37 protein-coding genes (2 of these 37 running past the window's edge) are annotated in these 57,671 nt (G+C 35.1%); 23 read left to right on the top strand and 14 right to left on the bottom strand.

Annotated elements, in window-relative coordinates; genetic code table 11:
• The 13 genes from N4A35_14805 to N4A35_14745 form a co-directional block, all read left to right on the top strand.
• Positions 1-1,126: the end of an MG2 domain-containing protein gene (locus N4A35_14805; protein MCT4582685.1), read on the top strand. 5,015 nt of this gene lie to the left of the window's left edge; 1,126 of the gene's 6,141 nt are visible here — the last part of the coding sequence; the start codon falls outside the window, past its left edge; it ends in the stop codon at positions 1,124-1,126.
• A 62-nt stretch (positions 1,127-1,188) separates the two neighbouring features.
• The gene (locus tag N4A35_14800; GenBank protein MCT4582684.1) at positions 1,189-2,196 is read left to right on the top strand and encodes an NADP-dependent oxidoreductase; all 1,008 of its coding nucleotides are present in this window, start codon (positions 1,189-1,191) and stop codon (positions 2,194-2,196) included.
• Positions 2,193-3,668 (top strand): tryptophan 7-halogenase, encoded by a 1,476-nt coding sequence (locus N4A35_14795; protein ID MCT4582683.1) that lies wholly within the window; start codon positions 2,193-2,195, stop codon positions 3,666-3,668. The genes N4A35_14800 and N4A35_14795 overlap by 4 nt, the downstream gene beginning before the upstream one ends.
• 10 nt (positions 3,669-3,678) lie before the next feature.
• Positions 3,679-4,545: a patatin-like phospholipase family protein gene (locus tag N4A35_14790; GenBank protein MCT4582682.1), complete on the top strand. Its 867-nt coding sequence runs from the start codon at positions 3,679-3,681 to the stop codon at positions 4,543-4,545.
• Between the two features lie 67 nt (positions 4,546-4,612).
• Positions 4,613-5,509 carry a deoxyribose-phosphate aldolase gene (deoC, locus tag N4A35_14785; protein ID MCT4582681.1) on the top strand — a complete coding sequence of 299 codons (897 nt, stop codon included), beginning with the start codon at positions 4,613-4,615 and terminating at the stop codon, positions 5,507-5,509.
• 2 nt (positions 5,510-5,511) lie between these two features.
• Positions 5,512-6,975 (top strand): aldehyde dehydrogenase family protein, encoded by a 1,464-nt coding sequence (locus tag N4A35_14780; protein ID MCT4582680.1) that lies wholly within the window; start codon positions 5,512-5,514, stop codon positions 6,973-6,975.
• A 102-nt stretch (positions 6,976-7,077) separates the two neighbouring features.
• Positions 7,078-7,959: an aldehyde dehydrogenase family protein gene (locus tag N4A35_14775; protein ID MCT4582679.1), complete on the top strand. Its 882-nt coding sequence runs from the start codon at positions 7,078-7,080 to the stop codon at positions 7,957-7,959.
• A gap of 93 nt (positions 7,960-8,052) precedes the next feature.
• Positions 8,053-8,394, top strand: a complete 342-nt coding sequence (locus tag N4A35_14770; protein MCT4582678.1) for a hypothetical protein — start codon at positions 8,053-8,055, stop codon at positions 8,392-8,394.
• Between the two features lie 89 nt (positions 8,395-8,483).
• A complete protein-coding gene (locus N4A35_14765) occupies positions 8,484-9,113 on the top strand; it encodes a gluconate 2-dehydrogenase subunit 3 family protein (protein ID MCT4582677.1) in 630 nt (209 codons plus the stop codon).
• Positions 9,103-10,794, top strand: a complete 1,692-nt coding sequence (locus tag N4A35_14760; protein ID MCT4582676.1) for a GMC family oxidoreductase — start codon at positions 9,103-9,105, stop codon at positions 10,792-10,794. The genes N4A35_14765 and N4A35_14760 overlap by 11 nt, the downstream gene beginning before the upstream one ends.
• The gene (locus tag N4A35_14755; GenBank protein MCT4582675.1) at positions 10,772-11,530 is read left to right on the top strand and encodes a 3'(2'),5'-bisphosphate nucleotidase CysQ; all 759 of its coding nucleotides are present in this window, start codon (positions 10,772-10,774) and stop codon (positions 11,528-11,530) included. The genes N4A35_14760 and N4A35_14755 overlap by 23 nt, the downstream gene beginning before the upstream one ends.
• 57 nt (positions 11,531-11,587) lie before the next feature.
• Positions 11,588-12,652, top strand: coding sequence for a GDP-mannose 4,6-dehydratase (gene gmd, locus N4A35_14750; GenBank protein MCT4582674.1), 1,065 nt, complete (start codon positions 11,588-11,590; stop codon positions 12,650-12,652).
• Positions 12,652-13,128: a DUF1456 family protein gene (locus tag N4A35_14745; protein MCT4582673.1), complete on the top strand. Its 477-nt coding sequence runs from the start codon at positions 12,652-12,654 to the stop codon at positions 13,126-13,128. The genes gmd and N4A35_14745 overlap by 1 nt, the downstream gene beginning before the upstream one ends.
• A 5-nt stretch (positions 13,129-13,133) precedes the next feature.
• Here N4A35_14745 and N4A35_14740 read toward each other — a convergent pair whose 3' ends face one another.
• The 5 genes from N4A35_14740 to N4A35_14720 all read right to left on the bottom strand — a co-directional run bounded on the left by N4A35_14740 (position 13,134) and on the right by N4A35_14720 (position 20,188).
• A complete protein-coding gene (locus N4A35_14740; protein ID MCT4582672.1) occupies positions 13,134-13,826 on the bottom strand; it encodes a hypothetical protein in 693 nt (230 codons plus the stop codon).
• 130 nt (positions 13,827-13,956) lie between these two features.
• Positions 13,957-16,638, bottom strand: coding sequence for a hypothetical protein (locus N4A35_14735; GenBank protein ID MCT4582671.1), 2,682 nt, complete (start codon positions 16,636-16,638; stop codon positions 13,957-13,959).
• A gap of 839 nt (positions 16,639-17,477) precedes the next feature.
• The gene (locus tag N4A35_14730; GenBank protein ID MCT4582670.1) at positions 17,478-18,257 is read right to left on the bottom strand and encodes a helical backbone metal receptor; all 780 of its coding nucleotides are present in this window, start codon (positions 18,255-18,257) and stop codon (positions 17,478-17,480) included.
• Position 18,258: 1 nt separating this feature from the next.
• Complete coding sequence (locus N4A35_14725) at positions 18,259-18,840, bottom strand: hypothetical protein (protein ID MCT4582669.1); 582 nt, start codon at positions 18,838-18,840, stop codon at positions 18,259-18,261.
• Positions 18,827-20,188 (bottom strand): pyridoxal-phosphate dependent enzyme, encoded by a 1,362-nt coding sequence (locus N4A35_14720; protein MCT4582668.1) that lies wholly within the window; start codon positions 20,186-20,188, stop codon positions 18,827-18,829. The genes N4A35_14725 and N4A35_14720 overlap by 14 nt, the downstream gene beginning before the upstream one ends.
• Before the next feature lie 183 nt (positions 20,189-20,371).
• Between N4A35_14720 and N4A35_14715 the strand changes: the two genes are divergently transcribed.
• The 6 genes from N4A35_14715 to N4A35_14690 all read left to right on the top strand — a co-directional run bounded on the left by N4A35_14715 (position 20,372) and on the right by N4A35_14690 (position 36,119).
• Positions 20,372-23,083, top strand: coding sequence for a SpoIIE family protein phosphatase (locus tag N4A35_14715; protein ID MCT4582667.1), 2,712 nt, complete (start codon positions 20,372-20,374; stop codon positions 23,081-23,083).
• 58 nt (positions 23,084-23,141) lie between these two features.
• Entirely contained in the window at positions 23,142-25,586 is a 2,445-nt protein-coding gene (locus N4A35_14710; GenBank protein MCT4582666.1) for a histidine kinase, read from the top strand.
• Positions 25,587-25,613: 27 nt separating this feature from the next.
• On the top strand, positions 25,614-26,378 hold the full coding sequence (locus N4A35_14705) for a LytTR family DNA-binding domain-containing protein (GenBank protein MCT4582665.1): 765 nt from the start codon (positions 25,614-25,616) through the stop codon (positions 26,376-26,378).
• A gap of 142 nt (positions 26,379-26,520) precedes the next feature.
• A complete protein-coding gene (locus N4A35_14700; GenBank protein MCT4582664.1) occupies positions 26,521-30,609 on the top strand; it encodes a M43 family zinc metalloprotease in 4,089 nt (1,362 codons plus the stop codon).
• A 14-nt stretch (positions 30,610-30,623) separates the two neighbouring features.
• A complete protein-coding gene (locus tag N4A35_14695) occupies positions 30,624-33,266 on the top strand; it encodes a PKD domain-containing protein (GenBank protein ID MCT4582663.1) in 2,643 nt (880 codons plus the stop codon).
• Between the two features lie 54 nt (positions 33,267-33,320).
• Positions 33,321-36,119 carry a PKD domain-containing protein gene (locus N4A35_14690; protein ID MCT4582662.1) on the top strand — a complete coding sequence of 933 codons (2,799 nt, stop codon included), beginning with the start codon at positions 33,321-33,323 and terminating at the stop codon, positions 36,117-36,119.
• A 24-nt stretch (positions 36,120-36,143) separates the two neighbouring features.
• Here N4A35_14690 and N4A35_14685 read toward each other — a convergent pair whose 3' ends face one another.
• Entirely contained in the window at positions 36,144-37,127 is a 984-nt protein-coding gene (locus N4A35_14685) for a COX15/CtaA family protein (protein ID MCT4582661.1), read from the bottom strand.
• Positions 37,128-37,188: 61 nt separating this feature from the next.
• Here N4A35_14685 and N4A35_14680 point away from each other — a divergent pair, with 61 nt between their 5' ends.
• Positions 37,189-38,814 carry a tail fiber domain-containing protein gene (locus N4A35_14680; GenBank protein MCT4582660.1) on the top strand — a complete coding sequence of 542 codons (1,626 nt, stop codon included), beginning with the start codon at positions 37,189-37,191 and terminating at the stop codon, positions 38,812-38,814.
• On the opposite strand, the gene N4A35_14675 is transcribed toward N4A35_14680, so the two are convergent.
• Entirely contained in the window at positions 38,803-39,699 is an 897-nt protein-coding gene (locus N4A35_14675) for an LD-carboxypeptidase (protein MCT4582659.1), read from the bottom strand. The two genes, N4A35_14680 and N4A35_14675, sit on opposite strands and share 12 nt — an antisense overlap.
• A gap of 184 nt (positions 39,700-39,883) precedes the next feature.
• Between N4A35_14675 and metG the strand changes: the two genes are divergently transcribed.
• Positions 39,884-41,944 (top strand): methionine--tRNA ligase, encoded by a 2,061-nt coding sequence (metG, locus tag N4A35_14670; GenBank protein ID MCT4582658.1) that lies wholly within the window; start codon positions 39,884-39,886, stop codon positions 41,942-41,944.
• A 12-nt stretch (positions 41,945-41,956) separates the two neighbouring features.
• Here metG and N4A35_14665 read toward each other — a convergent pair whose 3' ends face one another.
• Positions 41,957-42,574, bottom strand: a complete 618-nt coding sequence (locus tag N4A35_14665; protein ID MCT4582657.1) for a hypothetical protein — start codon at positions 42,572-42,574, stop codon at positions 41,957-41,959.
• A 112-nt stretch (positions 42,575-42,686) separates the two neighbouring features.
• On the opposite strand from N4A35_14665, the gene N4A35_14660 reads away from it, so the two are divergent.
• Both N4A35_14660 and N4A35_14655 read left to right on the top strand, forming a co-directional pair.
• Complete coding sequence (locus N4A35_14660; GenBank protein MCT4582656.1) at positions 42,687-45,137, top strand: T9SS type A sorting domain-containing protein; 2,451 nt, start codon at positions 42,687-42,689, stop codon at positions 45,135-45,137.
• Positions 45,138-45,200: 63 nt separating this feature from the next.
• Complete coding sequence (locus N4A35_14655) at positions 45,201-47,165, top strand: vanadium-dependent haloperoxidase (GenBank protein ID MCT4582655.1); 1,965 nt, start codon at positions 45,201-45,203, stop codon at positions 47,163-47,165.
• A 1-nt stretch (position 47,166) separates the two neighbouring features.
• Here the strand turns inward: N4A35_14655 and N4A35_14650 are convergent, their stop codons facing one another.
• The 6 genes in view from N4A35_14650 to N4A35_14625 are tightly spaced (at most 44 nt apart) and all read right to left on the bottom strand, a layout consistent with a single transcriptional unit that may run on beyond the window.
• Positions 47,167-48,192, bottom strand: coding sequence for a hypothetical protein (locus N4A35_14650; protein ID MCT4582654.1), 1,026 nt, complete (start codon positions 48,190-48,192; stop codon positions 47,167-47,169).
• The gene (locus tag N4A35_14645; protein ID MCT4582653.1) at positions 48,192-48,677 is read right to left on the bottom strand and encodes an RNA polymerase sigma factor; all 486 of its coding nucleotides are present in this window, start codon (positions 48,675-48,677) and stop codon (positions 48,192-48,194) included. The genes N4A35_14650 and N4A35_14645 overlap by 1 nt, the downstream gene beginning before the upstream one ends.
• Before the next feature lie 44 nt (positions 48,678-48,721).
• Positions 48,722-50,905, bottom strand: coding sequence for a tetratricopeptide repeat protein (locus tag N4A35_14640; protein ID MCT4582652.1), 2,184 nt, complete (start codon positions 50,903-50,905; stop codon positions 48,722-48,724).
• Between the two features lie 2 nt (positions 50,906-50,907).
• The gene (locus N4A35_14635; GenBank protein ID MCT4582651.1) at positions 50,908-54,186 is read right to left on the bottom strand and encodes a SpoIIE family protein phosphatase; all 3,279 of its coding nucleotides are present in this window, start codon (positions 54,184-54,186) and stop codon (positions 50,908-50,910) included.
• Positions 54,187-54,195: 9 nt separating this feature from the next.
• Positions 54,196-54,969 (bottom strand): alpha/beta hydrolase, encoded by a 774-nt coding sequence (locus tag N4A35_14630; protein MCT4582650.1) that lies wholly within the window; start codon positions 54,967-54,969, stop codon positions 54,196-54,198.
• Positions 54,970-54,974: 5 nt separating this feature from the next.
• Positions 54,975-57,671: the 3' portion of an OmpA family protein gene (locus N4A35_14625; protein ID MCT4582649.1), read on the bottom strand. The gene runs 864 nt beyond the window's last position; 2,697 of the gene's 3,561 nt are visible here — the last part of the coding sequence; its start codon lies off the right edge, out of view; its stop codon occupies positions 54,975-54,977.

Genomic DNA, 57,671 nt, shown 5'->3' with positions numbered 1-57,671 from the left:
TTACTTAACGAAACAAACAATATCTAATTCAACCATACAATACCTATATGCAAGAAGTTTCTATTTAGATTTACCAATCAAGAAACAGCACCAAGAGGCCTATGCTTATTTTATGAGTCAAGCAAAAACGTACTGGTTAGAATTTAATCTCTATACACAAGGAATGATTGCGTTAGCAGTAAAGCGTTCTGGAGATGAAACGATTGCTAAAAAAGTAATGGCTTCAATAAAAGAAAGAGCAATCTACAACGAAGAGATGGGGATGTATTGGAAAGACTTATCAGGAGGTTATTATTGGTATCAAGCTCCAATCGAAACACAAGCATTGTTGATCGAAGCTTTTGATGAAGTAACAAACGACCAAAATAGCGTTAATGAAATGAAAGTTTGGTTGTTGAAACAGAAGCAAACTACAGATTGGAAAACAACTAAAGCTACTGCTGACGCGTGTTATGCACTTTTATTAAAAGGAACGGATATGCTTTCGGAAACAGATGTTCCAACAATTAAGTTAGGTGGTAAAAAAGTAACCGTTTCCAAAACAGAAGCTGGTACAGGTTATTTTAAAACATCATGGAGTGGGGCAGATATAAATCCAGAAATGGGGAATGTTAGTGTTACCAAAAAACAGAACAGTGTGGCATGGGGAGCTTTGTATTGGCAATACTTTGAAGATTTAGATAAGATTACGCCGCATGAAACACCTTTGAAGTTAACAAAGAAACTCTATATTGAACGAAATTCAAATGCCGGTAAGGTGCTAGAGCCAATTACTAAAGAATCACCGATAAAAATAGGAGATAAAATAAAAGTAAGAGTGGTGCTGGAGACCGATAGAAACTTAGAATATGTTCATTTAAAAGATATGCGTGCAGCTTCATTTGAGCCAACTAATGTGATTTCACGTTATAAATGGCAAGATGGATTAGGGTATTATGAATCTACGAAAGATGCATCTACAAATTTCTTTATGGATTATGTAAGCAAGGGTACTTATGTTTTTGAATACAGCTTAATCGCTAGTCAAGAAGGGAATTTCTCTAATGGAATTACTACAATTCAATGTATGTATGCTCCAGAATTTACTTCACATAGTGAGGGGATAAGAGTAGAGATAAAACCATAAAAATAAGCAAGGTATTGGTGTTTTAAGACAGTCAATGTGATTTATTGTTAATTTTGATGCTTATGAAAGCATTGTTTCTAAAGAGCTATGGGCTTAAGTTGAAAAAACACCTTGAGATAAATGAACGTTTGCTTCCCAAGGTTGGAAGTCAGGAAATGTTGATTGATGTTTATGCAGCGGGGCTGAATCCAGTTGATTATAAAATCGTTTATGGAATGGCGACTATTTTTAGTCGCCCTAAAAGACCTTTTGCTTTAGGATTTGATTTGTCTGGAGTGGTTGTCGAAATAGGAAAAGATGTAAAAGGTTTTAAGATAGGAGATGAAATATACGCCAAGGTTCCTTGGCATCAAATAGGTACCGTTTCTGAACAGTTAGTCGTTGAAGAGGGGGCAGTGGCATTAAAGCCTAAAAATCAAAGTTTTATTGAAGCGGCAGGGATGCCATTGGTTGCTTGTACTGTTTTCGATGCTTTTCAGGTAGCAGGAATCAAAAAAGGAACAAGGCTTTTGATTACCGGAGGGTCTGGAGGAATAGGTACATTTGCCATACAATATGCTAAATATCTTGGTGCTTATGTGTATGCTACAACAAGTGGGAAAAATGTGAAGTTAGTTCAAAGTCTAGGAGCGGATGAGGTGATTGATTATACCCAAGAGAAGTTTTATAAAAAGATAAAAGACTTGGATGTCGTATTTGATGCCATAGGAGGGAAGTATCCTAGACAAAGTATCCAGACTGTAAAAAGAGGTGGTAAAATTATTACTGTAGCTGGACACCACGATAATGCCACACTAAAAAAAGTGAAAGTACCTAGAATTTTTCGATGGGCATTTTTAATTAAAGGAAGTCTATTAATGTTTAGAATGAAACAAAATGAGATTTCATATAAACACGTCTGGAGTTATCCCAATAAAGAAAAGTTAGAGTTTATTACAACGCTAATAGAAGCAGGAGAAATAAAGGCTGTTGTCGATAAAATTTTTAATTTTGAAGATGCTATAGGAGCATTAACATATTTAGAAACCAAAAGGGCTAGAGGTAAAGTAATCGTCAAGATCAAAAGATGAATGAGGAAACAAAACAATTTGATTTAATCATAATAGGAGGTGGGATTTCTGCAACATTATTGTGCTTGTCGATTTTTAAAAGAACAAAAGACTTTAACATCTTAATCATAGAAAAAAGTGATCGGTTTTCTCAAAAAGTAGGAGAGTCGGTTGTTGATCTAACAGCTGTTTTTCTGAAGTCTTTAGAAATAGATCATCTATTAACAGAACAAGTCCATAAAACTGGAGTTCGTTTTTTGTTTAATGAAACCAATAGTGGTGATTTAGGAGATGTTGCTGAGTTTGCTAGCCCCACGTTGCCAGGAGCAATTAAAGGATATCACCTTAATAGAAGTGTTGTGGATCAAAAACTATTAGAAGAGGTCCAACAAAAAGGGGTAACGGTTTATCGACCAGCAGAAATTGTAGCCACTTCTTTTAAAGAATTTGAGAATAAATTAAGTGTCCAGGTGGAAGACCAAATCAAACATGTTCAATCAAAATGGGTGGTGGATGCAACAGGTAGAGGGCGGTTTGTAGCCAAAAAATTAAATTGGAATAATAAACCAATAGGGTTAAATACAGGAGCTATTATGGCGCATTTTCAAAATATTGCTCCAAGTGCAGAATGGGATACCTGTAAAAATCATTACTGGGATGGAAAAGCCGTAGGGTTGAGAGATTTCAGTACTACTCATTTAATGAGGAAACACAGTTGGTGGTGGGTAATCAGATTAAATGAAACAACGACAAGTATTGGCGTTGTTTTCGATAAAAATAAGGTGAAGTTTGAAGATTATAAAACCTTTTTTCAAGAGCAGATTACCACAGACGCACAACTGGTTCGAATGACTCAACATGCAAAACAAGGAGAAATTCGGTATATCAAAAACTTAGCTTATGTCAGTGAGAGAATCTATTCCAAGGGTATTGCTTTAATTGGTGAAAGTGGAGCTTTTTTAGATCCTTTTATTAGTCCAGGGTTAGAAATGATTGGGCAACAAACGATTTGGCTTTCAAAACTATTAGTGAAAGAAAAAGAAACAGGAAAGTTTGAGCAACGCAAATGGGAGCGCTATAGCCAATTGTTTTATCAATCTTATGCATCAAGATTAAAGATCTATAAGACAGCTTACCATTTTATGCACTCTTATGATTTGTTTAAAGTATGGTTGATGCAAGGTAACTTTGCCTACTTTGGTAAAATTGTGTTCCCCTCAGTTGTGTTTAACCACAGAATCAAATATCCACTTCGATTTAATATGATCGAAAATGTAGCCGTTCATTATTTCGGAAAACGTCTAAAAGCCATTAACCAAAAAAGGATAAAAAGTAATCGGGTTGCTGTTTATCAAAAAAACGAATTAACCTATTCGAGTGTACGTGTACCTAAAGGTATTCTATTCCCTTTTATCCCCTTTCATTTGCTTTTTAAAGCCTTGTGGGCGTATTGGTTATTGGAGGTAAAAGAATTAAAGTTTAGAAAGAAATAAAAGTATTCAAATGAAAAAAGATGTAGCATTAGTATTATCAGGGGGAGGAGCAAGAGGAATAGCACATATAGGGGTGATAGAAGCGTTGGAGGAACAAGGATTCAATATTACTTCAATATCAGGAACATCAATGGGGTCGTTGGTTGGAGCTGTGTACGCAATTGGTAAGCTTCAAGAGTTTAAGCAATGGTTGCTACATATTGATAAGTTAGAAATATTTAAGCTTGTTGATTTTACGTTTGGCTCGCAAGGATTCATCAAAGGAGATCGAATTTTTTCGGAATTAAAAAAGTTTATTCCAGATGTCAATATCGAAGAATTAACAATTGATTATACGGCTGTTGCCACAGATATTATGAATAAAAGAGAAGTCGTGTTTACTCAAGGTTCTATCTTTGATGCAGTTAGAGCTTCAGTATCGATACCGTCTGTTTTTACGCCTGTTAAAACACCTTCAACAATGTTGATTGATGGAGGTACAATCAATAACTTACCCTTAGATCGAGTAAAAAGAAAAGAAGATGATCTATTAATAGCAGTAGACGTTGTAGCTAATGTTCCTTTTTATGAAACGGAAAAAGATGAGGAGAAATACCAACAAAAAATTAAAAAGTTTAGAAATTATTTTGATGAAATAAAGGCACGAAAGATTTCAGCTCAATTAAGCTATTTTGAAATTATTGATAAATCCATAAACCTCATGATAGAGGAGGTTGTAAAGTTAAAGTTGAAAACAACACCTCCAGATTTATTAATCCAAGTTTCGCAAGATGTCTGTACATTGTTTGACTTTTATAAAGCAGAGAAAATTATTGCTTACGGAAGAGAAGTAGCTGAAGATGCAATAGCTGTTTTTATGGAAGAAAGAGAACAATAGTTAGGCATTTCCTCAATTCAAAAAAAGTACTATCTTTGAAAGAAGACATTTTAATCTTAAATAATACATGAATAAAGATTATAGATTATCACCAAGAGTAGATCAAGTTGGTGTTAATGATAGAATAGAAAGAATTACCAAAAGGAGCCTGAAAAAAGACACGAAGATGAAAGGACTTCTTATGGCTTTAAATATGATTGATCTTACCACTTTAGAAGGGGCTGATACCGAGAATAAAGTGAAACAGATGTGTTACAAAGCACAGCATTTACACGTAGATTTTCCTGACTTGCCAACTACTGCTGCGGTATGTGTATACCCAAATTTTGTAAAAACAGCAGTTAATGAATTAAAAGGTTCAGGGGTTAAAGTCGCTTCGGTAGCAACTGCTTTTCCTAGTGGACAATCGAGCTCGGAAATCAAATTGCTAGATACTAAAATTGCGGTAGATAATGGTGCTGACGAAGTAGATATGGTCATTAGTCGTGGACGTTTTCACTCAGGAGATTACAATTTTGTTTTTGATGAAATTGCAATGATTAAAGAAGCTTGTGGTGACGCACGTCTAAAAGTGATCTTAGAAACAGGAGAATTAGGGACATTAGATAAAATTCGTAGAGCAAGTGATATAGCAATTGATGCAGGAGCTGATTTTATTAAGACTTCTACAGGGAAAATTAAACCAGCCGCAACATTACCTTTTACCTCTGTAATGTTAGAAGCAATTAGAGACCACTATTATGCTACAGGTAAAATGGTAGGGATGAAACCAGCAGGAGGAATTTCTAATGCAAAGTTAGCTTTACAATACCTGGTTTTAGTAAAAGAAACCTTAGGAGATAAATGGTTAACTAACGAGTGGTTCCGATTTGGAGCAAGTAGTTTAGCAAATGATGTGATTATGCAAATTTCTAAACAACGATCAGGTGTTTATGAATCAAAAGATTATATCTCAATAGATTAATAATGAAAGAAAATAAATTAGATTTAAATTCAGGTTGGGAGTTTGCTCCAGCTCCAGAAAGTACAGCTCATATTCAGATGAAAAAAAAATATGACCTGTTTATTGGAGGAAAATGGGTAAAGCCGAAATCAGGAAAATATTTTAAAACAGTCAACCCTTCTAATGAAGAATTATTGGCTGAGGTCGCTGAGGCCAACGAAAAAGATGTTGATTTGGCGGTGAAAGCGGCTAGAAAGGCCTATAATGAAGTTTGGTCGAAGCTGTCTGGAAAAGAAAGAGGAAAGTATATTTATCGTATAGCCCGTTTGATTCAAGAAAGAGCTAGAGAATTTGCTGTTATTGAATCATTAGATGGAGGAAAACCAATTAGAGAGTCTAGAGATGTAGACGTACCATTAGCTGCAGCGCATTTCTTTTACTATGCAGGTTGGGCCGATAAATTAGAATATGCATTCCCCAATAGAAAACCAAAAGCATTGGGGGTTGCTGCTCAAATTACTCCTTGGAATTTTCCAATGTTAATGGTCGCTTGGAAAATAGCGCCAGCTTTAGCAGCTGGAAATACCGTAGTCTTAAAGCCTGCAGAAACAACGCCACTCACAGCGTTAAAATTAGCAGAGTTAATCCAAGATGCTGGTTTACCTGACGGTGTGGTTAATATCGTAACTGGGTATGGTAAAACAGGTGCGATGATGGTAGAACATCCAGATATCGACAAAGTCGCATTTACAGGTTCTACTGGAGTGGGAAAAATTATCATGAAAGCTATTGCTGGAACGAGTAAAAAGTCAACAATGGAACTCGGTGGTAAAGCGGCTAATATTATTTTTGAAGATGCTCCTCTTGATCAAGCTGTAGAAGGGGTGATCAATGGAATATTCTTTAATCAAGGACATGTTTGTTGTGCTGGTTCACGTTTGTTTATCCAAGAGTCTGTTTACGATGTTGTGATGCGTAAATTGAAAGATAGAATGGCAAATTTAGTTGTAGGAGATCCACTCGATAAAAATACAGATGTTGGAGCGATTAACTCAAAAAAGCAATTAGATGTTATCAATAATTATATCAAAATAGGAAAGGATGAAGGGGCAGAGTTTTATCAACCTGCTTGTTCAACCCCTAAAAAAGGATATTGGTGTAAACCAACACTATTTACTAATGTCGCACAGTCAAGTCGTTTAGCGCAAGAAGAGATTTTTGGACCTGTTTTAGCAATTCAAACTTTTAGAACGGTAGATGAGGTTATCGCAAAAGCGAATAATACGCCTTATGGATTGTCTGCTGGGGTGTGGTCTGATAAAGGATCTAAAGTTTTTAACTTAACTTCTAAACTAAAAGCTGGTGTAGTATGGGCAAATACCTATAATAAATTTGATCCTACCTCTCCATTTGGAGGATATAAAGAAAGTGGTCACGGTCGTGAAGGAGGAGTGCAAGGATTAGAGCCTTATGTAAAGTTTAACTAAAATAATCAATTGGATCGCAAAATATAGCTAGGACAAGTCTTTAAACAAGAGAATCAGAATGGCTTGAATTTATAGTATAGCGATCTTTTAGTCAAGAAAAATATGTCAAGAATAGAAGTTTTGAAAACATATAAAATATATATAGGAGGTAAATTTCCTAGAACAGAGTCAGGACGTTATTACCAACCACAAGTAAACGGAAAGGCGATTGGGAATATTTGTCAATCATCTCGAAAAGACTTTAGAAATTCCGTAGTGGCAGCCAGAGGAGCGCAAGGAGCATGGGGAGCGCGTACAGCCTACAACAAAAGTCAAATCCTTTATCGAATTGCTGAGGTCCTTGAAGGAAGAAAGGCACAGTTTGTTGAGGAGTTAATGATACAAGGAAGTACTAAAGCACAGGCAACAAAAGAAGTTGAAGTAGCTATTGATCGTTTGATTTATTATGCAGGATGGTGCGATAAGTATACGCAAGTATACAGTGCTGTAAACCCTGTAGCTTCCAGTCATTTTAACTTTTCTGTTCCAGAACCAACTGGAGTTGTTGCTGTTTTTGCACCAGAAGAAAATGGATTGATTGGATTGGTTTCTCAAATCGCTCCAATTATAGCAGGAGGAAATACTTGTGTTGTTTTAGCTTCAGAAAGTAAACCGTTATGTGCAGTTACATTTTCAGAGGTGTTAGCAACATCTGACGTGCCTGGAGGAGTTGTAAATATTTTAACAGGAAATAGAAAAGAATTGTTGCCACATTTTTCAACACATAAAGATGTTAATGCTTTGTTGTATTGCGGAAATGACCAAAAGGAATTAAAGGCAATTCAGGAAGAGGCGATCGTTAACCTTAAACGTGTTGTCGATAAAGCAGTGAAAGATTGGAATAAAGATGAAAATGAATCTCCTTACGCTATCTTAGATTTTCAGGAAACAAAAACAACTTGGCATCCAATTGAGCATATTTCAGGGGCAGGAAGTGGTTATTAATCGCCTAGTTTATTGATTTTTTTGAAAAAACATTTGATTTTCAGAAATAAAGATTATTTTTGTCCCTTACTTAACCAATTAACAATTTTTAAAATGAAAAAGAATTTAAGAAAAATCGGATTTATCTTAGCTTTAGGAACTGTATCATTCTCAATGACTAACTGTGGTGGTGGAATGACTGCTGAGGAAGCTGAAAAGTTAGCTGCTGAAATGGAAGCAAAAGCTAATGCTGCTTTAGATGAGGCTGCTGCTGATATGGAAGCTGAAGTTGAAGCTGCTGCTGAAGAAGCTGAAGCTCACGCTGAAGAGCACAAATGTGAAGAAGGTAAATGTGCTGAAGGTGCTGCTGCTGAGGCTGCTGAGCACGTTGAGGAAGCTGCTGAAGAAGCTGCTGCTCACGTTGAAGAGCATGTTGAAGAGCACGCTGGACACTAAGATTTATTCCAAAATAAATTTTATATAAAAAGCCACTCCTTAGGAGTGGCTTTTTGTTTTTCATTAACTTTATAGACTAGATTAAGATAATGATAAGGAAAAATGAAATAGAAAGCGTCAGCAGAGCACGAATGTCTCAATGGCAATTTTCTAGAGGAGAGTTCCTAAGAACGTTAGCACTGCTTGGCATTTCAACACAATTGCTAGCTTGTTCTATTGCCGACGATCAAAAGGAGGGAGAAGAGCAGCAGTTTAGTCCATTAATGTCGAACCAGCAAGCTGAAATTATTCAGGTCGTTCAAAATATTTTATTCCCTAATGATGGAAATGGTCCAAGTGTTGACTCCATCAATGCTTTTCCCTACTTATTATGGTATCTCCAAGATGAATTAATAGAGCCTTATGAGCGAAAATTCTTTTCGTTAGGAGCAGATTGGGCCAACCAAGAAGCATTAAAGTTATTTAATCAGCCCTTTCTTGACTTGTCTCCTGATATTCAATACCGAACAGTTGAATTGTTGGCCAAAAAGAAAAAGACAAAATTGTGGGTTAGTAAACTCATAACAATGATTTTTGAAGCACTGCTTACCGATCCTTGTTATGGAGGAAATGTTGATCAAGTGGGGTGGGATTGGCTCAATCATAATCCAGGTACTCCGCGTTCAAAAGAAAAATATCGTTATCCAACAGTTTTAAAAACCATTAGGGATGAAGTATGATGTTTGTATAGTGGGAAGCGGAGCAGGTGCAGGACCTGTAGCTTATGAGTTGTCTAAAGCCGGCTATCAAGTTGTTGTTTTAGAAAAAGGACCTTGGTTTAAAACTGCAGATTTAGCCAAAGATGAAATGGTGGCAACGCGAAGAGATGTCTATACCCCAAGGTTGATGGATGAGTGTACAGTATTGGAACGAGGTAGTTCTGAAAAAGGATGGAAGGCAAAGTCAACACGTATAACAGGAGTTAACTTCTGGAATGGAAGCATGGTAGGTGGTTCTTCCAATTTAATGAGTGCCTATTTTCATCGAATGAAACCCAAAGATTTTAAGTTGAAATCTAATTATGGAACAATCGCAGGAGGTAATGTTGTCGATTGGCCAATTACTTATAAAGATCTAGAGCCTTATTATACCAAGGTGGAAGAGGTTATAGGAGTTTCTGGTAAAGTAATTCCTCACCAATTTTTAGAGCCTCGTTCAACTCCTGATTTTCCCTTTCCTCCACTAGAAGAAAATATTGTAGCATCATGGATTGATCAAGCAGCAGCAAGATTAGGAGTGGAGACTTTTCCAACACCTAGAGGTGTGCTTTCAAGACCAAAAGAAGGAAGAAACGGGTGTTTTTATTCCAACTATTGCGGAAGTTATGGTTGTAACTCTGATGCTAAAGGAAGCTCAAGAGTAGCATTGTTGAATCAAGCCCTTGAAACCGGGAACTGTACTATAATCCCCAATGCCAAAGTATTTCGGTTAGAAGAGGAAAATAGAGAAGTGAAAAAAGTTCACTATTATGATTTAAAAGGTGGAAAAGTATTTGTTGAAGCTCAAATAACAGTGGTAGCAGCACAAGCAATAGAGAGCGCGCGTTTATTGTTGATGAGTAAGAGCCAAAATTTCCCCAATGGATTAGGGAATAATAACGGACAAGTAGGAAAGAACTTAGTTTTTTCAGCAGGAGGAACAGGTTCAGGTTTAATAGATTATGATAGCCTTTCCGAAAAAGATTCAAAAGCATTTAAACAAACGGGGCTTTGGGTAAATCGAGCAACACAACATTGGTATGAAATAGAAGATGAAAGCTTTGAAAATAAAGTAAAAGGAGGAACAGTTGACTTTGTTTTTGAACACGCCAATGGCATTACAAAAGCTTTCAATCAAAAATACGATGATAACAGAAATTTGGTTTTTGGTAGTGCTTTAAAAGAAAAATTACTGACCCATTTTACAAAAAGAAGAAAACTCAATTTTGAAATCTTTGTAGATTGGACACCTAACGATGATTGCTTTGTTACACTAGATGAAAAAGAAAAGGATAAGTGGGGAGATCCTGTTGCTAAAGTACGTTTGGGATACAATAAATATGATTTAAAAGTAGGGGAGTATATCGCTGAAAAGACTAAAGAAATCTTAAGTCAAATGGGAGCTTATGAAGTGAAAAGTAGCGTTTCAGGAACGCCTCCTTCCAATTTGCAAGCTGGTGGATGTCGATTTGGGGAAGACCCAAAGACTTCGGTGTTGGATAAAAACTGTAAAGCACATGAAGTCGATAACTTGTATGTAACAGATGGAAGTTTTATGCCTACTGGTGGGAGTACAACATTTACATTCACGATTTATGCCAATTCATTTAGAGTGGCAGATAAAATAAAAGAGCGTTTAGATGGTAAAACAAGCATGGGTTGATATTGCAATAGAGGCAGCGGTAAAAGCGGGAGAGGAAGTACTGAAAATTTTTCATTCAGACTATGAAGTTTATACCAAAAAAGATGAATCTCCAGTAACTACAGCAGATTTGGTTTCTAACCAAACTATTCAAACCTATTTACAAAAAACAGGAGTGCCTATTTTGAGTGAGGAAGAAGATTTTGGAAGTTATGAAAGTAGGAAAGATTTATCGCTATTGTGGGTGGTTGATCCATTAGATGGAACCAAAGAATTTATCAATAAAGAAGAAGATTTTGCAATTAATATTGCGCTGGTTACCCAACAATTACCAGTCTTTGGACTAATATATATTCCTGTCAAAAAAGAAGTTTATTATGCTATAAAAGGTAAGGGAGCTTTTTTGTTAACTGGAGCTCAAACAGTCAGCTTGCCACTTCAAACAGAACGGTCAAACTATATCTTTGTGAAAAGTCGATCACATCCAGATGCTAAATTAGATGCGTACCTCAAACAATTAAGAAGCAAGCATCCTAATCTAGAAGTTAAAATTGTTGGGAGTTCCGTCAAGTTTTGCGAAATAGCCAAAGGTCATGCCGATGAGTATACGCGTTTTAACCCCACTATGGAGTGGGATACTGCGGCTGGTCAAGTATTAATGAATGAAATAGGGAAGCAATTCATTGATCTATCAACAGGGAAAGAAATGGTTTATAACCGAAAGAACCTGAAGAATAACGGTTTTACTGTGAAATAGATTTGTAATTAGCTATTTATAGCTTACTTTTGCTACCGCTCTAAAAAATTAATTTCTATGAAAAAAGCTTTAATAACAGGGGTAACTGGTCAAGACGGTGCTTATTTAGCAGAGTTTTTATTAAATAAAGGATATGAAGTTCATGGTGTAAAACGAAGAGCATCTTTGTTTAATACTGCTCGTATTGATCACCTGTATAAAGACTTACATGAGGAAAATGTGAACTTTGTATTGCATTATGGAGACTTAACAGATTCAACGAATTTAATTCGAATCATTCAAGAAGTTCAACCAGATGAAATATACAATTTAGCAGCACAGTCACATGTTCAAGTTTCGTTTGAGGTCCCAGAATATACTGCTGACTCTGATGCGTTAGGAACATTAAGAATTTTAGAGGCTATTCGAATATTGGGCTTAACACAGAAAACCAAATTTTACCAAGCTTCAACATCCGAATTGTATGGGAAAGTACAAGAAGTTCCACAATCAGAAAAAACACCATTTTATCCACGTAGCCCTTATGCCGTAGCCAAATTATATGCTTTTTGGATTGTAAAGAATTATCGTGAAGCTTATGGAATTTATGGGTGCAATGGGATTTTATTTAACCATGAAAGCCCATTGAGAGGGGAAACTTTTGTGACGAGAAAAATTACTAGGGCTGTGGCTCAAATATCTTTAGGAATGCAGTCAAAATTGTATTTAGGGAATTTAGATGCACAAAGAGATTGGGGGCATGCTAAAGATTATATAGAGGGAATGTGGCTAATGTTACAACAAGAAAATCCCGATGATTATGTCTTAGCGACAGGAGTAACCAATACCGTACGTCATTTTGTTGATTTAGCATTTGAAAGAGTAGGGATTTCCTTAAGATGGGAAGGTGAAGGAGTTAATGAAAAAGGTATTGATACAAAAACAGGAAATATCTTAGTGGAGGTAGACCCTAAATATTTTAGACCAACAGAAGTAGATTTATTAATTGGAGATCCTACTAAGGCACAACAAGAATTAGGATGGAAGCACAATTACGAGTTAGTAGATTTAGTACACGAAATGGTCGATGAAGATGTAAAGGTGTTTAGAAGAGAGAAAATTCTTAAAGAACAAGGAGTATAATGAACAATAATGCCGTTTTACGTAAGGTAAGATATACTTTCGATTTTAATGATGATAAAATCGTGTCTATTTTTAAATTAGCAGATGTAGAGGTTGAGCGAGCTCAAGTTACTAAATGGTTAAAAAAAGATGAGCACGAAGAGTTTGAAAATTTAAATGATAAGCAATTAGCTACTTTTTTAAATGGTTTTATCAACCTGAGAAGAGGGAAAAGAGAGGGGGAACAACCAAAGCCTGAAAAGAACTTGAATAATAATCTTATTTTAAGAAAATTGAAAATAGCTCTTAATTTAAAAGATACAGATATTTTATCCCTCTTGGATTTAGCCGACTTTAGGCTAGGGAAATCAGAATTAAGTGCATTTTTTAGAAAACCTGGTCATCAACATTATCGCTTATGTAAAGACCAAGTTTTAAGAAACTTCCTGATGGGTATGCAATTGAAGTATAAACGTGGAGGAAGCAACAATAACTAATTGATTTACTTTGCTAAAGTAATTTCACTAACCGTAATATTAACTGCTTGCGCATTTTTATCAGAGCTAGCTATTTCTTGGTCTCCGATTAAGGCTTCATAAGCTTTTGGTAACACAAGATTAGGGTCGTTGTAGTCATAAATATAAGCGAGAGTACAAAATGTTTTTCTATCATCCAGTATTCCGCCTTCCCAATTGACACTTCCCGCATAATCCCATTCAAAACCATAAAAAGTAAATGCTTTGCCATTAATTTTTTCGAGTTCTTTTAATGTAGTTCCAATGTGGAGTCCTTTTTGAGTCGACCATGGCGAGTTTTGTTTACTAACTTTAATTGTAAGTAAGCCTTGAAAATTTAAGGTGTCATCTGACCAACTAAAAATAACTTCATTAGGAGTGTTTTCGTAAAGCGCAGTTGAAACATATTCTCCCATTCCTTCTGGATAATATTGCGTGTTTCTAGTTACATTCTCTTGACCAAATTTCTCAATTAGTTCCGCTTCGGAATTATAAGAAAGTAACGCGTCTAAAAGATATTCGGATGTCTTATTAGTAGTGTTATGCCCATCTGTTTTTGATTGCATAACTGAATCTTCATGCTTATCCTGCTGTTGGGGCGTTTCTATTTTTGGTGCAGTCTCTGAACAGCTATAGTTAAAGATTACAAGAAAAGGAATAAGGGTTTTAAGTTTTGTCATTATTTTTTTTAGTGAAGATAATTATTCTTTTTATTGTAAAGTAATTTCTAAACTATAAAATAGAAAGGGGGGGACGATTGGAGTGTTAAGATTGCTTGTTGCTTATTTTACGTATGGCAAAGTGATGTGTTTAAAAAAACGCTCTAACTTGAACACCTCCAGTATGAATGGTTTTAGAAGTGACGCTGTTTCGTCCAGTATAGTTTAAGGTTAATTGTAAGTTGTTGGCCAATGTACGTTGAATAGAACAATTCCAGGTATAGTTTATTCCAGGTTGTAATGCTTCTAGCATTTCAAAGGCAATCGTACTATTTTCTTCACCAAAATAGATGTTGTTGACGTAGTTAAATGCTGCGGTAAGAATACCTTTTCGAAGTTGGTTGTATTTGAGTTCTACACCATAATCGTTAATAAAAGCTTTTTCTCCTGCTGTAGCTAATTGGTTACGTTTATCTTTATACTTAGCAATTAAAGAAAGTCTAAATTTAGTTGAAGGTTGATAAGATATTTTACCTTCAGTTTGTTGAATGGCAATGAGGTAATTACGGTTGTTGGCATATTCAACAATAGATGTTTTGGTCTCCAATTCACCTTTTACCTGTAGTAAAAAAGATTTTGTAATATTCCACCTCGTATTAATCGCGTTGTTCGTCCTACTTCTAGCATCAAAACCATTGGCTAATAAGGTTTTGTTTTGACTAATAAGGTAAGTATGCTCTATCCCAAAAACAGGGTTACTTCGATTAAAGTAAATAGAATTTCTAAAGGAATTATTTAGGGTTTGCAAACTAGAGTCAGCAATATCCTCTGCAAAAGGATTAGCTATTTCTTGTATGTTGTTGAGGGTCGTTTTTCTATTGGTTCTTAGTGCTGTTTGCGTGCTCAATCGATTGATGAATTTGTTTAGTGCTGTTTTCTTTTTAAGAAAATACCTAGGGTTGATTGTGACCACTTCATTAAAACTGTTGTTAAAGGTTTTGATATATTCTTGAGATGGAGTAAATACTCTGATATAATTAGCTTGGTCTGAAAAAACAGCTGTTTCAAACTCGTTGATATCCTTTATTCCGTCATTGTTGTAGTCAATCCACGTATATACACCTTGACCTGCGATAACCTCGATATAGCTAAACTCCTTTTTGAGTTCAAGTCCACTACCGATTTCATAAAATGTAGTAAAAGTAAGTCCACCATTTAATAATTTGATTTTGTGATTGATTCGATTAAGTAGCGTGTTTTCTGGAGTGTTATTGGTCAGGTTGGAATCTTTTATGCTAAGCATTCTATACGTAGTTGTCCATCTTAGTAAATGGTTAGGGGAAAATTTATAATTAACTTTTATCCCTGGGTTTCTTGCAAAAGTTGTCGATTTCAATTGGTTCTCGGAACCATTTTTGTCATAACGTTCACCATAAAAGACTTCTATTCTTGCATTGTTGCTATCTAGTGTGGCAATGGATGTTTTCCAGTCGTAAAATTGATAGCTAGTATTGGAAAGGCTATCTGCAATGATTTTTTTGTTTAATTCATGAATGTCATTAAAGCTAATTTTTATGCCTTTAAGATGCTTCGAAATGGTACTGTTATGACGTAAAAAAGAAGTGTTTTCAATGCTTTTTGATTGCAAATAACTTCCATTAAATAGGATGTTTATGTCGCTGTTTAAATCAATAAGAAAGTCATTTTTGTAGCCCTCATAATTATTATCTATCTGAAACGTATTTGTCCTAAAAGCAAAAAAATCTTTCCCTTTCTGTAAACGAACCTCACCTTTAGCTAAGGTTTGCATGGCAGTAGTGGAAACCGCACTGTTTTGTATATTCCAATCTCTTGTAAACTCAATATCTCTATAGCGCTCTATGGACTTAAAGTGTTCGGTTATTAATTCGGCTTTAACACTTGAGATAAGGCTCCAGTTTTTGATAAGACTGTCTTGTTTGTTTTGAAGGTTAAAATTAAACCCTAATCCAGAATTGTCAGATTGGTCAAGGTTAGAAAAGGTGTTGATGTCTTGATTGCTCAAAGCAGCTTCAAAATTTAGCTTTGTATTTTGATTGATATTTTGTTTCGTCCCAATTGCAAATAGTTGCTTTTTTTGAGGTGTAATTAAGGTTCGAACTGGAGCATATTCTCCATTGTGAACTAGAGTGTTGTTGACAGTATCAGGAGCTACCCACTGATATATTTTTCCAAAAGCGTTAAATCCATTTAGGGTGTAATCTCCTCCTCCTGTTATTTTAGAAAATGAGAGTTGGTAAAAAGCACTGTCAGGATGGTCAGATTGGACATAAATGGTGTAACCTAAGCTGTCTATTCTTTTGTAAAGAACCTGATTGGTGTTAAATTCAATAGAATCAAAACTGGGGAAGTAAGCTTGGGTTAAGTCATCTCCAATAGAACTTAAATAAGAACGTTCTTCTGTCGTTAAATCTTGTTGTAATGGTTGGTTTTTAGCATCCTGCTCTGAATATACGTTGAGATACCAATCGGCACGTGTTCCTTTAAAATAATTGCTCGATTCAACAATCGAACGAGCATAGTTTTTGTCTGAGTATTGAAACTCTACAATAATTCTTTTGTCTTTGGTAATAATTTGGTTGGTGGTAAAAGTAACTTCAGCTGTATTATAATCAATAGTGTAGTCGTATGCTGTTCCTCTTGTTAGCAATTGTCCATCAATATAAACTTTTTCAGTACCACTCAAAATTAAAATGAATTGCTCATTGTCAGCTCCAGTTAATCGATAAGGCCCTTGGTTTCCCTCTACTCCTTGGATAACGTTTCTAGAAAACTTTCCTTTAGAAATAGCCATAGAAGCTGTGTTTTTAAATTCAAATCGTTTTTTTTGGTGTAATAAAGTTGTCTTTTTATAAAAAGAAGCTCCTTGTGCCCTTTTGTTGTAGTTAATAAAATAACCTTTAGGTTTTTTTAGCCAAAAATCACCGGCTTGAAGTTTCCAATTATCTTTTGAAAAGAGTTGAATATATACCTGATCAAAGTCGTTGAGTTGCTGGGTGTTTCCTTCTGGTTGAATAGGTAGGTTATCATCGGTTATAGAAGCTAATATTTCAATGTCTTTATTGATCTGTCCAGATAGTTGAAGGTTTAAATTAGAGTTGAGTGAAAGGTCTTGTGCTGAACCGAATAAAACACCACGTGATAAACTTCCTGATTTGTTTAAGGTCTTGTTTCCAAATAAATCAGTAGTTGAGGGGGTAATACTATATTTTACAGGAGTGTAGGTCTCTTCTTGAGCGTTTTGGAGAAGATTAGTGTCTTTGTGGTAGTAAATTTGGTCTAGTTTGATCGCAAGAGTTCTATAAGAAATTTGAAGGGTGTCTATTCGATCTGGGAACCATTTGAGTTGAGCTTTACCATAGTCGATTTCATAGTCGGAAGTGTTAAAATTAGGGTGGTTGGATTGTATCGAAAAATTAAAAGGTGAAATACTTAAAGTGTCTAAGGTAAAAATACTGTCATTTGTAATGAGTTTTTTATTAGTTAGACTGCCTTGAGCGAATAAAGTAGGTAGTCCTAAAAAATAAAGGATTCCAAATGCAGTTAATATGTTAATGCTAGCTCTCAGAGGTCTAATATAAGTGTGGTATTAAAATAACGGAAAATAATCGAGAATCTTATTTCCCAATGTTTTTAATCGATAAAAATAGAGTCACTAAAGGTGTGTAAGAGTCTAGAACCATACCAACTCATTAATTCGCCATCTACAAGCCTACAAACTGTGTCGGGAAGTTGGGTCTGAAGTTCATGAAAGTCTTTTGTTTTAAAAGGGTAGGGCTCACTCGAAAAGAATATTAAATCAGGATTCAATGCTTTTATTTCATCAATTGTGATTGCTTGGTAGCGTTCTTTCAGGAAGCAGTTTTGGTATCCCAATAATTTAAGAATGTCATCGATGTATGTGGAGGTTCCAGTTGCCATATAGGGGTTTTTCCAAATCAAATATAAAACAGATTTTGGAGGCAAAGGAGGAGCTAAATACGTTTTTCTTTTTTCTTCTATTTGCTGGATGAGTTGTTGTCCTTTTTCAGTTTTATCACAAATAGAAGCCAGAGTTTGGATAGCAATTAAAGCCTCTCTATAACTGTTAATGTCACTAATCCAAACATTATATAGTTTCGATAGCTGTTCGATTTCTTCTTTGGTGTTTTCCTCTTTATTAGCAATGATTAAATCTGGAGCTAACTGTTTTATTTTTTTAAAATCAACAGATTTGGTTCCTCCAATTCTTGTTTTTGATCTGAACCAAGAATTAGGTTTAATACAAAATTTTGTAATGCCAACAACTTGTTCATCTAAATCCAGATCATAAAGCAATTCAGTAAGTGACGGGACTAAGCTGATGATTCGTTTGGGAGGAGTTGTAAGTTTTACATTCCTACCTAACATGTCTTTTATTATTGCTGTTTTCATACTAAAAGATGTAGCCAGTGCCATAAAACATCCCCCAGGTATTGACACCAACAGAATAACTTCCACCTAAATACATGATGAAATTTTTATCCTTAATTATTCTTATTCTATTGGTAATTAAAGGGGCAAAAGCTAGTTTATAATTGCTTCTAAAGATTACACTTCCCAAAGTCCCTAGATCCATTTCAACTTGTGCATTGTAAGGGATTTTGAAATCAAATAACTTAAATTCAACTCCTGAAGCTAAAGTAGGTGAAGCTTTTTCGCTAACGAGTTTTCCGTCAATAACAAATTGCTTGCTTTCTGTGGGAAGATTAAAAACAACAGGGATTTTAATGGTTTTAAAAGGTCTGAACTCCGAGAAAAAAAGCATGGAGTTTGTGGGGATCACAACATTGAAGTCGTTTTTAATAGCTGCAGCTTGGTCATTGGAAATAAATAAAGTAGACTGCCCAAAACTGAGTTCAAAATTATCGGCAATAGAATCCTGCTCTTGTCCCCAAAGTGAAGTGGCGGTAATCAAGAAAAAGAAGAAAGGGGAAAACCCTTTCTTCCATGTTTTATCGAGGTTAAGCAATGGCATTAATTAAATCCTGTTTGGTAATAATGTGATGCTTGTCTGTATCGTATTTTACGATTATTGCAGCTGCATCTTGTTTGAATAGGAGCGATAAGTCTTCTAGGCAAGCTTTTTCTTCAACAACAGGAAAAGGCGTTTCCATGATGTTTTTAACAGGCAATTCTTTCAATTCAGGATTGTCTAATAGTTGAGCAAATAAGTGATTATCTGTTAACGATCCTACAAACTCTTTTTCATTCACAACAGGAATTTGTGAAATACCATATTGTTTCATTAAAATAATAGCTTGTGAGACAGGAGTGTCTGGAGTTACAGTTACTAAGTGCTGTCCTTGGTGATCTTTGATTAAATCAACAGCGCAAGATTTTTCCTCTTCTAAAAAGCCTCTCTCTCTCATCCAGTCGTCGTTAAACATTTTTCCAACATACCTACTACCGTGATCGTGGAATAAAACAACAACTACATCGTCTTCTTTTAATTCGTCTTTTAATTGTAAAATCCCTTTGATTGCCGAACCTGCAGAGTTTCCGACGAATATACCTTCTTCTTTAGCTAATTTTCTTTGGTAAATAGCAGCGTCTTTATCCGTTACTTTCTCAAACTTATCAATTACACTAAAATCAACATTTTTTGGTAGAATATCTTCTCCAATACCCTCTGTGATGTATGGGTAAATCTCATTCTCATCAAAAATTCCTGTTTCATGATATTTTTTGAATACAGACCCGTAAGTATCAATTCCCCAAATCTTAATGTTTGGATTCTTTTCTTTGAGGTATTTTCCAACTCCAGAAACGGTACCGCCAGTTCCAACACCAACTACAAAATGAGTGATTTTTCCTTCAGTTTGTTCCCATATTTCTGGACCAGTGCTTAAGTAGTGCGCCTTGGCATTAGAAGGATTGTCATATTGGTTAACATACCAGCCATTAGGAGTTTCTTCTGCTAGTCTTTTCGAAACAGAATAATAAGAGCGAGGGTCTTCAGGAGCAACATTTGTTGGGCAAACGTGAACTTCAGCTCCAACAGCTCTTAGGATATCCATTTTTTCTTTACTTTGCTTATCACTTAAGACACATATTAGTTTGTACCCTTTCATAATACAAGCAAGAGCAAGCCCCATACCTGTGTTTCCAGAGGTTCCCTCAATTACTGTTCCTCCTGGTTTTAATCTTCCATCAGCTTCAGCATCTTCTATCATTTGTAAAGCCATTCTATCCTTAACAGAGTTGCCAGGGTTGGTGGTTTCAATTTTAGCAAGTATTGTCCCTTTTACACCTTGGGTAATTTTGTTGATTTTTACTAATGGAGTGTTTCCAATAGTCTCTAATATGTTGTTGTAATATTTCATTTTGTCTTGAATTGTAAGCGAAGCAAATATAAAGTTATTCTTACACTTATGGGAGAAATAGTTGACTTATTATTAAGGAAATGCTTTCAATAAGTCATTGGATGCATATAATAAATAAAACCAGTTTTTTATAACAAAACACATGGGTTTTTCCTGTTAAAAGATTATCTTTCCTAATTGATTATGATAAAAGTTTTAGGTGTGTTTTTAGCCGTGTTATACGGTGTTGTTGTTTTTTCTCAAAGTAAGGAAATTGATTCTTTGAGGAAGCTTTATCAAGTGAATCTTAATCAGGATACAGCAAAACTAAATTTGATTTGTAAAATTCATAATGAGTTTTTTAAGAAAACAAATTATGACTCTATGGAATTGTATCAAGCTAAAGCAATAAGATTAGCCAGCTTAATAGGTGATAATGAATCCTTAGCGAAAGCAAAGATGTTGGAAGCGAAGTTGTTGTATAAAAAAAGAAAGTTTCGTGAATCATTGAACCGTTTTAATGAATTAGAAGCTTTGCTAGAAACAGTAAATAACAGGCGTTTGAAGTATTATTTAGAGGCTTATCGAGGAACTAACTATCATTGGTTAAAAAAAGGAAATCGTTTAGAGGATTTTGATAGTACCTTGTTAGCATATTATAGCGCATTAGCATATCTGGATGCGGTGTCTGTTAAAGAACAAGCGACTGGTTATCATCGAATTGCACAAGTTTATACAAGTGTGAAGGCGTTCGATTCAGCAAACGTTTATGTAGATTATATACAACAGTTGGCTGAAGAGAATAAGGATATTGAAACGGAGTTGTTGTATTATAAAGTTAAGTCTGATATTTATAAAAAGAAACAAGAGAAAGATTCTGTGTTTCTTTACTTAAAAAAAGGAAAAGCAATACTGCATCAGCAAAGAAAACAATTAAAAAACTATAAAAAATTATTGAATAATCAATATGCCAGAATAGGAACTTCTTATTATACGCTTAAAGAGTATGATTCCTGTATTGTTTATTTAGATTCTTGTGTCAAATTATCTTTAGAAATTAAAGAAATAGATGTTTTTAATCGGGTTTTTCATGTCTTGTCTTATGTGTTGACGAATAAAGGGGAAAATGAAAAAGCACTAGATCTTGCTAATTCGGCTATAAAATTAGGGCATGAGTATGGTGACTCTTCTTTAATTGCTAAATCTAAATATTCAATGACTTTTGTGTATGATGCCATGAAAGATTATAAATCTGCAATTAACATTGACTTAGATTTGTTGCAGAACTATTTGGCTTTTTTTCCATCTCATTATGAACAGACTTTTAATTCAGATTTATCCTATTTCTATCACGAGGATGAAGATTATGTAAATGCTATAAAATATGGATTAGTAGCCTTAAGGTTAAATCCTGATAAATCAAATGTTTATTTCAACCTAGGGGATGCTTATTTAGCAGCTTATAAGGATTCTTCAATAAAAAAGATAACGATATTACCAAGAGTAATAGAAGGAGAGGGTAATGTTGTTATTGATTCAGAGGATAAAGCTAAAAAAGAAGTACTGGATTTGGTGAGAAAGTTTTATGAAAAATCAATTCCAATATTGGAACAAACGCAAAACTTTAAAGACTTGGTGCATCCATATAATGGGTTAGGAGATTATTACTTTACAATAGGTGATAGAAGCAGTGCATTGGTCAATTATACAAAAGCATGGGAGTATTCGTCTAATGTAGAGAGAACAATGCTTAAGGATAAATTGAGGGTAGCTAAACGTCTTTATATTTTAAATAAAGAAAAAAAGAATAATGGAGCAGCTTTACATTGGTTGGAGATTACCGATTCTCTTGAAAAAGAGCAGTTAGCCCAAAATAATTTAAAAGAATTAGGTAAAAAACAGGCAGAATACGAGTTTAGCCAAAAATTATATGCAGATAGTTTAAAGCAAAAAGAGAAAGATTTACAGATTAAATACGAGAAAGAACAACAGGAGTTAAAATTGGAAGCGGAACAAACGAAACGGTATTATTTATACGGAGGGTTGCTCTTGTTAGTTTTGTTTTTGTTGGTTTTATACAGGAGATTTCAACTAACATTAAAACAAAAGAAAGTAATAGAGTTACAAAAAGAAGCTATTGATGAGAAAAGGACGCAATTGCGTAAAACACATGAAGGAATTCAGGATAGTATTAATTACAGTAAGAGAATTCAAAAAGCAGTTTTTCCATCAAGTTATTTGTTAAAGGAATTATTTCCAGATTCGTTTATCTTTTTTGAACCCAAAGATGTGGTAAGTGGAGATTTTTATTGGTATGTAGAGGTTGATGGTAAACGTGTTTTTGTTACTGCTGATTGTACTGGGCATGGAGTTCCAGGTGCTTTTATGACGATCATTGGAATTAATATTCTTAAAGAGGTTATACAGGAGGGGATAACCGATACAGCAGCTATTTTAAAGGCGATTAATGTTCGTTTAATAGAGCGACTAAGTCAACGTAATCAATCGTCAGTAAAAGACGGGATGGATTTAGCGATTTGTGTTATTGATGAAAAGACTATAGAGTTTGCTGGAGCTCATCTTCCTTTATACCATGTTAGAAATGGGGAGTTGGTGGAGTATAAGGGAAGTAATTTGTTCTTAGGGGCAAAGTTGGATCAACCTGAACCTAAGGTTCACTATATTCCTTATGAAAAAGGAGATGTCATATACATGTCTACAGATGGTTTGCCGGATCAAAAAGGAGGAGAAAAGGGGAAGAAGTTTTATGCCAAACGATTACGAGCATTTTTGTTAGAGCATTCAGAGTGTTTAATGACCGAACAGCATGTTAAATTAAAAGAGTTAAGAGAAACTTGGATAGGTGATCAGTTTGAGCAATTAGATGATATGACTGTTGTGGGGATAAAATTATAAGTTATAAGTGGTGAAGTTCTTCTTGAAAATACTGTTGCTTCTTTTTTGTTTCAAAGAGGTGTCTGGTCAAACAAAAGTACTCGACTCTCTTCGTGATGTCGTGTATAGCGTTCCTGCTGAAAATCAATTGAGAGAAGCGTATGTAGATCACTTATTTGAATACCAAAAAGCATATTTAGTAGCGGTAAATTATGACTCAATACAAGCTATTGCCAATAGAGCATTTAGAATAGCTAATCAACTGAAAACAACAAAGTCACTGGGGAAAGCTCACATGATGTTGGGGAGGTTTTATAGTAAAAAGAAACAAGATGAACAGGCATTAAAACACTATTTAAAATCAAGGGCATTGCTACAAGAGTTAAGTGATCAAAAACTAAAGTTTATTTGTGATTCAGAAATAGGTGCCGTTTATTTTAGCAAAGGTTACTTAAATAAAGAGCTGGATAGTGCATTGCTTTTTTTTGAAAAAGCGGTTAATCAATCCAAAGCTATTGATGAGGTTTATCAGGTGAAAAGTTTGCATCAATTGTCTTTAGCTCATTTGGTTTTAGGGAATTTTGAGGCTTCAAGAAAATATATTAAACAGTTGTCAGAAGTTCCTCGAGAGCAGCAAGGGGAATTGTATTACAATGTGAGTCTAATGAATTTTTTTGAATTTCAAAACAATAAAGATTCTGCACTTTTTTATGGGAAGAAAAGTTATGAGGAATATAACAAAAACGAAGAAATTCCATACGATGTGGCGGTTTGGGCTGCGATAAAATACGCGAATTGTTTTTATTCTTTTTATGAGGATGATTCGGCTAAGGTTTATTTTGAACAAGCTATTGTAATGGCATTAGAGAAAGGAGATGTTATTTCTTATTCAAAAGCATTTGGCCCACTAAATTTTTTATATTCAGTAAAGGGCGATTCAGAAGCGTCAATGAGATTATGCCAACAGGCAATTAATTGGGGGCAAAAAGTTGGCGATTCAGCATTGATAGCTCAGGCAATGTATAATTCAACTTTTGTATACGGTAAATTAGAAAACTACCAAGAGGCAATTAATATTTATATAGAGTTATTGAGGGCTTATGATCAATTTCTACCGATACCTACAGAAGTAGCCTACACCAATTTATCATACAATTACTATGAAATATTAGACTATTTAAATGCAATAAAATATGCAACGCTGTCAAAGGAGATCGATACAAGTAATCCTACAACTTTTTATAACTTGGCAGATGCGATTTTAGGAGCGTATTTAGATACAACAATTCAAAAAAAACATGTGCTAGAGCATTTAAATGTATTGCCTGTATCAGGGTGGGATGAAAAGCAAATTAGTGATACTATTTTGAATTTAGTTCGTAGCAATTATACCATCGCTGTTGATTTAATTGAAAACCAAGAGAATAAAAGGATCTTAATTCATCCATATTATGGCCTAGGAGATTATTATGAAGTTGTTGGTAATCAACAAAAAGCGGCTTTTTATTATGAGCAATCTTGGAGAGTGGCAGACGGAACAGAGATGATGGAGCTGTCTAATAAAATTAAAATAGCAAGAAAATTGTATTGGTTTTATCGAAATGAGACACAACAACTAACTAAGGCATTGGAATGGATTGAGGTGTTAGACTCTTTAAAAGATGAAGAAAAAAAATCAGAAAATTTAGAGTTGCTAGGTAGACAACAAGCAGAGTTTGAATATAGTCAAAAAATATATACAGATAGCCTGGAGCTCGTTAGACAAAATGAAATAGAAGTATTAAAAGAGCAACAAAAAGAAGAACAACAATTTATTGTGGTCGCTTTTAGTGTTTTGTTGGCTATTGTATTGTTGATCGTAATGTATCTATTTTTTAGGAGAAAGGCTTTAAAGTCAGAAAATAAGTTGATTTCCTTAGAGCAGAAACTCCTTAGAACACAAATGAATCCACATTTTATTTTCAATTCTTTAACGACCATAGGAGGTTTTATTGTTGCGAACAGGGTAAACGATAGTTATAACTATATTTCTCAGTTTTCTAAATTGATTCGATTAATATTAGAATCATCAAGAAAAGAAGAAATCACTTTAGAATCAGAATTGATAATTATCGAAAACTTTTTATCCCTTCATCAAATGAACAAGAAAGAGGAGTTAAGTTATGAAGTGAATTATAAAAAAGAAATCTTAGATGAAGAGATTATGATTCCACCAATGTTGTTGCAGCCTTTTATTGAGAATGCTGTGAAATATGGTGAAATGTCAGCATCTAATGCATGTAAAGTAGTCATAAATTTTGAGCTGAAAGGAAAAGAGTTGTATTGTAGTGTTAGAGATTTTGGAGAGGGATTCAGTCCATCAAACGAAAAAAAAGGCTCGTCTTACTCTATACAAATAACAAAAGAAAGAATCGCTACCATTAAAAGTCAAATAGGTAAAGCAGTACGGTTAAATATTGTAGATTTATCTAATTCTAAAGGAGAAGAAAAGGGGGTCTTGGTAGAAATATTTGTACAGGTATAAAAAATAAAATACCTTTGATTAGTTGTTATGTTAAAAGTATTAATTATAGACGATATAAAAGAAGTAAGTGAAGTTTTACTTTTTTTACTTCAAAACAATTTTTCTGAATTGTTCGAAGAGATAGCTGTGGCTAATACTTACGCTGAAGCGCTAGAAAATCTAGAAAAGACCGACTATGATATTGTGTTTTTAGATATCGAATTAGATAATGGTAAGTCTGGGTTTGATTTACTGGATGAAGTAAAAGAAGAGCTTAAAGCTGCTGTAATCATAACAACTGCACACAGTCATTATGCTTTAAACGCTATTAAAATTAGTGCAATTGATTTTTTATTAAAACCAATTGATTTAGAAGACTTAACAGCAGCGATTGATAAGGTAAAGGATAGGGAAGTTAACAGTAAAGATGTGTTAGTACAATTTGAAATTCTGAAAGAACATTTGACTTCTGTGCTGAAGACCAACCGAAAAATAATCTTAAAAACTCAGGATTCTATTAAGTTAATAAAGACTTCAGATATTATAAAATGTGAAGCTGAAATTAACTACACTACATTCTATTTAGTAGATGGTAGAAAAATAATTGTGGCAAAATCACTAAAAGAATATAGTGAAATGCTAGAAGAATTAGGCTTTTTTCGTACACACAAATCACATTTAATTAATCTCGAGCATTTAGTGAGTTATGAAAAGAAAGAGGGAGGTTTTATCCTCATGGCTGATCAATCTAAAGTGCCATTATCAATTCGAAAAAAAGAGCCATTCTTTAAGGTTTTAGCCTCATTAGGGTAGTTTAATCTGTTTTTTACTTGCGTTAAATAGATGATTAGATCTTTTAACGAGATAATAGCTGTCTTAAAATAGATAAGGAGCTAATTTTGGGCAACTTATGATGAAGTGCTTCGTCAATTTATTGTGTTAAGTGATAAAGGTTATGCTTAAATATAGTTTCATTGTTTTTTATTTGTTGTTTATCGTTTCAGATATAGTTGCTCAAGGTTTTTGTGGGCATCATACACACCCTATTACTAAAGATGAAATGAAAGAGGTTATTCGTTTGTCGAGGTTGGGAGAGACTAAAGCGATTGGATGTAGGGAAAATAATGTATATACAGTTCCCGTAGTTATCCATGTTATGCATACCGGACAGTCTGTAGGCAGTGGTATTAATATTTCAGATGCGCAAGCCACTTCATTAATAGACGCATTAAATAGAGATTTTAGAGCGACACATTCTATATCGCAAAGAGGTGTTTATGTAGATACACGAATAGATTTTTGTTTAGCTAAACAAGATCCAAGTGGTAATCCAACAACAGGTATTACACGACACAATTGCAGTTCTGTCGGAAATTATGCTACTAGAGGAATTAGAGTGTTTACACCTGGAACAGGAGGAGTTACACCACGTTCTATAGCTTCAAGACCTGGGGCAACTTGGGATGTAAATAGGTACTTAAATATCTGGGTGATTAGTGAGATTGATAATCAAGGACAAAATAATGTGAATACTTTTTCTGGTGGTTATCTAGGTTTTGCACCATTAAGTCCAACAGCAGGAACAACACCTACTCAAATGTGGAATACCAATTTAGCAGATCCAGATGGAGGAACTATGCCAGGGGTCGCAGGGTGCTTTATCGTAGCCTCTGCTTGTTTAGGAGTAAATACCTCGGCACAAGCCAATTCTGCCGGATATTTCTTTTGGAATCAGCGATTAGCCTATCAGGGAAGAGTAGGAACGCACGAAATTGGTCATTATTTTGGATTGCCACACACTTTCTCAGATTTTAACCCCAATGTTTGTTCAAATGGAGATGGTATTGGAGATACTGGGAATGCTAGAGTAGTGGCTAACGCTTGTTCTGGAGGTTGTAACAATCAGAATGTTGAGAATTACATGGACTATAATAATCAAAATTGTATTGGAGAGTTCACAGCAGGTCAAAGAACTGTAATGCGTTCTCGAATGTCAGGAGGGTTTAGTACGATGACACAATGTGCCAAATGTGAACCCAGGTACGATTTAAGTATTGATAATGTAACAGTCAATAAAAATGATTGTGACCTAACATTTACGGGGAATATTGATGTGACTAATATTGGTACACAAACTTTAAATAATTTTAAGATCAGGTATAGAGTCAATAATGGAGCTTGGACAACCTATACTTGGACTGGAATATTGTCTTCAGGAAACGCTACCACCATATCAATTCCGAATATTTCTGGGGTAAATGGAGCCAATAGCTTTGAAGTGGAAGTAAGGGTAAACACCTTAAATACCTCTAATTCTGATCAAGAAGTTTCAAATAACAATGGGGTGAGAAATTTCACTATGAATCAGCCTCCAGCAGTATCAATAGTCGCTTCAAAAACAGCAATATGCATAGGAGAATCGGCCGTTTTAACAGCTTCAGGTTCTAGTACTTACAGTTGGGATAATGGTCTGGGGACTAGCGCTGTTCAAACAGTGTCTCCAAGTACGGCGACAACGTATAGTGTAACAGGTACCACCTCAGGTTGTCAAACTACAGCTAATGTCCAGATTCAATATATACCTCACTCACCTCCTAGTGTAACCGCAAATGCCACTTCTCAAGCTCTCTGTATGGGAGATAATGTTACACTTACTGGAAGTGGTGCGCTAAATTATACGTGGGATCATGGGGTAACTGATGGAACGGCATTTTCACCAACTTCAACGGTTACTTATACTGTTCGAGGCACAGATGTCAATGGGTGTAGTAATGATGCTCAAGTTCAGGTGGTAGTGAACCCATTACCAACAGTTGTTGCTCAGTCTACTAAAGATACAGCGTGTACTGGAAATACAGTTGTCTTTTCTGGAGGGGGAGCTCAATCTTATTCATGGACCAATGGTGTAACAGATGGGGTTAGCTATTTGCCAACAGTCTCAGGAACATATACAGTAACAGGAACCGATGCTAATGGTTGTGTAAATCAAGATCAGGTCTATTTGGAAGTTCTCCCATCTCCCAATGTTTCACTATCATTAACAGAAGTAAATTTATGTAAAGATGAAACAGTTAGTGTTTCCGCTTCTGGGGGAGTAAGTTATTTTTGGAATAATTATGAAACAACAAATGCTATTACTGTGACCTACCCCACTTCTTTAGATTCGGTAAGCGTATATGGAATAGATAATATTGATTATTGCTCTACCTATGTTGCTATTCCATTAAACCAAAGTAATATGGAAACGTCTTTAATACCATCTTATCGTATGTGTCAAGGAGATAGCCTTCAGATAGAAGTGCAACAAGTAGGTGGAGTAGGAGTCAGTTATGCTTGGAACTTAGGTTTGGGAGATACAAATGTTCATACCATAACGCCCAATTTAACAACAAATTATACTGTCGTTGCAACCGATGCCTATGGTTGTGATGATACCCTGTCTACAGAAGTCGAAGTGATTGCTTATCCTAACATGTCATTGACGCATGATACAGTTGTGTTGTGTAGGGGAGAAACAGAGTTAGTTGTAGCCTCAGGAGCAGATTCTTACCTCTGGAATATTGGGGGGACAAATGCGTCAATAACATTAGATTACCCTTTAGGCGTTGATTCTATTGTTTTGACTGGTGTCAATGATGGATTGTGTGAACAACAAAAAATACTATATGTCGGAGAAAGCTTTATGGAGAATACAATTACCAGTTCCTTGGTAATGTGTGAGGGAGATATGGTTACAATAGCTGTTGAATCGACCGACCTTAATTCCTCCTTTTCATGGGATAATGGATTGCCTGCAATTGAAGCACATCAGGTTTCTCCACTTTCAACAACAGTGTATAATGTTGTTGTAACAGATAATTATGAATGTCGCGATACATTAACCACTGAGATTACTGTTATTCAAACTCCTAACCTTATATTAGACCAAAGTGAAGTAGTCTTGTGCTCAGGTGATGAAGTTGTTGTATCGGCTTCTGGCGCAAATGTGTATAGTTGGAATACAGGAGATACAGTAAGTCAAGTCACGGTGTCTTATCCATCAGGATTGGATAGTTTAAAGTTACGAGGGGTTAATGGAGGAGCTTGTGTAGGAGAGGTTAGTATTCCAATTAAGCAAAGTCAGATAGATGGTGTTATTTCTGGAGCTCAACATATTTGTGAAGGCGATAATGCGACAATAATCGTGAGTGGAACAACACCTAATATAACTTATGAATGGAACCAAGGACTCCCTAATTCAAATTATCATATTGTATCGCCATCTACTACAACAGAATATCAAGTGGTTTTGGTAGACGATTTAATGTGTAGAGATAGCTTAAGTTCAATTATTTATGTTGATACTGTTCCTAGTTTATCTGTATCTCCAACTTCTGTATCTATTTGTCAAGGGGTTGCTACGACGTTTACTCCAAGTGGAGCGAACAGTTACGTATGGAGTACAGGAGATACAATAGCTGAATTAACCTCAGTATTTGAATATTCAACAACATTAACGTTAACTGGTATAAACGGTGGGTGTAGTCAGCAATTATCAATACCAGTTCAAGTCAACCCCAATGCAGTTGTGATAGCTGATGCAAATACCTATAGCATTAATACAGGGGAAGGGATACAGTTTTTTAATACTGGGTCTATTGCTTCCACTTATTTATGGGACTTTGGAGACGGGGGGACGTCAATAATGGGAAATCCATATCATATTTATAATACAGCAGGAGCATATTATGTTGTGCTTTCTGGTGTAGAAGGGGATTGCTCAAGTTCAGATTCTGTTTTAGTTTATGTTGGTTATGTTGGTGTAGAAGAAAATAGCCAAAATACGATCAAAATATATCCTAATCCATCATCAGGAATTTTTAATATAAAGAGTACTGAAGTAGATTGGACGCACACTCTAGTGCATGATGCTATAGGTCGATTGGTTTATTCAGCAGAGCAAGAGAATATCCTAGATTTAAGTTATTTGTCGGATGGGGTTTATACCGTTTCATTGGTTGGTAACAAGAGTATCCGTCATCTAAAAGTTCAAGTAAAAAAATAAAGCTGTAGGATTAGATGAGTAAAACTTTTTACATACTATTACTTCAAATTGTTGTAATGCTGGTATTGTTAATAAACAATAAAGTGTTGGGGCAATGTAACCAAATTAATGATTTCAATAATGGGTGGTATGCACAAGGGGGGAATTGGGATATTTTGGGAGCAGGTAATATCGTTCATCAAACAGTAAATGGAGCTGATGTCTATTTTTTGAATGGTAGCCAGCTTATCAATACATCGATCTCAGGAAGTATTAGAACCGATGATAATGACGATGATCAAATGGGGTTTGTTTTTGGAGTGCAAGGGACAATAGGAGTAGGGAATTTTCATTATTATTTATTTCAATGGGATGAAGGTGGTAACGGTAATGGGATGTATATTAGAGAAATAGATCAAAATGGGGTGACAACTCTTTTTTCTGATCCAGGGAATTATTGGGTGCGACATTTTAATCATAATTTTATCATTGATTATTTTGCCACAGGCTTTTCGGTGACTATTGATGGTACTTTAGTTCACACGGAAAATGCTTCAATGTCTCCAGGTGAATTTGGGTTTTATAATAGGTCGCAAGCAGATGTGACTTATTCTAACTTAATTTATACAGGAATATTTGATTATACATTAGTAAGAGACTCTATTTGTCAAGCGACTAATGTGCAGGCTTTTTTAGAACCAGGATTCTATGATCTATCAACAGTTTCATGGGATATGGGGGACGGTACAGTATACAATAATCTTGAAAGTGTCTCACATAATTATAATGCTCCAGGGGAGTATAATATCACATGTGTAGGAACAGACCTTAATGGCTGCGTAGGAACAGTAACAAAATCAGTGCAAGTACTACCTCAGCCAACTGCTTCTTTTCAGTATGTGAATACATGTACTGGAGACCAAGCTGATTTTTTTAATTCATCAATGGTTCTTTCCTCAGATGTAATAGAAACTTATGAATGGAGTATTGGTACTGAAACGTCAAACAATGAAGATGTAACACTTACATTCAATAATAATGGAGTTTACACAGTTCGGTTAGAAGTAGAGACAGTATTTGGATGTGTGGATGATAGTGTAAATACAATTACGATATATGAATCTCCTACCTCGAATTTTATGGTAACTGATGGTTGTTTAAATGAGTTTGTTGATGTTACGAATAGTTCTACTTCGGCTGAAGGTGTTATTACTGCTAATATGTGGAGTTTTGGAGATGCTTCTCCTGTAACACTTGTTCAAAGTCTTGAGGAAACACCTCAATACGAGTATTTCCAACCAGGAGTTTATGATGTTCGTTTAATCGTTGAAACAGAGTATGGGTGTAGAGATACAGCTTTTCAAACAACAGAACGTTTTGCGGTTCCGGTAGCTAGTTTTTATGCTAGCAATGCCTGTGTGTATGACAGTGTTCAAATAGAAAGTACAGCTTTAATTAACTCACCAGGAGTTATTAGTAGTATTACTTGGGATTATGGAGATGGCAATACTTCGACTAACTATGAAGAAAATCATAAATATAATGCAGTAGGAACTTATTCGATAACATTATTAGTTGAGTCATCTGACGGTTGTATTGCTCAGGATAACCAAAATGTTGAGGTTTACCCTGCGCCAATTTCTAGTTTTCAAACCAATACAGTTTGTGATAATGAAGGAGCAACACTTTTTCAAAATTCATCAAGCATTTCTTCAGGAGCTATCATGATTTCAAATTGGAGCTTCGGAGACAATTCAAATGAAAGTGTTACCAACCCATCTCATCAATATGCTTTACCAGGAATTTATTCGGCGGAGTTGATCTCGATCTCTGATAATGGTTGTGTAGATACATTGGTAAACCCTGTCACGGTTAAGGCGTCTCCTATTGCAAGTTTTTCCTTGAATCGCCTTAGTGGTTGTTCACCATTATGTGTCGATTTTCTAGATCAAACGCAAGTAAATTCTAGTAGTTTGGTGAGTCAAGAGTGGTTTTTTGATAACAATAGGCTGGGAATAGGAAGTACATTCTCTAACTGTTTTGAAAATAATTCTAATGAAGAGGATGTTACAATTGATATGAAATACATTGTAACCAATGATGTTGGTTGTGAAGATACCTTACTTTTGGAAGATTATCTTACTGTTTACCATAACCCAATCGCTGATTTTAGTATCATTCCTCCTGTTACCAATATGTATGAGAGAGAAATCAAAACAATCAATAACAGTATAGGAACGGATGGTTATTTGTGGTTCTTAACAGATACAGATATTTCGGAAGAGTTTGAACCTGTTTATGAATACCCAGATACAGGAAAGTTTGAGGTGTTGTTGATAGCTTATACTCAAAATAATTGTGTAGATAGTTTGTATCAAAGTTTATTAATTGAGCCGGTTGAAAATATCTACGTGCCTAATGCTTTCTCTCCCAATGGGGATGGTGCAAATGATGTTTTTAATGTAGCATCTTTTGGGATCAAGGAAAATGGCTTCTTATTGCAAATTTACAACCGTTGGGGAGAAGTGATTTTTGAAACAGACGATTTATTTGAAGGTTGGAATGGTACTGAAAAAGGGGAGCCTTGCGAAGCAGATGTTTATGTGTATAGTGTCACGTATGTTGACTTAAGCGATGTAATTAGTAAGTTTAGAGGAACAGTAGCTTTAATTCGTTAAAAAGTAAGCAACTATTTTTTATTTATTCGTCTAAGTAGTATATCTATTATAAGTATGAGATTTCTTGTTGTTGTGTGTGTGTTGATTCTTTCAAAAGTATTGTTTAGTCAACAAGTGAATATCTATTTAGTGTCACCTTATTATGGCTCTCCGATTGCTGGTATTACAGTAGCTTATGAAGCATCTTTTGGCGCTGGAAATGTCAATGTTATTACAGGAAGTACACTCCCAGATTACTCATTGTATGATGTGGTGATATACAATAATATTAATCAAAATTATACCAATGCAGATGTTACAGCTGTTTTGAATCATGTTCAAGCAGGTAAACATGTTGTTTTGTCAACTGAGGGCAGTACTGTTCCTGGAGGACGTTTTATGAGTACAGCATGGAATTCATTAACAGGTCAGGCAATTACTGAAACTGGTTCTGGTGCTTCTGGAACAAGTTCTCCTCCAAGATTTCACAATTCAAATGGTCCTTGGCACCTTTCACCAGACCCAACAATTAACCCAACAACAGGGTCTTATGCGAGTTTTGCAAATTTTACACCTGTAAACGTAACACATCAAAGAAATAGTACTCCACCATCATGTGGAAATGTTCAAGGGGTTTCGGCAGCATACCCCGCACGACCTAATATGGGGGATGGAACTTTGTATATTCAAGGAGAAACATGGTTTCCATATAGAGCTGGAGGTGGAGCTTCTCAGAGTCGCCATGCAGAAGCAATAGCTAGAATGCATTTTGCTCAATTAACGAATGATCAACAACTCTTAACTCAATTAAATACTTGGGATGAAAATTTAGTGATAGATGATGATTTTATAGGGAATGATACCCTAATTTGTAAAGCAGGTTTTGTGCCGTTTTCTCGAACATGTCCGACTTATGCTAGTTATTCTTGGGAAGATGTTTCAGGCAATGTTTTAGCAACCACTGCAACCTATACATTCTTGGATAGTGGAACTTATATCATTCGTACAACAGGAACCTATCCTCAGTGTGATGGAATCGACACTTTACATATTCGGTTTAAGTCATCTCCAAGATCAGAATTTATTGCAGATACTGTTTGTATGGGGGGAACAACATCTTTTACTAATCAAAGTCAAATTGATGCACCAGGAAGTATTGTTACTATGACATGGGATTTTGGAGATGGAGCGACAAGCCAAGCTCAAGCGCCTCTTCATACCTATTCAACAGCTGGTAGTTATAATGTGCAGTTAACCTCAGTCTCCGATTTAAATTGTATTCATGATACCACAATAACTGTTGAAGTAAGGGCTGAGCCAACAGCAAGTTTTTCCGTTGTAGATGATTGTTTATATACACCACCTGTGATTAATGAGTCCTCTTCTGTTTCTTCAGGAAGTATTGTCGCGTGGAATTGGAATTTTGGAGATGTGTTACCGTCAAGTATTATCCAGTCTACAGACCAAACACCAACACATAACTATGTTCAGGATGGGAGTTATGATATCACTTTAATTGTTGTTACAGCTGAAGGATGTGATGATACATTAGTACAAACAACAACTCGTTTCCCTATTCCAGAAGTTAGCTTTATTTCAATTCCAGCCTGTAAAAATGATTCTGTGATGTTCACCAATACTTCTTCAATCAATGCACCTGATAATATTACAAGTTGGGTATGGAACTATGGTGATGGTAGCCCTTTAGTTTCATTAGAAGAGCAAAATCATAAATATACTCAGGACGGATATTTTAATGTGACTTTAATAGCATCCTCTAATAATGGTTGCGTTAGTGATGTGACTAATTTTGTTCAGGTCTATCCATTGCCTACAGCCGAATTCTCTTTTACAACAACTTGTGAAAATGGAATTCCAACAAGTTTTTTTAATTTGTCATCCATCGCTCAAGGGAGTATTGTTAACCACAATTGGGACTTTGGAGATAATGGAGCTGTTTCCAATAATCAGTTTGCAACTTATGATTATTCAGCTTCTGGAACTTATCATGTTGAATTGAATATTGAGACTGCAAATGGGTGTGTAGATACTGTATGGCATGATGTGGTGGTTCATCCCAAACCTGAAGCTAATTTTATAGCCGATGTTAAGGAGGGATGCTTTCCTTATTGTACTCAATTTCAGGATAATTCACAAGCAAATGCAACCACCATAACAGATTATTTTTGGTTTTTTGGGAATGGGGAAATAGAAACGAGTCAAGATCCAGAAATTTGTTTTGGAAACTCAAGCCATATCGATGATGCAATTTATGACGCTTCATTAATAGTGACCAATGATTTAGGTTGCAAAGATACTATTGTTGAGGTGGGATATATTACTGTTTGGCCTAAACCATTGGCAATGTTTGAAGCAAGTCCAGAACAAACAGATATGTATAATTCTGAGATAGCTTTTCAAAACTTATCAGTAGGTGGAGAAAGTTTTGAATGGGATTATGCAGATGGAAATCAAAGTATTGATTTTGAAGAGGCGCATCAATATGCCGATACAGGAGTTTATAATCCTCAATTGATCGTTACCACTGTGAATGGTTGTAAAGACACGATCCAAAAAATGATTCAAATTGATCCAGTACTCAATGTTTATATACCATCAGCTTTTACTCCTGATGGAGATGGTGTTAATGATGCCTTTTTTGTGGAAGGTTTCGCTATAGATTTTGATCATTTTGAGTTTCTTATTTTTGATCGTTGGGGAACATTGATGTATAAAACAGAGGAAAACAGACCATGGGATGGAACTTATAAAGGTGAATTAGCTCCACAAGATGTTTATGTGTATCAAGTGTATTTAAGAGGTCCTGAAGGAAAAGATAAATCTTATACAGGACACTTTACTTTACTGAAGTAATTACTCTTTTTCCTATATACGAAGTTAAGATGTTCTTCGTATAAGGTATACACAACTGGTGATCACGATCACAGCTCCAGCTTGATGAATAACACCTAAGCTAATAGGAACACTATTTAAGAGTGTTAGAATCCCCAAAACTACTTGAATAAAAACTGCTCCCAATACTAGGTGTAACCCTTTTTTTTGGTAGTTGGTAAGGGCTATGTTTGTTAGTTCTTTAATATAAAGATATAGTGTGTAAATAAGAATGATGATCGCTAAATACCTATGCGTAAATAAAACAGTTGGTCCATCGTTGATGAAACTGCTAAACTGAGAAGGAAAAGCAAAAACGTCTGTGAAAATATAGTTCCCAAACCCTGCTTTTAACCCAGCTGTAAAGGCTCCATATATGAGTTGGATAACCACTAGAATTAATAATGTTTTTGTTTTTCTATTTAAGCTAGGTAAACTATTGTTGTGCGGAAAAAGAATAGATGTCGCAACCCAAAAAATATATAGCATAGCTGAAAGTGCTGTAATAAAATGCGCAGCTAATCTAAAGTGACTAACATGAGGTTTGTCTACTAGTCCACTACTTACCATATACCAGCCAAGTAGCCCTTGTAAGGCTCCCAGCCCTAGTATTATCAACATTTTTTTGAGGAGAGATTTATCAAATCTTTTTTGAAACCAAAAGATGGCAAAAGGAATGATAAATACTAAGCCAATTAAACGCCCTAAGTCGCGGTGTATAAATTCCCACCAAAAAATAGATTTAAACTCTTCAAGCGAAAAATGATTGTTAACGATTTTATATTCAGGTGTTGCTTTGTATAATTCGAATTTTTCTAGCCAGTCAGCTTCATTTAGAGGAGGAATAGCTCCCATAATTGGCTTCCAGTCTGCCATAGATAATCCAGATCCTGTTAAGCGAGTGACCCCTCCCACAATTACCATCACAAAAATTAGAAAGTACCCTAAGAATAACCAACGGACAACAGGTGTTAACGATTTTGTTTGCATAGCTTTTGTTTAGTTAGGCAAAGATATTGTTTTGTAGTGTAAAACGTTTTATATTTATAAAATGAAAGTACTTTTTAACATATTTTTTGTGCTCTTATGGAGTGTTAATTGCTATAGTCAAAATGTAGGAGTAAATACATCTGGAGCAGCTCCAGATAACTCGTCTATGCTTGATGTTGTAGCAACAGATAAAGGAGTTTTAATACCAAGAGTTAATATTGTAGACCTGAATACTGCAGCACCAGTTACAGCCCCTGTAACTTCTTTATTAGTGTATAATACCAATGCGGCTAGTGGAGTAGGGTATTATTTTTGGGATGGTGCAAAATGGACAAAATTAGAAGATGCAAATTCTAATCCAGATGAGGATTGGCATGAGGTAGGGGGGACAACAGCTCCAGACAATATCAATGATAATATTTTTACACAAGGGAACGTAGGAATTGGTCAATCAAACCCACAGCAAAAATTGGTGGTTTCTGAAGGTAATGCAACCAATGCGAGTGTTGCAATAGAGGGCTTTACTTCGGGATATGTTGGATTGCCAAGTATATTGCCTCCAACGGGAAGTCATTTTGGAGGGGTCGTCCATGGTGGAACTAATGGGCAATTGGTATTGGGAATAAGAGATAATGATGCTAATGATGGGGTGTTAATAGCTTCTGGAGGAGGTGATTATATGTCGGATAATACTTACGATAATGCAGTGTTGTTTGCTAGAAATGATGGGAATGTGGGAATAGGTTCTGTAGTACCTAGTAGCAAACTTTTTATAAAGCAAGCAACAGATGATGCTGCAACAGCTGCTTTGAGAATTGAAAACTCAGGGGGGACTGCTGGGTCTATAGTTACTGTTACATCTGATAATAATACTTATATAGGGGCTCAAAGTACATTTGATGGTCCAGGAGCAAATATCGATAATGGAATCTATATTGCAAACAATACAGGTAATGTAGGTATTGGGACACATACCCCTGCTACACAATTGCAAATTACCAATGGAACGAATTATGGTAATATTATGTTAGGGAATAATGGGGGAACAACTAATAATCATATTACGCATGAGACGAGCGGGGATTTTGTCGTGTGGAATGGTACTTTTGGTTCAGGAAATAGATTAATGAGTATTATTTCTAATGGACGAATTATATCACATTTAACTAGCCAGAGTACAGCTTTAAAACCATCAGGTTGGGGAGGCGGAATAGAGTCTAATTGGGATGTTTGGGCCGCTGCAAGTGTAGGGGGAGGTGTTACAGGAACCGCAGCTACTTGGTCTATATCCAATGCTGGTGTTGCAGCTAAGCCAGGTGGTGGAGCTTGGGCAGCAACATCTGATCGAAGAACTAAAAAGGAAATTGTGGAATTTACTGATGGATTAAATGTTTTGAATCAGATTAATCCTGTTACGTTTATGTATAATGGGTTGTACAATACACCTAATGACAATAAAAAATATGTCGGTATTATTGCTCAGGATGTTAAAAAGGTAGCTCCATATATGATTGGGTCATACCAAGCACCTAAGTATGAAGACTCAGATCATTTAGAAGAAATCTTAAACTATGATGGGGGAACGTATATGCTGTATGTGTTAGTGAATTCTGTAAAAGAACTTAAAAAAGAAAATGAATTGTTAAAAGAAAAGTTAGAGCAGTTAGAACAGCATTTAGAGCATTGATAAAGTTGTCGCTTGAGGTGCTACGTTAAGGCAATATAACTTATTGAGTATTAGGGCCTGGTTATCATCAATATGTCCAGCAGGAAAGTTAAAGCAAACAGGATAGTCATAGTCTTTAGTTGCTTCTAGAATTATTTCTATAACATTTTTTCCAAAGGGAGTATCGTTGTCGTGCATGTCTGTCATTCCTCCGATAATTAGTCCAGCTAAGTTTTGAAGTTTTCCAGCTAATTTTAGATTCCACATGATACGGTCAATGTGATAGAGGTATTCATCTAAATCTTCAACAAATAATATTTTTCCCGCTGTGTTAATGTCAAATTTAGTACCAGACAAACTGTATAAAATTGATAAATTTCCTCCAATTAATTTTCCTTTAGCTGTTCCAACTTTGTTGTGAGATTGATGAGGAGCCTCAATAGAATAGGGGATTCCAAATAGAGCATTTCTTAAGGTTGTTAAGGCTGTTTCAGTATTCTCTCTAAAGTTTACAGGCATTGTAGCATGCAACGAGTAAATACCTAATTGATTGATTTTATTATGGAGTGCTGTCACATCACTATAACCAACAATCCATTTAGGCTTTGTTATGAATGCAGAAAAATCAATGTTGTCAAGAATACGAACAGTTCCATACCCCCCTCTAAAGCAGATGATTCCTTTTATTTCAATATTGTCAATGGCCCATTGTAAATCATTGGTGCGTTGTTCATCAGTGCCACAAAACTGATGATGAATTGCTCTTAGATTCGGAGCCTCTACAACTTGAAGTCCCCAAGAAGTTAAAATAGCTTTTGCATAGTTTAGCTTTTTAGTGTCAATGCTTCTGGCTGTTGATATAATTGCAATTTTATCGTTTGGTTGGAGGTTTGCTGGTTGTGTCATTTTTTAGTCGCTTCTCGATACAAATTAACGTAAAAATATGTTTGTCAACAATTTTTCCTTATAATTCACTCGAAGTGACTTTGCTCTGAACTCTTCTTGTGTTGAGTGAAGAAAAGAAATTAACGAATGTTTTCCAAAATATATAGAGTTAAAGTATCTTTGCAGTCCTCTAAAATAATAAACTATGAAAAACGCGAAAAGATATACAGTCACAGCAGCACTTCCTTATGCAAATGGTCCGCTACATTTAGGGCATTTAGCAGGGGTATATGTTCCAGCGGATATATATGCACGTTTTCTACGTCAAAATAAAAAAGATGTAGCTTTTGTTTGTGGTTCTGATGAGCACGGGGCCGCGATAACGTTAAGAGCAAAGAAAGAAGGAACAACACCGCAAGCTATTGTAGATAAGTATAACGACTTAAATAAACGTGTTTTTGAAGAGTTAGGAATTAGTTTTGATATTTTTCATCGTACCTCATCTGAGTTACACAAAGAAACAGCTGCCAATTATTTTAAAGAATTAGAGGCTAAGGGGGCTTTTATTAAGAAAACCTCGGAACAATACTATGACGAAGAGTTTAATCAGTTTTTAGCAGACCGATATATTACAGGAGAATGTCCAAAGTGTGGAAATGAGGGGGCTTATGGAGATCAGTGTGAAAAATGTGGGTCAGATTTGAGTCCATTAGATTTAATCAATCCTGTATCTACTTTAAGTGGAAAGACACCTATTCTCAAAGAAACATCACATTGGTATTTGCCAATGAACGATCATGAAGAATGGTTAAGAAAATGGGTGAAAGAGGGAGTACTAGATGGAAAGCAACATCACAATCCAGAAGAATGGAAGAACCATGTTGTTGGGCAGTGTATGAGTTGGATAGATGGTGGCCTACATGAACGTGCAATGACACGTGATTTAGATTGGGGAGTTAAAGTACCTGTAGAGGGAGCAGACGGCAAAGTATTGTATGTATGGTTTGATGCTCCACTTGGTTATATTTCAGCAACGAAACAATGGGCTGCTGATAACGGGAAAGATTGGGAGCCTTATTGGAAATCAGAAGATACGAAATTAGTTCACTTTTTAGCGAAAGATAATATTGTATTTCATACGATTATTTTCCCTATTTTATTAAAAACTTTTGGAGATCATATTCTACCAGATAATGTTCCTGCAAACGAGTTTTTAAATTTAGAGGGAAAGAAGTTGAGTACTTCTCGTAATTGGGCAGTATGGGGACATGAGTATTTAGAAGACTTTAAGGGGCAACAAGATGTACTACGTTATGCGCTAACTGCTACAATGCCAGAAAATAAGGATAGCGATTTTTCATGGAAAGACTTTCAAGCACGCAACAATAATGAGTTAGTTGCCATCTTTGGAAACTTTGTAAATAGGACTTTAGTTTTAACTCATAAATATTATCAGGGAGTTGTTCCAGAGCGTGGTGAATTGACCGATTTTGATAGAGAAACTTTAGCAGAACTTAAGGCTATACCAGCCAAAATTGCAAAGTCTATAGAGGCTTATCGTTTTAGAGAAGCTTTGGGGGAAGCTATGAATATGGCACGTCTTGGAAATAAATATTTAGCAGATTCAGAGCCTTGGAAGTTAATTAAAACAGATGAAAATAGGGTGAAAACGATCATGAATATTGCTGCTCAAATTACAGCGAACTTAACCATAGCTTTTGAAGCTTTCTTACCTTTTACAACTCAAAAACTGAGTGGGATGTTAGGGATTGAGCAACTAAAATGGTCTGAAATTGGTCGTGATAACTTGATTGATGCTGGTCATCAGATTAATGAAGCAAGTTTATTATTTGGAAAAATTGATGATGCTCAAATTGAAGTGCAATTAGATAAATTAGCTGCATCACAAGCCGCTCCAATCGAATTCCCAGAACAAAAAGAAACCATAGAGTTTGACGATTTTACTAAGTTGGACATTCGAGTAGGAGAAATCATAGCTGCTGAAAAAGTAAAAAAAGCGAAGAAGTTATTGCAATTAACTGTAGATACAGGTTTAGATAAAAGAACTGTAGTTTCAGGTATTGCTGAGTATTACTCACCTGAGGAAGTAGTTGGTCAAAAGGTTTCTATTTTGTTAAACCTGGCACCTCGAAAAATTAGAGGAGTAGAGTCTCAAGGAATGATTTTAATGGCAGAAAACGATAAAGGTGAATTAGCTTTCGTAGCTCCAACAAAAGAAATGTTGGCAGGAGGAAATGTTAGTTAATGTTTTTGAACGTTAATTTAGGGGAGCAGCTATACCTATAGTTGCTCCATAAGACCATTTATTGTTTACCCAAAAGTCTTGTGCTTTTAAGGTGTGGCCTATAAGCCCCTCTATGGAGAGGAATAACTTGGGAGCTAGGGCATATTCATAGCCAATACTGTAGCGCAAGACACCTACATTTCGACTGTCGTAGTTTAAGTTAACTTGGTTGTTGTTTGTCTTAAAGATAGGGTATCCATAAAACCTTATACCAGGTTGTATATATCCTGTTATGTTGTGTTTGTCGATTTGTTTGCGATACCCAATGCCTATGATTAAGTCAGAAAAGGTTGTTTTACCAGTAAAAGATACGTTTGAGTTTACTGGGTATTGGAGGTGCATATTGGAGCTAAAAGCGTCGTAATTAACTCTAAAGATAAAATTGGAAATATCACGATATTCTATAGAGGTTTGAGTCATTAAGCCATTGGAAAGTTCGTTTGTTTCATGAATAATGTACCCCATCTGAATGTTAGGCATAAATGTACGGCTTAGATCATCTTCATTTTGACCATTTATGACTAGAAAATTTGAAAAATAGCTTAGTATTAGGAGTAATACGCTTGACGTTGAGAACCGAAGTTTTTTCATTTCTTTGGGAATTTATTCAAAGTTAAAAAAGTGTTAAATATTATTGCTAGAGAATAATAAAAGTTCGATAGAATAGTAATACCTTTGGGCAAAATAAATTAAACGTCATAAAATGCAAAGAATTTTTTACCCTCTACTTACTGGTTTATTAGCCTTAAGTAATATCGCGCAAGCTCAAATTGGAAACGAAACACAAGGAGCTGGTTCAGGTGCGTCTCTTTCAACAGCTGATAGATGTACTTTTTATGGAGACTCTTCAGGTTATCAAACCAATTACGGTTTTGATAATACCTTTGTAGGATATAGAGCTGGCTATAGTATGACATCTGGAGATTACAGTGTGGCAATAGGGAGTGACGCTATGCCAGCAACAACTACAGCTAATAATAACATTGCAATCGGTTATCGAACGCTTCATGAAAATACAACAGGAAATGATAATGTTGTAATAGGTTATGAAGCTGGACGTATATCGACTAACGGAAGTGATAATGTAATTATAGGACGTGAAGCTGGAGAAAATATACAAAGTGGAGATGATAATGTCATTATTGGTTATTGGGCTGGCCGTAATACTGGAGCAAGCCGAAGTTGTTTTGTAGGACACCAAGCTGGTTATAGCAATACAACAGGAACCGAAAATACTTTTATTGGAAATACTGCTGGTAGAGCAAATACAACAGGAACAAACAATGTAGCTGTAGGAAATGAAGCTGGTTATGATTGTTCTACAGGTCAAAGAAATGTTTTTATTGGAGATTCTACGGGAATAGACAATGGAGCTGGGTCTTTCAATACGTTTGTTGGTCAAGGAGCAGGAGCAAGAAATGAACATGCAGATTATAATACCTTTATCGGTTATTTTGCTGGTGTTCGTACTAACGTAAGTAATGGAACAGGTAATGCTAACCGTAATACTTTCTTAGGTGCTTTTTCTGGGGATAGAAATGAAGAAGGTCAAGATAATATTGCTATTGGTCATCACGCTGACCAAAGTACTGATGGACACAACCAAAGTATAGTGATGGGTAATTATGCAGTTGTAGGAAACAGTACTACAGACAGAACTGGACCAATGGCCTTTGGATACAGTACTAGAGCTGGTCAAAATTATGATTTGGCAATTGGATACGATGCAGATGTCAATGCTTCCTACTCTGTTGGGATGGGGTATCAAGCAACAGTATGGGGAATGCATAGTATCGGGATTGGTTCGCAGGCATATTTAGGTAGTCAAGCTGATTATGCTATAGCTATTGGAGATAATGCTAGAGCTAATTATGGTTACACTGCTGCATTTGGAACAAATGCTTTAGCAGATACTAATAACAGCTTTGTAGTAGGAGGAATAACTTCAACAGATCGTATGACTATGGGGATAGGAACAACTAAACCTAACCAAAAAGCCTCAATTGATTTATCGGAAACAGACCATGGTTTTCTAATTAATAGAATGACAACTGCTCAAGAAACAGCCTTTGGAACTTCTTTAAGTGCTACTGAAGAGGGAATGTTAATTTACAATGCTGATGATAATACTATCAAAGCTTGGGATGGAACACAATGGATTACGCCTGGTGTTCAAAATCTTACCTTAATGGGGAATACTTTGAATATAGACCAAGGTGGAACAGGAGTTGATTTATCAGCTTATTTAGATGATACACAACTAACAGAAGCGCAGGTAGATGCTTATGTAGCAAACAATGGCTATTTAACTTCTTTTACTGAGGTTGATGGTGATGCAACCAACGAGCTTCAAGACCTTTCATTAGTAGGGAACAACTTGAGTATTTCTAGTGGTTCTACAATTGATTTGTCAGCTTATTTAGATGATACGCAATTAACAGAAGCACAGGTAGATGCTTATGTAGCAAATAATGGTTTTTTAACCTCTTTTACAGAGGTTGATGGTGACGCAACCAATGAACTTCAAGACCTTTCTTTGGTAGGGAACAATTTGAGTATTTCTAGTGGTTCTACAATTGATCTTTCTGGGTTTGCCAATACAGATGAACAAACACTAGCTTTAACAGGAACAGATTTAAGTGTTTCTAATGGGAATACAGTCGACTTGTCAACTTTTATGGATAATACTGATGCGCAGAACTTAACTGCAGCAACTTTGTCTGGTACAATGTTAGAAATAGAGATAGAAAATGGAACATCTGTTTCAGTTGACCTAGAGCCACTATTGGCATCACTTCAAGCGCAAGTTGATAATCACGAAGATCGAATTACAGATTTAGAGGAGTGCGCTTGTGATGGAATGTTAAAAGTTGAAGAAAATGAAGGCGTAAATGGAGCAATATTGTATCAAAATATCCCTAACCCATTTAATAATACCTCTTCAATTAAGTATTTTATTCCACAACAGGCAAATTCAGCTAATTTGGTTATTAGTAGTAGTTCTGGTCAAGTAGTTTCGAACCTGGAGTTGGAAGAGAAAGGAGGATACGGAGAAGCACAGATTAATGCTGTAGGGTTAACTCCTGGTGTTTATTTCTATACTTTGTATGTGAATCAAGTGAAAGTTGATACTAAAAAAATGATAATAGAATAACATCAATTGAATATTAATAAAGAACCAGAATGAGCTTTTGCTCATTCTGGATTTTTTATATATATGAAGTTCTTAGTACAAATATTAGTGGTCGTTTTTACAGGAATTGTGGTAAACAGTTATGCTCAAGGTCCTGATAAAAGTGTTGCTCGAATATGGATGGATACGCATTTAAATGCAATTAAAGTCGATGGTCTTGGTCCTACTGTTCATGCGCGAAACTTGTTTCATTTATCAGTAGTGATGTTTGATGCATGGGCTGTATATCATCCAGAAAAAGCAGAACCCTTTTTCTTGGGGAAAGATTGGGGGGAGTTTCATTGTGACTTTGATGGGTTTGAACCTCCTCAAAATATAGATAGTGCATTAGCAGTTACCATACATTATGCTGCTTATCGATTAATACATGCCCGTTTTGGAGAATATTCTAGTAAAACACGAATGATGGATGATGTGGATGCCTTGTTTGAATCTCAAGGTTTAGATCCTGATTATAAGGCTGTTGACTATAAAGGTGGCTCTCCAGCTGCACTTGGTAATTACCTTGCAGAAAAAATCTATGAGTTTGGGTTGGAAGAGCCAGCTGGTGATACAGATGGGTATGAGGGAAATAACTATAACCCGATCAACCTTCCGTTATTCCCCAATCGACCAGGAAGCCAAAATTTATTGTATAAAAATAGATGGCAACCATTGTCAATATTAGAATACATTCAACAACGTGGATATGATTCAACATTGTTGTACTGGAATCAAGCGTTGATACAAGAGGATACATTTTTGACACCGCACTGGGGAGAAATTACTCCTTTTGCAATGGATAAGGAGAATAGTCAAGAACTTAAAAATGAACAGGGAGATGTCTTTAGAGTTTATAATGATCCAGGGCCACCTCCCTATATGAGCGAACAAAAAGATCCTTTAAATTCGGATGCTTATAAATGGAATTTTGCTTTAGTTGCTATTTGGGGCGGGCATAATGATCCTAATGATGAGACAATGATGGACATTTCACCAGGTAAAATAGGAACAACAAAAGGAATTTTGCCCGAAACTTATGCTGACTATCAGGCGTTTTTTAATTTTGAAGAAGGAGGCTGTAAAACCATTCCACATAAAAAAAATCCATATACCGGAAAACCTTATAAGGAGAATTGGGTTAAAAGGAGTGATTATTCTCGGGTCATAGCCGAATATTGGGTTGATGGTGTCAATACAATGACACCTCCTGGTCATTGGGTTAATACATTAAATGAAGTGGTTGATCACGCTTTGTTTGTTAGGAAATGGTCTGGGAAAGGAAAGGAATTGAGTCCGTTAGAATGGGATGTAAAAGCTTATTTAACCCTTTGTGGAGGTCTTCATGATGCAGCAATCTCTGCGTGGAGTATTAAGGCGTATTATGATTATATACGGCCTATTTCGGCTTTGAGATGGATGGCCGATCAAGGGCAAAGTTCCGATTCAACATTACCCAGGTTTCATACCGAAGGGATTGATTTGGTAGAAGGTAAAATAGAGCTGGTGATGGAAGATGATCCGCTAGTAGGAGAGGAACAAGAACATTTGCATAAGATCAAATTGTATAGTTGGAATGGTCCAGATAGTATAGCTGATTTCGATAAAGATGTTGCAGGGGCTGGCTGGATTTTAGCAGAAAACTGGTGGCCATACCAGCGCTATTCTTTTGCGACACCTCCTTTTGCTGGTTACGTTTCAGGGCATTCAACTTTTTCGGCTGCTGCTGCTGAGATTTTAACACTGATTACTGGTGATCCTTTTTTTCCAGGAGGAATTGCAGAACATACTTTTGAAAAAGGACGTTTTTTAGAGTTTGAATATGGTCCAAGTGAAACAATTACTTTACAATGGGCAACTTATAGAGAAGCGGCAGATGAAACGTGTCTGTCTCGAATTTGGGGAGGCATTCATCCTCCTGTTGATGATATTCAGGGTAGAAAAGTAGGAGTGAAAGTGGGGCAAGATGCCTATAAGTTGACGCAAAAATTGTTCAAGAAGAAAGAATAGTTCAGGCCTTTTTATTTCGGTAAAACTCAAATTTTCCAATTTTTAATCTCGTTTTTTTTCTAGCGTTAAGTTGAGATTGTTCAAAGGTTATGTTTTTAGCATTGTTTAGTTTATCCTTAGTTGCTGCAAGTAAATAGTCTTTATTAATTAGTTGGTTGTTTTTGCTCTCATCTTTAAACACTTTTGTTTTAATAGAGTTATGGAGTGTTTGTTTTAAAGTCGGAATGTTGGTTTCAGAGCTTTCGATGTTTAGTCTTTCAGTTGCGGAGTTCTCCACAACTGCTATTGAACTATTTGTTTTTATAGTAGGTTGTTGTAGGTTTGTTTGGATATTGTTTTGTTGATGAGCAACTGTAGGGTTATTTTTTTTAACTAATGGTTCTTTTATCTTCTTGGTACTCTTTTTAGGAAGAGATTGGATGTTGGTTTTAGCAATTTCTTTTGTTGAGGTTGCAGGTTGTTTTTGAGCTGTTTTGGTAATGCTGAGAATAGGAGTTTCAAATTCATTTTGTAGTACTTTTAAGTGATCTAATGCTTGAAATTGATATTGCTGTTCATCTGTTGATATGGAAATGAAAATAGCGATTGTTGCAGCTATAGCAGTAATAGCTGGCCAAAGAATGATAAGACGACCTTTTTGTTTAAGATTTTTTTTATTGGGATAAATGAAAGTTTCTAGCGGTAAAATGGTTCTTTTATAACGCTCAACAGTTGGAGTGTATAAAGCATTTTCTGCAATAAAGTCAGTGTATTCTTTATGATCGTCATGAGAAAGTTCATTTTCTAAATTAGCGATGATATAATGCTCTATATTGGACTCGTCGATGTGTTTTTTTAGTGATGATTTATTAGGTAAGGTAATAGAAGGTTCAGCTAAACTAAAATTTTCAAAAGCATCAAATTCCTCTTTTAAATCAGGATGTACTTCCAAAAAATCAAAAAGTAGTTGAATAGCTTCTTCATCGAGTGTATTGTCGAAATAGTCAATGAAAAAGACCACGTAGTTATGTCTGTTGATATGTTCCATTAAATGACTGTTTCTATACTTTTTAAATAGTTTTGTAAGAATTTACGTGCTCTAAATATATTTACCTTAACCTGAGCCTCTGAGATGGATAAGGTTTCACTGATTTCTTTATATGAATAGCCCTCGTAGTCTCTAAGTAAAATTGCAGAACGTTGTTTTTCTGAGAGCTCACGTATGGCTTCGTTTAATATTTCTTTTAAATCTGAATATTGATGGTTGTGAAACAACTGTTTTTGATGACTTTCTTCAATTCGAGTGCTTCTTTTTTCTTTTCGGGTGTAGTCAACTAGCGTATGATATGCCGTTGTGAACAGATAGGATTTAACTTTCTCAAAAGAAACGGTTTCATGTTTTACCCATAGTTTTGTGTATGTTTCTTGTACAATATCTTTCGCTACTTCCTCATCATTTATGCTTTTTAAAATAAAACGATAAATATTATCTGAGAAACGATCAACACTGTTATTGTACTCCGTTCTAGTCATAATTAAAGGTAAGACGACTGATGAGTTAAAAAGTTACAAAAGGGTTAAAATTTTATGCCTGTCACACAAACATCGTCTAACTGTTCATGATCTCCTTTCCAGTCTTCAAAGAATTGCTCAAGAATGAGTTGTTGTTCTGACATTGGGAGATGACAGTTTTTGAGCAGTAATTTTTTAAAATTGTTATTTTTTATTTTTTTATTTCTTTCTCCTCCAAATTGATCAGCATATCCATCAGAAGATAAATAGAGAATGTCTCCTTTTTCAATAGGGTATTCTTGCATAGAAAAAGGAAAAGAGCGTTCAAAGTTTCCTATAGGTTGTTTGTCTCCTTTTAATTCGATTAATTCAGGTTCGCTTTGTTGAGTTTTAATAATCCATAGCGGATTATGAGCTCCAGAAAATAGAATAGTGTTTGTTTTTTTGTTCCAAACAATTAGAGAAATATCCATTCCATCTTTTATGTGTTCTCCTGATTTTTCAAATTCTTGAATAACAATTTCACGAGTTTTGTCTAGTATTTTATGTGGCAGGTTGAGTTGATGTTCTCTAACACTTCTATTTAAACCATTGTTACAAATTACACTAACCATTGCTCCTGGAACACCATGTCCAGTGCAGTCTGCTACTGCAAAGTATACATTGTCATCTTTTTGTTCAAGCCAATAAAAATCTCCCGAAACAATATCTTTTGGGATATAGATAAGAAAAGAGTTGCTAAAGTTTGCTTCGATTATTTCGTTAGGGGGAAGAATAGCGCTTTGAATGCGTTTTGCGTAAGTAATAGAACTGGTGATTTCTTTATGTTGCTCGGCGAGTTGAATGTTTGATAATTCTATTGTTTTTTTCTGTTTGATTGATTTAGAGAATTGCTTGAGAATAAATAGAATAATAAGTAATAAAATGATTGAACCTACAATGAAAAACTTTTTATAAAGGGTTTGTTTTTCATTCTCTTTTTGTTTCAACGCAAGTTCATTGTTGTGTTCAATCGCTGCAAGCTCTTTTTCTTTTTCATATTGTAGTTTGGCTTCGGTTTTGGCCAATGCAAAGTTTGTTTCTTTGTCATTTATACTATCTTTCATTTTTTGAAACTCAAATTGATAGTAATAAGCTTTTCGGTATTGTTCTTTGCCTGCATAAATTTGACTTAATAGTTTGGCCGAATTTTTAATTAAGCTTGGACTGCTTGATTGTTGAGCAAAATTATATGATAAAATTGAATTCCTGAGAGCACTATCTTGTTTGTTTTGTTTTTGAAAAGATTTAGCAACATATAGATAGGTGTTACTAAGTCCTGTATAGTTATTGATTGTGTAATTTAAGTTAATTGCTTTTTTAAAGTATGGCGCAGCTAAATCAAGTTGATCTATATTGAAGTATAATTCTCCTATTCTGAATTGATTTGAAGCAATTTTTAATTTGTAGTTCAATTGTTTATTTATGGCAAGACTTTTTTTATAGTAATCAAGTGCTTGTTGGAAGTTGGTATCGCTTTCTTTTGAAAGTAGATAACCTATGTTTTCTAATATCTGAGCTTTATTAGCTAATGACTTTGTCTGATCTATATAAGATAGTGCTTCATTTAAAAGTTTTATGGCTTCTTTCTTTCTGCCCAATCCATCATATGTTTTTGCTAAACTTGATATTATTTGTCCAGTACTACTACTGTTACATTGTTTAGCGATAAAAATGCTTTTTTCATAGGTTTCAATTGCTTTTTGAGTTTTTCCTTGTTGTTTATAATTGCTTGCTAGGTTATTAAGTGTAATCGCAAGGTTTGAACTATCCTTTATGTTTGTGTGTAGTTCGATGGCTGTTTTGTAAAGTTTTTCAGCAGTTTGAAGTTGTGATTTCTCGCTGTGCCAAAATGCTTCATTATTAATGTCTGTTGAATAATAATGAAGAAAAGTTTTTCTTTCTAGTTCAGAGAGGTTCTCTGTAATTTTCTTTTTTGAAATTTTACTAGCTAATTTTTGATAGGAGTACCAAATGTCAGTATAAGTGTTCTCAGCAATTGTATTCAAATATCGCCATTTTAAAGAATCTTCTTTTGTTTCATGGTAAAGTGTTAAACAACTATCGATTAGTTTTCTATTTGTCTCTGGTAACTCCTCTAAAACAAGTGAGTCTATCAAATAAAAAGAGGGGTCAGCAAATTGTTTTTCTTGTGCGTTAATGCTCAAAAAAAAACTTAGAATAAATGCAATGATAAAGAGCTTTCTCATAGTTAAAATCTTACACCAACTACACACACATCATCTACCTGAGGGTATTCTCCTTTCCAAGTTGAAAAGTTTAAGTCAATTAAAGTTTTTGCCTTTTGCATAGTGATCCCCTCATTTGATGTTAGTAATTGTTTAAAGCGTTTAGACATGAATTTTTTATTCTTATCACCACCAAATTGATCTGCATACCCATCGGTAAAGAGGTAGATTTCATCCCCTTTTTCGATGTTAATTTCATGGAGTGTGAATGGATGTTGCTTTACTGCGTGTAGTCCAATAGGTTGTTTGTCACCTTTTACTTCGTATAAATTAGAGTGGTTGTTGGTGAAGTTAGGTGCAAGCGGTTGGCTGTTGTGAATAAGGGGATGATTATTGTGTCTAACCAACCATACAGGATTGTTAGCGCCAGAGAAATAAAGCTTTTTAGTCTGTTTATTATAACAACAGAAAGATAAGTCCATTCCGTCTTTTATTTTGGGGTTAGGTAAATGTTGTTCTAAAGTTATTTGAACCGTTTTGTTTAGTTCATCTAATATTTTATTAGGGTAAATCAGTTTTTTGGAATAAAAGATTTCATTAGATAATATGGTTCCAATTAAGGATATAAAAGCTCCAGGTATTCCATGGCCAGTAGAGTCTGCTACACAAAATAAGATATAATCATTTTTTTCTTCCCACCAGTAAAAGTCACCACTCACAATATCTCTAGGGTTGTAATATAGAAAGGAGTCTGCTATTAAGTCTGTAATCTTTTTTTCAGGCAAAGAAGCTTCCTGAATCAGTTGAGCATAATCGATGGATTGTTTGATTTCTCTATGCTGTTCTTCCAAGAGCTCTTTTTGTTCAAAAATTTGATGACTTTGTTCTTCAATTAAGAGCTTTTCCTCTTCAATTGTTTTAGTGGCAGCTTGTATTTTTTGTTCTAAGACCTCTCTTTGTCTAATTAATTGGTTGATTTTCCATTTAACACCAGAATAGACAATGGTAATGATAATAATGGTGATCAATATGATAAACCAAATACTTTTCCAATAAGGAGTTTTGATGGTGAAATTGACCACCAAAGGTGTTTCGTTCCAAATGTTATTTACTCCAGCACTTTTAATCATTAATCGGTACTTTTTGTCAATAAGATTGGTGAAGTTAAGAAAGCTTCTTTTGGTAGGAGGAGACCATTTTTTACTGTATCCTTCAAGATACCATTTGTATTTAACTTTATTCGGTGAATTTAAATCAATACCAATAAAATCAAGAGAGATATTGTTAGAGGAGTATTCGATTGAAATGTTGTCAAGGTTCGTAATATGATTTTCTTTTTGCTCTTTATCTTTGTTAAAGGATTCAAATTTTAATAAATGAAGTTTTGGGGGCTCATGCAGTGCTGTATAGTTCATAGCACTGGAACTTACTAGTCCTTTTACAGTGCCTAGCAATAACTGATTTTTTTTGTTAACTAAAATCGATTTTTCAATAATTTCTCCTCCGCTAATACCATCCTCTTTTCCATAGTGTTCGATGTTCTTTAAAAATAATTGATTGTTTTGGTGTTCAAAGATCAATTTATCAACTCCCTTTTCACTTCCTACCCAAATTTCATTTTCTCTAGTAGATGCTATGGCATAGATGTTACTGGATGATAACCCCTCGGTGTAGGTATACTGTTTAACTGCAATCTCTTGGTCTATTTGAGGAGTTTCGATACAAAATAGTCCTTTTGTATCTGTCCCAATCCAAACTTTATCATTTTTGATTACAATAGAAGAGATGTTCTCAATTTTTTTAGAAAAAGTAGGTGTAATAAACCCTCCTCCATTATTTTTTTTAATTCTAATTCCACCATGTCTGTACCCAATCCATATATTTTTGTTGTGATCAATGGCAAGAGAAGAAATATCGTTAGATGGAATGTCTTCATTGTTATATTGTAATATAATGTATTTGTGGGGGAATTTTGAAAAGGTGATTTGAAATAACCCATCTTCGCCTCCTGCCCAATAGGTGTTTTTATTTTCTTGAATAATCGTGTAGATTTCACTTTGAATATCAGATAGGCTATCTTTGATAGGTGTAAAGTTTTGAAAATCATTTGTAACAACAATTCCTTTTTTAGTTCCTAGCCAAATAAAATTATAATTGTCTTTATATATACTGTATGTTCTATTGTGTGGTAGACCATTTAAAGTAGTATAATTAGTAATATTTTGAATGTTACCATTGTCTAGTTGGAATGTTGAAACACCATCAAAAGTTCCGGCTATTATTTTGTTGTTAGAGGTTTCACTAATCGAAAGAATTTGATTGCTGAGGAGTCCTTCATTGGTGGAAAAAGTGATAAAATCTTTAGGGTTAAAATTGTTAATTCCTCCATAAAAAGTAGCAAACCAAAGTGTACCATTGTTATCTAATAGAATGTCCCTAATTCTTTCGTGGGTTAATCCATTACTGCTATTGATGTTAATTATTTTTTTTGAAGTAATACAGCTAACCCCAGTTCGGGTACCAATCCATATATTATGATTGTTGTCTTCGCATATTGCTCGTATTCTATTGCTAATAAGTCCTTTTTGTTGGTTGTATAGTCTAACTGAATCATGGTGGTAGGCAATTACTCCTTGTTCAGTTCCAATCCATAGGTTGCCTTTGCTGTCATCTTGAATGGATAATACCGTAGGGTTAGGTAGTAGTTGTGTGTACTCAGAAAGAATGATTTGTTGATCTTTTATACGATACAGACCATGCTCACTTCCAATATAAGTAATGTTGTCCTTAGTGGTATGAATGGTTCGAATTTTTGGATTGAACGTGGAGTCTTTTTCGTCGTTAAGTGTTGTGAAATAGATCCCGTCATAACTAGCAATCCCTTTGTTCGTTCCAATAATTAAATGCCCACTTTTATCTTCATTAATAGCTCTGATGTAATTGTGAGGTAATCCATTTTTAGTCGTATATACTTTTAATTTTCCCTTTTCATATTTACAAAGGCCTTGAGTTGTTCCAAACCATAGGTTTTTTTTGGAATCTTCAAAAATGGCTCTTACTTTACGAGAGGGAAGTCCATTAGAAAGGTCGATTGTTTTAAAATGTTGTCCGTCATATCTCGCAACTCCACCTCCGTCAAGAGTAACCCATAAATATCCCTTTGAATCTTGAAGTAATGAATAAGCACCAGATCTTGGTAACCCCTCCTCAACAGAAATTCCTTTGAAATTATAGTGCTGGGCATAGCTATTGGTTATTAATAATAACTGAAATAAACAAAATAGGGTGATAACAAGCTTCATAAGTAAATTTCAAGAACTGAAAGATACAAAAAAGGAGTTAATAGCTTTGTAAACAAGGTCACTTTCTTCAATAAAACTCATGTGGTTACTTTCTTCTAAGATCATTGAGGTTGTATTTTCTGAGTTAAATTGTGGAGCTACTCTTGAAAAAGGGATGGTCGTGTCTTGTTGACTTGCAATAATTAGTTTTGGTGTTTTAGAAATGGCATTAAGAGTACTTTCTCTATCTCTCATAGCTTCAAGATAGCTAATGATTGTAGGAGCTTTAATATTAGCTGCAGCTTGTTGAGTTTGGTTGATGATATTTTGATGCTGTAGTCTACTTTTTTCTGAAAATAGTTTTTCAATGACATGATGAGAAAAAACAGAATGGGTAATCCTTACCGCACGAATAGCTTTGTCTCGATCAGTTTTTTTATGTGCAGAGTCCTCCAGTAACGAGCTGTTAATTAGTGTGATTGTTGTTGCTCTTGATGGTGCTAGTTTTGCTATTTCTCCTGCAATATAACCACCTAATGAGTGACCAATAATGTGTAGAGAGTTAACCCTTAAAATATCAAGAGCTTTTAATAGGTGTTGCGCTAATTTACTAATAGACTGAATGGTGACGCCGTTACCATCATGACCAGGTAAATTCACCAAATAGATATTGAAGGTTTTTGCAAACCGTTCAGCATAATCATACCAGAGATGCGAAGAGCAAAGAAAGCCATGGATCAATAAAAGGTTGGGTTTATTATGGTTACGAGTGGTGTATGGTGTAATTAATTGTTGATGTTCCATTAGTGTTAGTCTTCAATGAAAATTTCGACTCTTCGATTGATTCGATTCTCTTCTGTAGAGCAATCTTTGTTAGGGCATTTTTTTGCTAATTGATCTTTTCCAAAAGATACAGCATTAGTGGGATTGTTCACCCCTTTTTTCTGAAGGTATTTTAGACAAGATGCTGCTCTTTTTTGTCCAAGCTTTTGATTAAAACGTGAAGATCCAACAGCGTCAGTGTGTCCATAAATGATTACTTTTTTATCAGGATGTTCTTTAAGGTAGCGAATAACTTTACGTAAAGTAGAATACCCTTCTTTAGAAAGCTTGTAACTATTGTAGTCAAAGTAGATGTTGTCAAAAGATTTTAGTTTTTCTGAAAGAATTGATTGAATGACTTCCATTTCAATTTTTTCTTCTCTATTACTTTGATTAGCAGCTAGAATAGTGGGTTTGCTTTTCCCTTTTGGATCAATCTTTATATCGTATTGAGGATTCCCCCTATCCAATTCATCTATTTGTTCAAAATCTAACTCTATGGTTTGTGTAGTATAATCAGCAACTTTAATCTCAATATCGTATGTAATGTTTTCATCAAAATCATATTCGTATTGTCCATTTTTATCGGTAGTAAGTTCAGCAAGCTTTTCTCGATCAGAATAAACATCTATAGAAGTATTCTTTAATATGGTGTTATCTTCGTCTCTTAATTGACGATTGCCATTTAAGATTTCTTTCCCTTCCAATTGAATGACTTGTTCGTCACCATATTTGTCGATAAACTTAATGGTATAACTGCCATCGTAATCGTAGCGTGTAGAATCTTTTAAATCCCATAACCCATTATCATCGGTTTCAAAAGTACCAAGCTTAATATCTTTTCCATAGATGGTAATGTCGGCAAATGGAATAGGGGTACCGTCAGCATCTCTTAATGTAAATAAGGTGTTCTTAGTTTCAGGATGGGTTACTTTTGTAATGGTGGCTTGGTTAGATGGTGAGCGGTCAATGTGGATGTCGTATTGAGGTTGTCCTCTGTCTAATTCATAGTCATCTTGTTCAAATACAAATTCCACTTCTTTTATTTCATAATCAACAGCGTTTATTTCAATGTCATATTCAATGTTTTCATCAAAATCATACTCATATTGCCCATTGATATCTGTTGTGATGTCTGCTAGTTTTTCTCGATCAGAATAAACATCTATTGAAGTGTTGCTAATTAGGTTATTGTTGTTGTCTAATAATGCAGTTTGTTGCTCTAAAATGTTTTTCCCCTCTAGCTGAATGCTTTGTTCTGTGCCGCTTTTATCAATGTATTTTACAGTGTAACTACCATCTTGATTAAATAATGTTGAATCTGAAATGTCCCAGAAACCATTAGCATCTGTATCGAATGTTCCTATTTTAATGTTTTTACCATAAATAGAAATATCTGTAAAAGGAAGAGGAGTCCCATTTTCATCTTTAAGGGTAAACAAGACTTTTTGATTGATAGGGTTGATGACTTTCTCAATGACAGCTTTTGAAGATTTGGATTTGTCAATTTTAATGTCGTATTGAGGTCTGCCTCGTTCTAATTCATAGTCTTCCTGATTAATGGCAAAATCGATTTGTTTTAATTCATAGTCTACTGCCTTAATTTCTATGTCGTATGTTAAATTGTCGTTGAAATCATATCGGTACTCTCCATTGAAATCAGTCGTGAGTTCAGCTTCTTTAATCTTGTCAGCTGTAATGTTGAATAGCGTGTTGGTCAGTAGCTTGTTATTGAAGTCTCTTACAGGAGCATTGTTTTGTATTATTTCATTTCCATTAAGGGTTATTGTTTGTTCTTCACCATTCTTGTCTTGATATTTTAAGGTGTAACTGCTAGAAGCATCAAAAATGTTTCTGTTTTCAATGTCCCAAAACCCTTTGTTGTCAGTTTCAAATGCTCCCATTGGAACATCTTTACTGTAGATGATGATATCGGCATTTGGGATTGGAGTTCCATATTTATCTCTTAAAGTAAATATACTTGGTTCTCTATTTAGTGTGACTGTTGTAAAAGATTTTTTGGCTTTTTTTAATTGGATATAGTTGTAATCCTTTTCGAAATGAATAATTTTTGAGAGGTGATTATTTTTCTTAAATTCAAATTGATATTCCTTTTTCAAATTTACAGGGTACTGTACAGGAGTATCGGGAGTGTATTTTAGGGAGTCGCTTAATGTCCATTCGCCATTTTCAAGTTTCGAGTAACAATAAATTTTTGCGTTTATAGGAGTGTTGTATTGATTAAAAATATTGAATATTAAGGTGTCAATAGGTGTGTAGTCAAAATAAAATAAGTGATCTTGTTTGTTTTTGTCTATTCGGTTACTAGCAAGATAGCCGTTGTACGTTGAATTCCATATTAAGGAAAAATCATCAAAACTACTATTTATTGTTGTACCAAGGTTTTGGGGAGGAGAAAGGGTAATTGTTTGATTTGTTGAGTCAATATCACATACAGAAACAAAAAGATCTAACCCTCCAAAATTTTGATGCCCTTTAGAAGAAAAGAAGAGTTGATTGTTAAAATAAAAAGGGTAGATATCATCATAAGGGCTATTGATGATCTCGAGGGGGTGAGGAGTGCTCCATGTGTTGTTGACGTAAAAACTGTAGTAAATGTCAAAATTATTATGACCTTGAGTTCTATCACTACTAAAAAATAAAACATTATTAATGGTGTCAAA

It is taken from the genome of Flavobacteriales bacterium, from assembly GCA_025210295.1.
Taxonomy (GTDB): Bacteria; Bacteroidota; Bacteroidia; order Flavobacteriales_D; family Parvicellaceae; genus S010-51.
This window is presented reverse-complemented; position numbering and strand designations above follow the sequence as displayed.

Excerpts from the sequence above, each read along its gene's own strand:
- N4A35_14715 (MCT4582667.1), top strand. The coding sequence starts at position 20,372 with ATGATAAAAGTTTTAGGTGTGTTTTTAGCCGTGTTATACGGTGTTGTT.
- N4A35_14690 (MCT4582662.1), top strand. The coding sequence starts at position 33,321 with ATGAGATTTCTTGTTGTTGTGTGTGTGTTGATTCTTTCAAAAGTATTG.
- N4A35_14655 (MCT4582655.1), top strand. The coding sequence starts at position 45,201 with ATGAAGTTCTTAGTACAAATATTAGTGGTCGTTTTTACAGGAATTGTG.
- N4A35_14755 (MCT4582675.1), top strand. The coding sequence starts at position 10,772 with ATGGTAAAACAAGCATGGGTTGATATTGCAATAGAGGCAGCGGTAAAA.
- N4A35_14725 (MCT4582669.1), bottom strand. The coding sequence starts at position 18,840 with ATGCCATTGCTTAACCTCGATAAAACATGGAAGAAAGGGTTTTCCCCT.
- N4A35_14630 (MCT4582650.1), bottom strand. The coding sequence starts at position 54,969 with ATGGAACATCAACAATTAATTACACCATACACCACTCGTAACCATAAT.
- N4A35_14665 (MCT4582657.1), bottom strand. The coding sequence starts at position 42,574 with ATGAAAAAACTTCGGTTCTCAACGTCAAGCGTATTACTCCTAATACTA.
- N4A35_14795 (MCT4582683.1), top strand. The coding sequence starts at position 2,193 with ATGAATGAGGAAACAAAACAATTTGATTTAATCATAATAGGAGGTGGG.
- N4A35_14790 (MCT4582682.1), top strand. The coding sequence starts at position 3,679 with ATGAAAAAAGATGTAGCATTAGTATTATCAGGGGGAGGAGCAAGAGGA.
- N4A35_14660 (MCT4582656.1), top strand. The coding sequence starts at position 42,687 with ATGCAAAGAATTTTTTACCCTCTACTTACTGGTTTATTAGCCTTAAGT.
- N4A35_14765 (MCT4582677.1), top strand. The coding sequence starts at position 8,484 with ATGATAAGGAAAAATGAAATAGAAAGCGTCAGCAGAGCACGAATGTCT.
- N4A35_14780 (MCT4582680.1), top strand. The coding sequence starts at position 5,512 with ATGAAAGAAAATAAATTAGATTTAAATTCAGGTTGGGAGTTTGCTCCA.
- N4A35_14675 (MCT4582659.1), bottom strand. The coding sequence starts at position 39,699 with ATGACACAACCAGCAAACCTCCAACCAAACGATAAAATTGCAATTATA.
- N4A35_14645 (MCT4582653.1), bottom strand. The coding sequence starts at position 48,677 with ATGACTAGAACGGAGTACAATAACAGTGTTGATCGTTTCTCAGATAAT.
- N4A35_14640 (MCT4582652.1), bottom strand. The coding sequence starts at position 50,905 with ATGAGAAAGCTCTTTATCATTGCATTTATTCTAAGTTTTTTTTTGAGC.
- metG (MCT4582658.1), top strand. The coding sequence starts at position 39,884 with ATGAAAAACGCGAAAAGATATACAGTCACAGCAGCACTTCCTTATGCA.
- N4A35_14700 (MCT4582664.1), top strand. The coding sequence starts at position 26,521 with ATGCTTAAATATAGTTTCATTGTTTTTTATTTGTTGTTTATCGTTTCA.
- N4A35_14760 (MCT4582676.1), top strand. The coding sequence starts at position 9,103 with ATGAAGTATGATGTTTGTATAGTGGGAAGCGGAGCAGGTGCAGGACCT.
- N4A35_14635 (MCT4582651.1), bottom strand. The coding sequence starts at position 54,186 with ATGAAGCTTGTTATCACCCTATTTTGTTTATTTCAGTTATTATTAATA.
- N4A35_14735 (MCT4582671.1), bottom strand. The coding sequence starts at position 16,638 with ATGGCTATTTCTAAAGGAAAGTTTTCTAGAAACGTTATCCAAGGAGTA.
- N4A35_14730 (MCT4582670.1), bottom strand. The coding sequence starts at position 18,257 with ATGAAAACAGCAATAATAAAAGACATGTTAGGTAGGAATGTAAAACTT.
- N4A35_14650 (MCT4582654.1), bottom strand. The coding sequence starts at position 48,192 with ATGGAACATATCAACAGACATAACTACGTGGTCTTTTTCATTGACTAT.
- N4A35_14800 (MCT4582684.1), top strand. The coding sequence starts at position 1,189 with ATGAAAGCATTGTTTCTAAAGAGCTATGGGCTTAAGTTGAAAAAACAC.
- N4A35_14720 (MCT4582668.1), bottom strand. The coding sequence starts at position 20,188 with ATGAAATATTACAACAACATATTAGAGACTATTGGAAACACTCCATTA.
- N4A35_14775 (MCT4582679.1), top strand. The coding sequence starts at position 7,078 with ATGTCAAGAATAGAAGTTTTGAAAACATATAAAATATATATAGGAGGT.
- N4A35_14770 (MCT4582678.1), top strand. The coding sequence starts at position 8,053 with ATGAAAAAGAATTTAAGAAAAATCGGATTTATCTTAGCTTTAGGAACT.
- deoC (MCT4582681.1), top strand. The coding sequence starts at position 4,613 with ATGAATAAAGATTATAGATTATCACCAAGAGTAGATCAAGTTGGTGTT.
- N4A35_14745 (MCT4582673.1), top strand. The coding sequence starts at position 12,652 with ATGAACAATAATGCCGTTTTACGTAAGGTAAGATATACTTTCGATTTT.
- N4A35_14705 (MCT4582665.1), top strand. The coding sequence starts at position 25,614 with ATGTTAAAAGTATTAATTATAGACGATATAAAAGAAGTAAGTGAAGTT.
- N4A35_14680 (MCT4582660.1), top strand. The coding sequence starts at position 37,189 with ATGAAAGTACTTTTTAACATATTTTTTGTGCTCTTATGGAGTGTTAAT.
- gmd (MCT4582674.1), top strand. The coding sequence starts at position 11,588 with ATGAAAAAAGCTTTAATAACAGGGGTAACTGGTCAAGACGGTGCTTAT.
- N4A35_14695 (MCT4582663.1), top strand. The coding sequence starts at position 30,624 with ATGAGTAAAACTTTTTACATACTATTACTTCAAATTGTTGTAATGCTG.
- N4A35_14740 (MCT4582672.1), bottom strand. The coding sequence starts at position 13,826 with ATGACAAAACTTAAAACCCTTATTCCTTTTCTTGTAATCTTTAACTAT.
- N4A35_14685 (MCT4582661.1), bottom strand. The coding sequence starts at position 37,127 with ATGCAAACAAAATCGTTAACACCTGTTGTCCGTTGGTTATTCTTAGGG.